The sequence below is a fragment of the Kitasatospora xanthocidica genome, assembly GCF_014656195.1.
Taxonomy (GTDB): domain Bacteria; phylum Actinomycetota; class Actinomycetes; order Streptomycetales; family Streptomycetaceae; genus Kitasatospora; species Kitasatospora xanthocidica.
The window spans coordinates 57,672-112,345 of the sequence record NZ_BNBY01000025.1; the positions used below are offsets into that span (position 1 = coordinate 57,672).

Annotated in this window: 58 protein-coding genes, 2 pseudogenes and 2 CRISPR repeat arrays (2 of these 62 cut by a window edge); of the genes and pseudogenes, 24 read left to right on the forward strand and 36 right to left on the reverse strand. The window is 70.7% G+C overall.

All coding sequences use genetic code 11. The annotated features are described in order from the left end of the window. From IE332_RS31415 to IE332_RS31430, 4 genes are all read right to left on the reverse strand, one after another. Window positions 1-326, reverse strand: partial view of a DNA/RNA helicase domain-containing protein gene (locus tag IE332_RS31415; RefSeq protein WP_189923076.1) — the 5' portion only. 1,606 nt of this gene lie to the left of the window's left edge; the window shows 326 of its 1,932 coding nt (coding positions 1-326); the start codon lies at window positions 324-326; the stop codon falls past the left edge of the window. Window positions 327-976: 650 nt separating this feature from the next. Next, window positions 977-1,627 carry a PASTA domain-containing protein gene (locus IE332_RS31420; protein ID WP_189923078.1) on the reverse strand — a complete coding sequence of 217 codons (651 nt, stop codon included), beginning with the start codon at window positions 1,625-1,627 and terminating at the stop codon, window positions 977-979. Window positions 1,628-2,108: 481 nt separating this feature from the next. Continuing rightward, window positions 2,109-2,771 (reverse strand): hypothetical protein, encoded by a 663-nt coding sequence (locus IE332_RS31425; protein WP_229929069.1) that lies wholly within the window; start codon window positions 2,769-2,771, stop codon window positions 2,109-2,111. Between the two features lie 115 nt (window positions 2,772-2,886). Beyond that, on the reverse strand, window positions 2,887-3,252 hold the full coding sequence (locus IE332_RS31430; RefSeq protein WP_189923080.1) for a hypothetical protein: 366 nt from the start codon (window positions 3,250-3,252) through the stop codon (window positions 2,887-2,889). On the opposite strand from IE332_RS31430, the gene IE332_RS31435 reads away from it, so the two are divergent. Next, the gene (locus IE332_RS31435; protein ID WP_189923082.1) at window positions 3,253-3,579 is read left to right on the forward strand and encodes a hypothetical protein; all 327 of its coding nucleotides are present in this window, start codon (window positions 3,253-3,255) and stop codon (window positions 3,577-3,579) included. It abuts the gene before it with no gap. A 188-nt stretch (window positions 3,580-3,767) separates the two neighbouring features. Here the strand turns inward: IE332_RS31435 and IE332_RS31440 are convergent, their stop codons facing one another. Next, complete coding sequence (locus tag IE332_RS31440) at window positions 3,768-4,055, reverse strand: hypothetical protein (RefSeq protein ID WP_189923084.1); 288 nt, start codon at window positions 4,053-4,055, stop codon at window positions 3,768-3,770. Then, window positions 4,052-4,411: a hypothetical protein gene (locus IE332_RS31445; protein ID WP_189923086.1), complete on the reverse strand. Its 360-nt coding sequence runs from the start codon at window positions 4,409-4,411 to the stop codon at window positions 4,052-4,054. The genes IE332_RS31440 and IE332_RS31445 overlap by 4 nt, the downstream gene beginning before the upstream one ends. Window positions 4,412-5,089: 678 nt before the next feature. Here IE332_RS31445 and IE332_RS31450 point away from each other — a divergent pair. The 4 genes from IE332_RS31450 to IE332_RS31465 all read left to right on the forward strand — a co-directional run bounded on the left by IE332_RS31450 (window position 5,090) and on the right by IE332_RS31465 (window position 10,314). Beyond that, window positions 5,090-6,700 (forward strand): Ig-like domain-containing protein, encoded by a 1,611-nt coding sequence (locus tag IE332_RS31450; protein WP_189923089.1) that lies wholly within the window; start codon window positions 5,090-5,092, stop codon window positions 6,698-6,700. A 632-nt stretch (window positions 6,701-7,332) separates the two neighbouring features. Continuing rightward, window positions 7,333-7,869, forward strand: a complete 537-nt coding sequence (locus tag IE332_RS31455; protein ID WP_189923091.1) for an Rv1352/Rv1906c domain-containing protein — start codon at window positions 7,333-7,335, stop codon at window positions 7,867-7,869. 495 nt (window positions 7,870-8,364) lie between these two features. Next, complete coding sequence (locus tag IE332_RS31460; protein ID WP_189923093.1) at window positions 8,365-8,979, forward strand: hypothetical protein; 615 nt, start codon at window positions 8,365-8,367, stop codon at window positions 8,977-8,979. A 672-nt stretch (window positions 8,980-9,651) separates the two neighbouring features. Then, window positions 9,652-10,314: an HAD family hydrolase gene (locus tag IE332_RS31465; protein ID WP_189923095.1), complete on the forward strand. Its 663-nt coding sequence runs from the start codon at window positions 9,652-9,654 to the stop codon at window positions 10,312-10,314. Here the strand turns inward: IE332_RS31465 and IE332_RS31470 are convergent. Further along, window positions 10,295-11,560, reverse strand: coding sequence for an NsdA family TPR-like regulatory protein (locus tag IE332_RS31470; RefSeq protein ID WP_189923097.1), 1,266 nt, complete (start codon window positions 11,558-11,560; stop codon window positions 10,295-10,297). The genes IE332_RS31465 and IE332_RS31470 overlap by 20 nt on opposite strands. A 204-nt stretch (window positions 11,561-11,764) precedes the next feature. Between IE332_RS31470 and IE332_RS31475 the strand changes: the two genes are divergently transcribed. From IE332_RS31475 to IE332_RS31490, 4 genes are all read left to right on the forward strand, one after another. Further along, window positions 11,765-11,950, forward strand: coding sequence for a hypothetical protein (locus IE332_RS31475; protein WP_189923099.1), 186 nt, complete (start codon window positions 11,765-11,767; stop codon window positions 11,948-11,950). Next, window positions 11,947-12,108 (forward strand): hypothetical protein, encoded by a 162-nt coding sequence (locus IE332_RS31480; RefSeq protein WP_189923102.1) that lies wholly within the window; start codon window positions 11,947-11,949, stop codon window positions 12,106-12,108. The genes IE332_RS31475 and IE332_RS31480 overlap by 4 nt, the downstream gene beginning before the upstream one ends. A gap of 254 nt (window positions 12,109-12,362) precedes the next feature. Further along, window positions 12,363-12,605 carry a hypothetical protein gene (locus IE332_RS31485; protein ID WP_189923104.1) on the forward strand — a complete coding sequence of 81 codons (243 nt, stop codon included), beginning with the start codon at window positions 12,363-12,365 and terminating at the stop codon, window positions 12,603-12,605. A gap of 425 nt (window positions 12,606-13,030) precedes the next feature. Beyond that, on the forward strand, window positions 13,031-14,164 hold the full coding sequence (locus IE332_RS31490) for a SecDF P1 head subdomain-containing protein (protein ID WP_189923106.1): 1,134 nt from the start codon (window positions 13,031-13,033) through the stop codon (window positions 14,162-14,164). 248 nt (window positions 14,165-14,412) lie between these two features. Beyond that, window positions 14,413-14,685: a CRISPR direct-repeat array (repeat unit 29 nt; unit sequence CGGCTGACCCCCGCTCGCGCGGGGAGGAG). A gap of 224 nt (window positions 14,686-14,909) precedes the next feature. Here the strand turns inward: IE332_RS31490 and IE332_RS31495 are convergent. Together IE332_RS31495 and IE332_RS31500 are read right to left on the reverse strand one after the other, a co-directional pair. Continuing rightward, window positions 14,910-15,911, reverse strand: a complete 1,002-nt coding sequence (locus IE332_RS31495; protein ID WP_189923108.1) for a hypothetical protein — start codon at window positions 15,909-15,911, stop codon at window positions 14,910-14,912. A 7-nt stretch (window positions 15,912-15,918) separates the two neighbouring features. Continuing rightward, entirely contained in the window at window positions 15,919-16,275 is a 357-nt protein-coding gene (locus IE332_RS31500) for a nucleotide pyrophosphohydrolase (RefSeq protein ID WP_189923110.1), read from the reverse strand. 397 nt (window positions 16,276-16,672) lie between these two features. On the opposite strand from IE332_RS31500, the gene IE332_RS42270 reads away from it, so the two are divergent. Further along, window positions 16,673-17,527 (forward strand): cyclic-phosphate processing receiver domain-containing protein, encoded by an 855-nt coding sequence (locus IE332_RS42270; protein ID WP_308437629.1) that lies wholly within the window; start codon window positions 16,673-16,675, stop codon window positions 17,525-17,527. Here the strand turns inward: IE332_RS42270 and IE332_RS31510 are convergent. Then, window positions 17,425-18,294, reverse strand: coding sequence for a helix-turn-helix domain-containing protein (locus tag IE332_RS31510; protein ID WP_189923115.1), 870 nt, complete (start codon window positions 18,292-18,294; stop codon window positions 17,425-17,427). The two genes, IE332_RS42270 and IE332_RS31510, sit on opposite strands and share 103 nt — an antisense overlap. Window positions 18,295-18,447: 153 nt before the next feature. Between IE332_RS31510 and IE332_RS31515 the strand changes: the two genes are divergently transcribed. Further along, a complete protein-coding gene (locus IE332_RS31515) occupies window positions 18,448-19,353 on the forward strand; it encodes an alpha/beta hydrolase family protein (protein ID WP_189923117.1) in 906 nt (301 codons plus the stop codon). A 165-nt stretch (window positions 19,354-19,518) separates the two neighbouring features. Here the strand turns inward: IE332_RS31515 and IE332_RS31520 are convergent, their stop codons facing one another. The 4 genes from IE332_RS31520 to IE332_RS31535 form a co-directional block, all read right to left on the reverse strand. Then, window positions 19,519-20,412, reverse strand: a complete 894-nt coding sequence (locus IE332_RS31520) for a methyltransferase domain-containing protein (protein WP_189923120.1) — start codon at window positions 20,410-20,412, stop codon at window positions 19,519-19,521. Window positions 20,413-20,938: 526 nt separating this feature from the next. After that, window positions 20,939-21,370, reverse strand: coding sequence for a hypothetical protein (locus tag IE332_RS31525; protein WP_189923122.1), 432 nt, complete (start codon window positions 21,368-21,370; stop codon window positions 20,939-20,941). A gap of 51 nt (window positions 21,371-21,421) precedes the next feature. Then, window positions 21,422-21,826, reverse strand: coding sequence for a hypothetical protein (locus IE332_RS31530; protein ID WP_189923124.1), 405 nt, complete (start codon window positions 21,824-21,826; stop codon window positions 21,422-21,424). Beyond that, entirely contained in the window at window positions 21,823-22,227 is a 405-nt protein-coding gene (locus tag IE332_RS31535) for a hypothetical protein (protein WP_189923126.1), read from the reverse strand. Before IE332_RS31535 ends, IE332_RS31530 begins: the two co-directional genes overlap by 4 nt. 157 nt (window positions 22,228-22,384) lie before the next feature. On the opposite strand from IE332_RS31535, the pseudogene IE332_RS31540 reads away from it, so the two are divergent. From IE332_RS31540 to IE332_RS31550, 3 genes and pseudogenes are all read left to right on the forward strand, one after another. Continuing rightward, a pseudogene (locus IE332_RS31540) lies at window positions 22,385-22,690 on the forward strand (integrase core domain-containing protein); the annotation flags it as partial. A 139-nt stretch (window positions 22,691-22,829) separates the two neighbouring features. Continuing rightward, window positions 22,830-23,264: a hypothetical protein gene (locus IE332_RS31545; protein WP_189923128.1), complete on the forward strand. Its 435-nt coding sequence runs from the start codon at window positions 22,830-22,832 to the stop codon at window positions 23,262-23,264. Window positions 23,265-23,767: 503 nt separating this feature from the next. Then, window positions 23,768-24,133, forward strand: coding sequence for a hypothetical protein (locus IE332_RS31550; RefSeq protein ID WP_189923130.1), 366 nt, complete (start codon window positions 23,768-23,770; stop codon window positions 24,131-24,133). A 58-nt stretch (window positions 24,134-24,191) separates the two neighbouring features. Here the strand turns inward: IE332_RS31550 and IE332_RS31555 are convergent, their stop codons facing one another. Genes IE332_RS31555 through IE332_RS31565 form a run of 4 tightly spaced genes read right to left on the reverse strand, consistent with a single transcriptional unit; the run spans window position 24,192 to window position 26,860 of the window. Next, on the reverse strand, window positions 24,192-24,719 hold the full coding sequence (locus IE332_RS31555; RefSeq protein ID WP_189923132.1) for a hypothetical protein: 528 nt from the start codon (window positions 24,717-24,719) through the stop codon (window positions 24,192-24,194). Continuing rightward, complete coding sequence (locus tag IE332_RS42045; protein WP_505744312.1) at window positions 24,709-25,023, reverse strand: ATP-binding protein; 315 nt, start codon at window positions 25,021-25,023, stop codon at window positions 24,709-24,711. The genes IE332_RS31555 and IE332_RS42045 overlap by 11 nt, the downstream gene beginning before the upstream one ends. Further along, on the reverse strand, window positions 24,990-25,508 hold the full coding sequence (locus tag IE332_RS42050; RefSeq protein ID WP_268256649.1) for an ATP-binding protein: 519 nt from the start codon (window positions 25,506-25,508) through the stop codon (window positions 24,990-24,992). Before IE332_RS42050 ends, IE332_RS42045 begins: the two co-directional genes overlap by 34 nt. Beyond that, the gene (locus IE332_RS31565; protein ID WP_189923134.1) at window positions 25,505-26,860 is read right to left on the reverse strand and encodes a Mu transposase domain-containing protein; all 1,356 of its coding nucleotides are present in this window, start codon (window positions 26,858-26,860) and stop codon (window positions 25,505-25,507) included. Before IE332_RS31565 ends, IE332_RS42050 begins: the two co-directional genes overlap by 4 nt. Window positions 26,861-27,793: 933 nt before the next feature. On the opposite strand from IE332_RS31565, the gene IE332_RS31570 reads away from it, so the two are divergent. Then, window positions 27,794-28,608 (forward strand): IS5 family transposase gene (locus IE332_RS31570; protein ID WP_229929070.1). Its coding sequence is split into 2 segments (ribosomal slippage): window positions 27,794-28,148 and window positions 28,148-28,608, totalling 816 coding nucleotides; the frame shifts between segments, so codons are not numbered across the junction. A gap of 5 nt (window positions 28,609-28,613) precedes the next feature. Here the strand turns inward: IE332_RS31570 and IE332_RS31575 are convergent. Both IE332_RS31575 and IE332_RS31580 read right to left on the reverse strand, forming a co-directional pair. Continuing rightward, window positions 28,614-29,759 (reverse strand): caspase family protein, encoded by a 1,146-nt coding sequence (locus tag IE332_RS31575; RefSeq protein WP_189923136.1) that lies wholly within the window; start codon window positions 29,757-29,759, stop codon window positions 28,614-28,616. Then, window positions 29,756-30,118: an effector-associated constant component EACC1 gene (locus IE332_RS31580; protein ID WP_189923234.1), complete on the reverse strand. Its 363-nt coding sequence runs from the start codon at window positions 30,116-30,118 to the stop codon at window positions 29,756-29,758. Before IE332_RS31580 ends, IE332_RS31575 begins: the two co-directional genes overlap by 4 nt. A 225-nt stretch (window positions 30,119-30,343) precedes the next feature. Here IE332_RS31580 and IE332_RS31585 point away from each other — a divergent pair, with 225 nt between their 5' ends. Beyond that, window positions 30,344-30,631 carry a hypothetical protein gene (locus IE332_RS31585; RefSeq protein ID WP_189923138.1) on the forward strand — a complete coding sequence of 96 codons (288 nt, stop codon included), beginning with the start codon at window positions 30,344-30,346 and terminating at the stop codon, window positions 30,629-30,631. Next, window positions 30,592-31,068, forward strand: a complete 477-nt coding sequence (locus IE332_RS31590; protein WP_189923141.1) for a hypothetical protein — start codon at window positions 30,592-30,594, stop codon at window positions 31,066-31,068. The genes IE332_RS31585 and IE332_RS31590 overlap by 40 nt, the downstream gene beginning before the upstream one ends. Before the next feature lie 386 nt (window positions 31,069-31,454). Here IE332_RS31590 and IE332_RS31595 read toward each other — a convergent pair whose 3' ends face one another. The 4 genes from IE332_RS31595 to IE332_RS31610 form a co-directional block, all read right to left on the reverse strand. After that, on the reverse strand, window positions 31,455-31,865 hold the full coding sequence (locus IE332_RS31595; RefSeq protein ID WP_189923143.1) for a hypothetical protein: 411 nt from the start codon (window positions 31,863-31,865) through the stop codon (window positions 31,455-31,457). 330 nt (window positions 31,866-32,195) lie between these two features. After that, window positions 32,196-32,804 carry a DUF6000 family protein gene (locus IE332_RS31600; RefSeq protein ID WP_189923145.1) on the reverse strand — a complete coding sequence of 203 codons (609 nt, stop codon included), beginning with the start codon at window positions 32,802-32,804 and terminating at the stop codon, window positions 32,196-32,198. A 292-nt stretch (window positions 32,805-33,096) separates the two neighbouring features. Beyond that, complete coding sequence (locus tag IE332_RS31605) at window positions 33,097-34,194, reverse strand: ISAs1 family transposase (RefSeq protein WP_189923147.1); 1,098 nt, start codon at window positions 34,192-34,194, stop codon at window positions 33,097-33,099. Window positions 34,195-34,459: 265 nt separating this feature from the next. Next, window positions 34,460-35,071, reverse strand: coding sequence for a hypothetical protein (locus IE332_RS31610; RefSeq protein WP_189923149.1), 612 nt, complete (start codon window positions 35,069-35,071; stop codon window positions 34,460-34,462). Window positions 35,072-35,302: 231 nt separating this feature from the next. Between IE332_RS31610 and IE332_RS31615 the strand changes: the two genes are divergently transcribed. Next, window positions 35,303-36,775 carry a hypothetical protein gene (locus IE332_RS31615; RefSeq protein WP_189923151.1) on the forward strand — a complete coding sequence of 491 codons (1,473 nt, stop codon included), beginning with the start codon at window positions 35,303-35,305 and terminating at the stop codon, window positions 36,773-36,775. A 209-nt stretch (window positions 36,776-36,984) separates the two neighbouring features. Here the strand turns inward: IE332_RS31615 and IE332_RS31620 are convergent, their stop codons facing one another. Continuing rightward, on the reverse strand, window positions 36,985-37,545 hold the full coding sequence (locus IE332_RS31620; protein WP_189923153.1) for a hypothetical protein: 561 nt from the start codon (window positions 37,543-37,545) through the stop codon (window positions 36,985-36,987). 91 nt (window positions 37,546-37,636) lie between these two features. On the opposite strand from IE332_RS31620, the gene IE332_RS31625 reads away from it, so the two are divergent. Further along, window positions 37,637-39,244 (forward strand): ISL3 family transposase, encoded by a 1,608-nt coding sequence (locus IE332_RS31625; RefSeq protein ID WP_229929077.1) that lies wholly within the window; start codon window positions 37,637-37,639, stop codon window positions 39,242-39,244. Window positions 39,245-39,372: 128 nt separating this feature from the next. Here the strand turns inward: IE332_RS31625 and IE332_RS31630 are convergent, their stop codons facing one another. Together IE332_RS31630 and IE332_RS41400 are read right to left on the reverse strand one after the other, a co-directional pair. Continuing rightward, window positions 39,373-39,870, reverse strand: a complete 498-nt coding sequence (locus tag IE332_RS31630) for an SMI1/KNR4 family protein (RefSeq protein ID WP_189923158.1) — start codon at window positions 39,868-39,870, stop codon at window positions 39,373-39,375. An 84-nt stretch (window positions 39,871-39,954) separates the two neighbouring features. Beyond that, a pseudogene (locus tag IE332_RS41400) lies at window positions 39,955-40,103 on the reverse strand (ATP-binding protein); the annotation flags it as partial. Between the two features lie 485 nt (window positions 40,104-40,588). On the opposite strand from IE332_RS41400, the gene IE332_RS41405 reads away from it, so the two are divergent. Continuing rightward, window positions 40,589-41,593 (forward strand): serine/threonine-protein kinase, encoded by a 1,005-nt coding sequence (locus IE332_RS41405; RefSeq protein WP_229929071.1) that lies wholly within the window; start codon window positions 40,589-40,591, stop codon window positions 41,591-41,593. A 309-nt stretch (window positions 41,594-41,902) separates the two neighbouring features. Here IE332_RS41405 and IE332_RS31640 read toward each other — a convergent pair whose 3' ends face one another. The 5 genes from IE332_RS31640 to IE332_RS31660 form a co-directional block, all read right to left on the reverse strand. Continuing rightward, window positions 41,903-42,694: a TIGR04222 domain-containing membrane protein gene (locus IE332_RS31640; RefSeq protein ID WP_189923160.1), complete on the reverse strand. Its 792-nt coding sequence runs from the start codon at window positions 42,692-42,694 to the stop codon at window positions 41,903-41,905. A 90-nt stretch (window positions 42,695-42,784) separates the two neighbouring features. Next, a complete protein-coding gene (locus tag IE332_RS31645; RefSeq protein WP_189923162.1) occupies window positions 42,785-43,456 on the reverse strand; it encodes an adenylate kinase family protein in 672 nt (223 codons plus the stop codon). Between the two features lie 368 nt (window positions 43,457-43,824). Beyond that, a complete protein-coding gene (locus IE332_RS31650) occupies window positions 43,825-44,547 on the reverse strand; it encodes a hypothetical protein (RefSeq protein ID WP_189923164.1) in 723 nt (240 codons plus the stop codon). 435 nt (window positions 44,548-44,982) lie between these two features. Further along, window positions 44,983-45,396 (reverse strand): hypothetical protein, encoded by a 414-nt coding sequence (locus IE332_RS31655; RefSeq protein WP_189923166.1) that lies wholly within the window; start codon window positions 45,394-45,396, stop codon window positions 44,983-44,985. A 316-nt stretch (window positions 45,397-45,712) separates the two neighbouring features. Then, on the reverse strand, window positions 45,713-46,324 hold the full coding sequence (locus IE332_RS31660; RefSeq protein ID WP_189923168.1) for an SMI1/KNR4 family protein: 612 nt from the start codon (window positions 46,322-46,324) through the stop codon (window positions 45,713-45,715). A 510-nt stretch (window positions 46,325-46,834) separates the two neighbouring features. On the opposite strand from IE332_RS31660, the gene IE332_RS31665 reads away from it, so the two are divergent. From IE332_RS31665 to IE332_RS31675, 3 genes are all read left to right on the forward strand, one after another. Continuing rightward, entirely contained in the window at window positions 46,835-47,251 is a 417-nt protein-coding gene (locus IE332_RS31665) for a DUF5959 family protein (RefSeq protein ID WP_189923171.1), read from the forward strand. Between the two features lie 476 nt (window positions 47,252-47,727). After that, window positions 47,728-48,390 (forward strand): HAD family hydrolase, encoded by a 663-nt coding sequence (locus IE332_RS31670; protein ID WP_189923173.1) that lies wholly within the window; start codon window positions 47,728-47,730, stop codon window positions 48,388-48,390. A gap of 198 nt (window positions 48,391-48,588) precedes the next feature. Continuing rightward, complete coding sequence (locus tag IE332_RS31675; RefSeq protein WP_229929072.1) at window positions 48,589-49,194, forward strand: Imm21 family immunity protein; 606 nt, start codon at window positions 48,589-48,591, stop codon at window positions 49,192-49,194. Window positions 49,195-49,222: 28 nt separating this feature from the next. Here the strand turns inward: IE332_RS31675 and IE332_RS31680 are convergent, their stop codons facing one another. The 4 genes from IE332_RS31680 to IE332_RS31695 form a co-directional block, all read right to left on the reverse strand. Then, entirely contained in the window at window positions 49,223-50,143 is a 921-nt protein-coding gene (locus IE332_RS31680) for a hypothetical protein (protein WP_229929073.1), read from the reverse strand. Window positions 50,144-50,746: 603 nt separating this feature from the next. Further along, window positions 50,747-51,007: a hypothetical protein gene (locus IE332_RS31685; RefSeq protein ID WP_189923177.1), complete on the reverse strand. Its 261-nt coding sequence runs from the start codon at window positions 51,005-51,007 to the stop codon at window positions 50,747-50,749. Further along, the gene (locus IE332_RS31690) at window positions 51,004-51,354 is read right to left on the reverse strand and encodes a hypothetical protein (RefSeq protein ID WP_189923179.1); all 351 of its coding nucleotides are present in this window, start codon (window positions 51,352-51,354) and stop codon (window positions 51,004-51,006) included. Before IE332_RS31690 ends, IE332_RS31685 begins: the two co-directional genes overlap by 4 nt. A gap of 85 nt (window positions 51,355-51,439) precedes the next feature. After that, a CRISPR array of direct repeats spans window positions 51,440-52,749; the repeat unit is 29 nt; unit sequence CGGCTGACCCCCGCAGGTGCGGGGAGGAC. A gap of 336 nt (window positions 52,750-53,085) precedes the next feature. Then, window positions 53,086-54,174 carry an alcohol dehydrogenase catalytic domain-containing protein gene (locus IE332_RS31695; protein WP_189923181.1) on the reverse strand — a complete coding sequence of 363 codons (1,089 nt, stop codon included), beginning with the start codon at window positions 54,172-54,174 and terminating at the stop codon, window positions 53,086-53,088. Between the two features lie 102 nt (window positions 54,175-54,276). Between IE332_RS31695 and IE332_RS31700 the strand changes: the two genes are divergently transcribed. Beyond that, window positions 54,277-54,674 carry the 5' end (the start) of a LysR family transcriptional regulator gene (locus IE332_RS31700; protein ID WP_189923183.1) on the forward strand. The gene runs 496 nt beyond the window's last position, so only the first 398 of its 894 coding nucleotides appear in the window; it begins with the start codon at window positions 54,277-54,279; the stop codon falls past the right edge of the window.

Below are 54,674 nucleotides of genomic sequence, written 5' to 3' on the forward strand. Positions count from 1 at the left end.
CACTGCTTGAGTTCGATGACGGCGAAGCTCAACCCGCCCGACGGGTGGTCGCCGGCGAGCACGACGTCGATCGGGCTCATACCGGGGTCGACGCGGTACTCGATGAACATCCACACCTGGCCCCGCCCGAGGTCGGTCAGGACGGTCGCCAGCTCGTAGAGACTCTCCCGCCACGACGTCACATCGCCCGTCGACGGGTCCTTGCCCTCGGGGTGGGCCTCCCGGTAGCACTGCTCGATCTTGTCGACCAACGCCAGCCGGTTGCGCACCAGCTCCTCGGCGGGCCAGTACGCCTCCAACGCTCCCCACACAGCACCGGTCGCCATCTCGAACCCACTCCCCCGATGACCGACCGGACCTCGTCGCGGCCGAACCACTCACGCCGAACCCGCCACCGGCACGTATCGGTCGACGGCGAACTTAATGGCCACCGAGTATTCCAGCGCCGGACAGGAGAGACAAGGAATTACCGTCGGGCGTAGCGGGACGTCGGTTGACGCACAGCGGCATCCACCATCCCGGCACGTTCATGACGGATGCTTCCCGCGGCATCCTGCGAGATCACCAGGGCGGCTGACCCCCGCGGAGAGCGGGGAGGCGGTGCTGGACCGGATGCGAACCGGCGTTGCCTCCGGCTGACCCCCGCTTGGCGCGGGGAGGAAGCGATCAGGCTGTCCAGAGCAGCAGTCACCGCCGGCTGACCCCCTGCTCGCAAGGGACGGACGCGGCGAACGACCGTAACGACGCGCGCATGGTCGGCTGACCCCCGCAGGTGCGGGGAAGAGGCCGCCGTCTCCGGTTGTGGCGCCGACGCGCAGATCCCGGCCGTAAACCCGGCCGACTCGTCCCGATGTGTGCTCGACACCCCTTGAATCCATGGACGGCTGCATGTCCGACCCAGGCTCAGGTGACCGAATCTGCGCCACTCTGTCTCATGGCTGGGCCAGTCTGGGCGAAAGGCCGGTCGGGCACTCCGCTACGGACAGGTCTCGCCGAACTTCACGGCCTTGACGCTCACCGGCTGGCCGGTGAGCGCTGCGCCCGGAGCCGGGTCCTGGCCGCACACCTGCCAGTTCGACTGCACCAGGATGGCGCGGTTCTTCGGGCTGGCGTCCTTGGCGTTGATCGACGTGTTGCCGGGCAACGAGTCACGTACCACCGACACGGCCTTGCCCTTGAAGTCGGGCATGGTGGATCCGGCCTTGGCGGGCCCGCCGACGCCCTGGTCCTGGGTCGGGCAGCTCTCGTCCAGCTTCACCGCCCCCATGTCGATCTTCGTGGTGGTGGGGTGGTCGCCCGGAGCCGGGTTTTGCGTGCAGACCTTCCAATTGCGGTCGGAGATCTGGTTGCGGTCGCGGCCGAGTGCGTCATGACTGGTGAGAACAAGGAACCCGGCGCTCTGCGCGGCGTCCTGGGCTGACTGAAGCCCCATGCCGACGAAGTCGGGGAGCGTGGCCGTCTTGGCGTCGACAGGCGCACCGCTCGGGGGCGCGGGCTGTGACGGGGCGCCGGCCGCCGGCCGGGCGGCTGTGGTCTCGGCACCGGTGCCAGCCGAGCCCTTCGGGTCGCAGGCGGCCAGGCCCAGGACGGCTGCGGCGACGGACAAGGCGATGGCGGTACGACGCATGGTCCCCCCATGACGTGACAGATGTGACGGGGGAACCGTAGCGATGAGTCCTGACGAGTACCGGTCCCGCAGTCGAGTCGTGATGTATCTGTAAACAATCGTGTTCACGAAGCACTGGCCACAACTGAGGTGGACACGCCGGTGCTGACCGATCGCCAGACCGCCATCCTCGGTTGGAGCCTCGGTGACTTCGATACCTTGCTCGTCGATGTGAAGGGAACCGGTTCCGCGAGAGGACGGGGACCAGGACCACCCCACGCCCCTGATCGGCGTGCCACTGACCCTTCTGAGGCGTCAGGCCGAGCGTCCGCTCAGCGAGCTCTCGCACGCGCCGGAGTCCTTACGGAAGGCTGACCGGCGTCCGCTCACCCGTGGCGCTTCCCGTGGCGTTGGCACACCCGGAACGCCCCCATAGGCGCTGGGTCCGTCCGATGGACATGGGGCGCAGACAGACGCGGCACCCGCCCGTGGGCTCGGCCGGTCAGCTGAGGTCGAACTGCCAGTACGCGGTCTCGCGGTACCCGGACGACTCCGGGGCGACCTCCACCGTGACCAGGCTCCCTTCCCTGTCGGGTTTCACCCGCACCGGCACGGTGCGCTTTTGCTTCGTGTCGAGGGACGGCGTGAGGGCGGTGACGGACGCGTCCTGGTCCAAGAAGGTCACTCCGGGCGCGGGGACGGGGACGGGAGCGGAGCCGAGGCCGGCGCTGGAGGTGAAGGTAGGGGACGGTGTGCCGGAGTCCATGGCCTTCCCCGCGCGGACCACGACGGGGGCGTAGCCACGGGTCGTGCCGACGCCGGTGTGCGGGGGCGTTCCGCCGGGGCGCAGTTCCTTGTCGGTGCCGTTGTCGTAGGTGATCGTGAAGCTGTAGCTGTCGTCGGGTTCCCGGTGGGGCGGGCTCACGGTGATGGTCAGGCCGTCGTCGTAGCGGGCGGTCCCGCCGGCGCGCAGGGGCTCGGTCACGGTTCCGGGGCCTTTGACGTACCCGTGCTGGGTCAGGCCGTCCTCGAACTTGGCCAGTGCCATGGCTACCAGGATGATCAGGGTGGTGGGGACGGCTATCACGATCCCGAAGACGGTGGCCCAGACCCAGTTCGAGTTTCCCGAGGTCGGCGGGTGAGCGGGAGTCGAGGTCGTGTTCATACGGCTCACGGTAGGAAGCGAGCGGCAGGGATTCATGAGCGGACGTACTCAAGAACCGGCTGAGTAGCGCCGGGCCGCAGCCGGCTGGACGTCATGAGGGCTGGCCCGGGTAGCGCTACGGTCCGGGTGCGGGGCGGGCGAGGACGGCGTCCGCTTCGCCGAGCATGCGGCGCCGTTCGGTCAGGACGCCGTCGAACGCGGTGGCGTTCTGCTGGATTAGGGTGCGCTGGACAGCGGCCTCGGCCTCGTTCCAGATCCGGACGAGCCCGGTCTCCTGTTTGCAGGCGATGTCCATGAGGGCGGTCGTCCGTTCCTCGGCGGCGGCTGCGGGCGCGGCCTCCGGTGGGGCGGGAGTCGTCCCCACGCGGGACGCGACGCCGCCCGCTTCCGCCGCTTCGAAGACCTCCACCTCGCCCACAAGAACGGCGAACCGATGGGCCACGGCGGTGGCGCCGATAAGGCCGCCGCAGTCTTCGAGCACGTGCGGGCAACAGCCGCCGCGCGATCCGGCGACGCCACCGTCGAGCGCGCCCTGCTGAGGAACGCCGGCCTGACCATACGCGTCGGCACCCTCAACCACTGCACCTACGGCCCCGCCTCCCCCGCCAGAGCACTGTGCCTGGAGAACGCCGCGCTGCCCGAGGGCGCCGACGGGCCGATGCAGGACCGGGGCCGCCCTGACCGCTGCTCCGACAACACCATCGGCCCCGAACACCTGCCCCTCTACACCAGCCACCGCCTCCAGCTCCTGGCCCTGCTCGACCGGATCGAGGCCGTCCTCGCCCGTGCCACCCGGGAGAATTCGTGATCCGCACCGCCACCGGCCACCCGTCCCAGGACCGGGCATCTCCGCCTGCACCACGGTCGCCTTGCCGGCGCGATGGACCGTCTGCTGGCTGGCCGCCCTCAGCGCATCGGGCTCCGACCCACCGGACCACCCCTCTCCCGCCAAGGTTCCGGGGTGGTCCGGCAGGCCTTCAGTTGTCCCTGATCAGGTCAGGTGCGGTCCCGAGTCGGCTTCTCACAGCCGAGGATCCGCCGGAACAGCTCCGCCTCGGTCACGTCGAGCAGCGGATCGTCGACGCCCGCCCTCTTCCGCCAGGTCTGCCGCATGAGCAGCACCCGTTGGTCTTCGGCGAATCCTGGTTCGGCGTACCACGCCAACGCGTCACGGTGCGCGGCCTGCCGGCTCGGCGAGACGGCCCGCACCGGCCGGGAGAACTGGCCGTTCAGCAACCACCAGGTGGAAACGTGGTCCCACCAGGCCCGCGGGTGCCGGATCACTGGGGTGTCCCGGGGCCGGCGGGGTGCCGGCGGACGACTGTCGGGGTCAGGTCGAGGAAGGCCAGGGCCCGCACCTCGCCGTGCGTCGCGAGCCGGTGGCCGATCGACTGCGCCTCTGACGGCCCGAACAGCTCGGCGAAGTAGCCCTGCTGGTCCGGGCTGAGCGGGAGCGCGTCGAGCGTCTTCAGGAGCGCGGCCATCGCATCCGGCAGCTTGCTGAAGTGCGCGGGCGCGGTGACGCCTCGGACCTCCGCGATCACCGGGAACGGGTACGGGGAGGCCTCCACCGGCTCGGAACGTCCGGCCACCAGGACCAGTTCCGTCCCCACTCCACCCTGCTCTCCAAGCGGCGTCACTTCCCCGACACCTCCCCCGCGCGATGCTGGGTGCCACCGGTGGACGCCGACCGTCTGACCGTTCACCACGATGGTCCTGGTCGGTCGGCTGTCGCGTGCGCGGAGCCGCGTGGCCCGTCCTCCGAAGCCGCGCCGCCGTCGGACGATGCCGGACACCGGATGAGGGTGTCCAGCACGCGGGGCGTCTCAGGCACACGGTCGCTCCCCGTCGGGCCGACGTGCTTCGGTGTTGCCGGTGGGACGCGATCTGTCCCACCCGGGTCCGGTGCCCTGGCCCGGGAGTCCCGTCGCCCGCACGCGGTGGTGCGGGCTTCGGGCGGAGGCCGGCCGAGCCGTCCAGGTGTGGCGCATCCTTCACCGACCCGCCCTTGTCATGAACAGGCAGCATGGCCCGGCAAGATGACCGGCAGCAGCCCTGGGCGCGCGGCCTCCGGCGCGGGCGCACCCGTACCCGACCGAGTCCGGCGAGAACAGTCGGGCCACTCCCGGCCGACCGCCTTCCTCCGGGCGCACCTCCTGCTCTCCGCCCCCCATCGTCCTGGCACCGGCGATCGGCGCGATCCGCCTTCGTGACCTGCGGGCCCCGCGTCGTGCCCGAAAGTGTTTGACGCCGGGGCGGCCCGCTGGAAGAGTGCTCCCGCCGCGAGATCGAACGCGTTCGAAAATGGGGGAAGCTGCATGTCAACCACTATCGGCGGGCGCCTGGCCGCCACGCTGGGCGCCGCCGTCGTCGTCCTGATGGCCGTCGGTGTGCCCACGGCCACGGCCGAGAACGGGCAGTCGGCCGTGACCGACCCCAAGGCCGTCCCGAGCCCGGGCTCGGTCGCCACCCGGGTGTCCACCGACGCCTGTGACGACACCACGACGCCGGGCTGGATCAACACCACCGAGCCCACGCTCACAGCGCGCACCGCCGCCCCCGGCGCGCGCTTCAAGGTGTGGAACGCGGCCGGTGCCAAGGTCTTCGACCACACCGCGCAGACGGCCGCCGACGGCACCGTCCAGGTCCGGCCCACGGGCCTCGCCGAGGGCGCCGGCTACTCCTGGCAGGTCTGGCCCGACTACGGCCCGGGCGGCGGAAAGCCGACCGCGGCCTGCCACTTCGGAGTCGACGCCACCGCCCCGCGGTTCACCGTCGACTCCACCGACTTCCCGGCCTCCACCAGCGGGGCGCCCGCGCTCAAGTACGCCGGCCAGACCGGGGCCTTCACCGTCAAGGGCACCGACCAGGGCTCGGGCGTGGCCTGCTACCAGTACGTCCTGAACGGCACGCCGAGCGTCGGCCCGCCGTGCCAGGGCACGGGCACCGCGGCGGCCGGCGCCGACGGCACCGCGACGATCCGGCTGAAGCCGGCCCAATGGGGCACCAACGTCCTCACCGTGCAGGCCGTCGACAACGCGGGCAACACCAGCCAGCCGGTCACCTACACCTTCTACGCGCCCTCGAACCCGAACCCGCCGGTCGCCCCCGGCGACGTCAACGGCGACGGCGTTCCCGACATCCTGCTGCCCGACACGGCCGGCAACCTCCAGATCATCAGCGCGGACGCCACCACCACCGTGCCGACCTCGACCGTCGCCGCCACCCGCGCGCCGGGCGGCGCGGGCTGGAACGGCGTGCAACTGCTGCACCGCGGCTGGGACCGCTCGCACGCACCCGTGGACGACCTGATGGCCCACCAGCCCGGCGGTGCGGGCCTCAGCCTCTACCGCAACTTCGACATGGGCGCCTTCGCCCGCGGCGTGATCTGGCTGACCCGGGACGTCGACCCGTTCGACCCGCCGGTGCTCCCGGAGGGCTTCAACGCCGACTGGTCGAAGGCCACCCAACTGGTGCCCCTGGGCGCGCTCGGGGCGGACCAGCGGACCTCGATCCTCACGGTCGAGGACGGCAACCTGTGGCTCTTCACCGACCCCGGCTTCCTGTACGGCTACGGGACCTTCGTGAAGATCTCCACCTCGGGCGCCTGGGCCGGATACGACCTGATCGCCCCGGGCAAGGCCGCCGACGGCTCGCTCGCACTCTGGTCGCGCGACCGCGCCACCGGCGAACTGCGGACGCACCCCATCACCAAGGGCGCCGACGGCAGGTACGACCTCACCACGCTGGCCGACCCCGCGGCGGGCACGGTGACCGGCACCTTCCCGGTCGCCGAGTACCCGACACTCGGCAGCTCGGGCGACGGCGACGGTGACGGACAGCCCGACCTGTACGCCGTCACCGCCGACCGGCACCTGCTGACCTTCAGCGGCACCACCGCCCCGAAGGACCTCGGCACCCTGCGCTGACACTGGCGAGTGGGGCCCGTCGAACCCGGACGGGCCCTCAGCCTTCTCACGCCCGACCGTCGGCAAGGACACCTGACGGGCCCCTCCGCCGGGCCCTCGCGCGTCTCCGCCCAGGCCGAGCCGCACGCCGCTGCGCCCGGGCCCACCGGCCAGCGCCAACCGCGTCGCGCCGCCCTGCTCAATGCCAGGGCCCGTCGTTGCGCGCTGCACCCCACCGGCAGACTCCCCGGGCTGGCCGCGTCGAGGCCCGGCTCGTCCGGTGAGTGCCGGTGGGAGGCGGTGCCGGCCGGGCTGACCCCAGCGGGTACGGGGAGGACACGAGGAGTGTGCGGCCGATCCCGGCGAGGCCCGGCTGACCCCCGCGGGTGCGGGGAGGACAGCCACGACGAGACCAACCGCCCCCACCGCGCCGGCTGACCCCTGCGCGCGCGGGGAAGAGCCGTTCCGCGCCGCGTTCAACGGAATCGCCCGCGGCTGACCCCCGCGGGTGCGGGAGGACTGATTCCACCGCCACAACTACGGAATATCCCCCTTTGGGACACGTTTCGGTCACTTGCCCATGGCGCCACTCAGGGATGCGCAAGGCTGGCGCGCGTTGTCCACGCACCACCTTCACAGGAAGACCATTCCTTATGACCACCCCCGTCCACGGCGACCAGTACACCCTGCAGCCGACCGCCCAGGCCAAGCGCCCCGTCTACCGCAAGGTCCGCTTCGTCGCACCCGCCGCCCTCGTCCTAGGCATCGCCATCGGCGCGGCCGGAGGCGGAAACAAGAAGAACGACACTCCAACCGCCGCACCCACGGCCACAACCACCGTCACCGTTCCGGCCGCTGCGAACGCCGCGCCCGCCCCTCTCCCCGCCGCCACCGTCACCGTGACGGCAGCCGCCCCCGCTGCTCCTACGCCCGACAAGCCCAAGGGCAGCACCATCGGCGGCGACGGCAGCTATGAGGTCGGAACCGACGTCCAGCCCGGCACCTACAAGAGCAAGGGCCCCAAGCCCGGCGGCATCGGCATGTGCTACTGGGAGCGCAACAACGGCGGCGACGGCGTTGGATCCATCATCGCCAACGACACCGTCCAGGGCCCCGCCACCGTCACCATCAAGACCGGCGACAAGATCTTCAAGACCACCGCCTGCCAGGAATGGGTCAAGACCAGCTGACCTCGACCCCGATCATGCCGGTGCCCCGAGTTCACAAGACCTCGGAGGCACCTGCTTGTCCAGCTGACAGCCTGGAACCCGCCCGCGAGTGGGCTGCCCGGAGCCGCCACGGCAGCAGCGAACGAGGCCCGTGGTCGAAGGCGACGACGCCCTGGCCGCCCTCCAGCGGCACAGCCCCCGGCCGCCGTCACGCACCGGGTACTGGCCAGAGGAATCCCCGTTCTGACATCGCCGGCGGTCGGTCCGCCGAGCCCCGTCGGGCGAGCCGGCCGACCGTGCGCCGCTACGCGCAGGTCTCGACGCGCGGGTGAGGCACGTCCCGCCGGCGGACGGCGCGCCCCGGCCGCGGGGTTCCCGGATGCCTGCCGGATGACGCCCCCTGGAGGCTGGAGTTTCACGGTTTCGGTGGCGCCACGGGCGACCGCTGAGGGATCGTCGGTCCCGACGCCCGCCGAGCGGGCGCGCGTCGGGACTGACGCCGGGAAAAGGGGTGCCGTGGTGCGGGAGACGTGGACGACGGAGGAGTTCGGGACCTCGCACGAGGGCAGGGTGGGCGTGCTCCTGGCCGACGGCACCGTTCCCCGTCCGATCACCTACATGACGGCGAACGGCGGCGGCGGACCGACCACGTCGTTCTGGACGGCCTACAACGGAGGGCACTTCGGACTCGCCCCCAAGGCGCACGCGCTGCGCGCGGTGTGCTCCTGCGGGTGGACCGGCCCCGCGCAGCCCGTCGACCTGGACGAAGCCGACGAAGGAGACGAGCCGGAGTTCGGCGACAAGGCCTACGACGTCGCGGACACCTGCCAGGACCAGTGGGACGAGCACGTCGCCGAGGTGGAACGGTCGACCGTTCCCCTGCCCGAGGCGGTCACCGACCTGCTGCGCCGGCTGGGAGAGGAGATCGAGAAGCTAGGGAACACGTCCCCGGTGGCGGCGTTGCGGGCGGCCCGGCAGCTGGAGGTGGTGGCCGGGCAGGTCGGGTACTGGCCCGCCCGCGCGGTCCGGCGCGAGCTGACCCGGGAACAGGCCGGCGCCGCCCTCGGCCTCGACGAGGACGGCGTCCGGCGCCTACTGGCCCGCTTCGACGGCTCGGGGATCTACAACTGAGCCTGCTCCGCTCGGCCGTGTGCCGGGCGGGGTCCTTCGTCGTTAGTGAGGCTGCCGCGCGCGGCCCCACGATCCAAGCACGGTGCCCACTCCCATGCTCACGTGCTCGCCCAGTGAGTCGCTGCCGACCCACTCCGGGTGCTGGTGAGGGCCCGCTGGCCAGGCCGCGCGTAGCGGCAGTGGCTCGCCGTTCAGCATGTGGATCGTCTTGTCGTTCTCGCATGGCACGCAGATCCGGGGCCGGCCGGGAACCTGCTGTGCGCTTCGTAGGGATCGAGGGGTCCTGCACGTCGCGGGCACGCGGAATCCGTCATGGCCGGCCCGACGAAGCCCGGCGAGCACCCGATGTGGCTACTCGCCCAGGTGGAGGAGGTCTCTGATAGCCGCGGCCTCAAGCGGCCTCAGCGTCTCGTGCTCGTACCGGAACCGTCGTGCAGCGCGGTCGTGGCGATGAGGTACTCCTCGCGCGGCCTCCACGTCGCCACTGGTCAACCCGGCCTCCGTCATCGTCCGCTCCGCACGGAGCGCGGCAGTATGCGGGGGCAGCAGGTCAGCGGGGAGATCAGGGGCAGCCATGCGGCCCTCGTACGGTCGGCGTTGGATCGCGTAGGTCAGGCAGGCTGGATTTGAGAGGACGCCGACAGGACGTCCCACCGCCGCTAGGCTGCGGACATGACGATCACGGCCGTGGTATTCGATGTCGGCGAGTGCCTGGTGGACGAGACGCGGGAGTACGGCACCTGGGCGGACTGGCTGAACGTGCCGAGGCATACGTTCGTCTCCGCCTTCGGTGCGACGATCGCGCGTGGGCTGGACTACAGGGAGACCTTCCAGATCTTCGCGCCAGGGTTCGACCTGTATGCCGAACGGGAGAAGCGGGCGGCGGCCGGCAAGCCGGAGACCTTCGGCGAGGAGGACCTCTACCGGGACGTTCGACCCGCCCTCGCCCAGCTTCGGGCGGATGGCCTGTGGCTGGCGATCGCCGGCAACCAGACCGTGCGGGCCGGCGGCATCCTGCGCGAGCTTTTCGCCGCCGACGTCGACCTGATCGGCACGTCGGACGACTGGGGCGCGAGCAAGCCCGATGCGCTGTTCTTCGAGCGGGTCGCCGAGGTGGTCCCGGCCGAGCCGGGCGAGATCCTGTACGTCGGCGACCGGCTCGACAACGACGTGCTCCCCGCCGCTCGGGCGGGGATGCGGACGGCGCTGATCCGTCGTGGGCCGTGGGGCTGGATTCAGCAGCACGACCCGGCCGCCGGCCAGGCGACGTTTCGGATCGACTCGTTGGGGGAGCTTCCGGAGCTGATCGCGAAGGCTAACGCTGGAGTGAGCTGAGTGTGGCCGACCAGGAGTAGAGGCGGTCGTCCACGCGCTGGACGGCCGCCGAGTCCTGCCACTGAGCGAGTGCCCGCCGGGCTTCACGGACACGCTCCATGCCGGTGGCGTACCAAGTGACGGCCAGTTGGTCGAGCGCCTGCTCCAGCAGCGCGCACGCCTGTTCCGGCTTCCTCGCTGCGGCCTCGACCGCAGCGAGGTCTCCCAGGACGACGACACGCTGCTTGCCGTCGGTATCGGGGAGCTCGGCGAGCGTCTGCTCAAGGGTGGTGCGAGCCTGCGGGATCAGCCCGGCCAGCAACTCGGTGTTGCCTCGGAAGGCGCGGAGGCGGACAGCGGAGAACCAGGTGAACCAGTCCGGCGACAGCGCGCTGCTGCCAGCGGCCAGGACGTCCTCGGCGTGCCGCAGCAGGGCCAGCGCGCTGCGGGGGTCCCCGCAGCGGGTGAGGCACTCGGCCTCCACGGCATCAAGCCACGCCAGCACCTCGGCAGAGGCAGGGGCTCGACGGGCATAGGTGCGTGCGGCCACCATGCGCTCGCGTGCGCGGTCGATACGGCCGTCCCACCCGGGAACGAATGCCGAATGAGCGAGGATCGCGGCGCCGAGCAGGCAGTCGTCTGCCTCGCCTGCGGCCTGGAGCGCCCGGACGAACGTGGCGTCAGCCGCGGTCGGCCGGCACAGGTCGAAGAACTCGATCCGCCCGAGCAGCAACAGGGATTCAGCGAGGGCCGCGGCTAGCACCCTGCGGGCTACACCGTCGGTCTCGCCGAGCAGGACCGTGCCGAGGTCGGCGTGTGCGGCAACCGTCGGGTGAAGGGCGGCGGGCGCGGTCGACAGGTACAGGCGGCGGTGGGCCTCGGTGATTACGGCGTAGTCCGCGCCAACGGTGCCGGGTTGTGTGCCGCCAGAGCCGTACGGCCTGGGCAGGGCTGCCCGTGGTGTGGTCGGAGCGGACGGTTGGACAGGCGGGGCCGAGGTCGGTGGGGTGGCGGGTCGGGAACGGTTCCACGGGGCGTGGAATCCCAGCTCCTCGATCGGCCGGTGCAGGACGTGGACGAGGAGGCGCTGGTAGTCCTGGTTGGGCCAGGGCGGGGTGTCGGACTCCCAGCGTCGGACCTGTCGGGTGCTGACGACGATGCCGTTCAACCCGAGCTGCCTGGCGGCCCGGGTGAGGGCGTCGGCGAGTGCCTGCTGGCTGGCATAGCCGGCGGCCTGGCGGGCCGCCTTGAGCGCGGTGTTGGGCACGGTGTCCTCCGCACGAGCCGATGTTGTGTCAACGGTACGGCTCGACAGGACGGTTCGGGGACCGCTTGGGCACATGATGGGCCGCAAAGGCCTTCAGGCGTCCTCTCGATGTCCTCTCCAGGACCTTCAGGGCGTCCGCATCCTGGACGACGATTACCCCTGTCACCGATTGGTGGCGTCAGCCTACTGACAGTGGGGATTCGCATGCCCCGGACGAACCTGCCGCCGAGCAGGGCGCAGCTTCACGAGCAGGCCTGCATTCACTGCGGAGCCGAGGACGGCGAGCTCGCCCCGGCCGGACACGTCCACACCGTGACCGGCGAGAACTCCGCCCCACTCGGCTGGCCCGTCGTGGCCTGTGCCGACGGATGCACCAAGGAGGGACAGTGACCGAGCAGCCGGAACCCGTCGAGGACCGGGTGTGCGGAGTCTGCCGAAGGTGCCGTGACTACGGTCTCGGCCGGTACGACGGGGCTCTGACCGGTATCTACGACTGGATCACCGAGCACGTCGGGTGCCGTCTGGCCGAGTCGGTGGGTGCCGAGTGAGCTCCGTCGGCGGGATGCCTGTCGAGGCCCGCGTAGAGCTGGGCCGGTGCCGGCACTGCGGCGCGTGGGTTCGAGGCCGATGGGTCGAGGACCTCACCGCGCACATCTCCATCGTTGAACACTGCCCCGAACCGGAATCGGTCGAGGCCGACGACACACCGTCCTGACCACGCCCTGAGTCTCCTTCTGGGCCTGACGAGGACACCAGGCCCAGGAGGTCACACCACTCGTCACCCATCGAGAGGAGCACCATCATGTCGACTCCCGAACCGGATCCGTCGCTGACACCGCCCGGCCGCAGGGGGCCGCACCCGGCGATCCCGGCGCAGCTCGTCGGCGCGTCGACGTTCGATGCCGTCACCGCAACGGTGATCGGCGACAACCCCGGCGTGACCGCCGACACCTACACCGACTTGCCGCGGGCGCTCCTGCGCCAGCTGGGAGAACAGGAGCAGCTGCTGAACGATCCTCTGGTAGACCCGCAAGGGGATGGGTAGAACAGCAGAACGATCCGGCGCTGTTCATCTGCGCCGTTTCAGAATGCCGACGGCGGCCTGGCTGGCCCGCACTGGATCCAGCCAACGACCTCGAACCCGGTCGGCAGGCCGTCACCGGCCGATCGAACCGCCAGAAGTCCGACAAGGACGTCAGCAACTGGCTGCCGATGCCCAGCGACGACCAGTGCACCTACATCACCGACTGGACGGTGGTGAAGACGCGCTGGGGGCTCAGCATCGACCGGCGAAGGCAGGCACCCTGCACCGGCTGGCCGCGGGCTGCCCGAATGAGCCCGTCGGGTGGACGCGCGGGCGCTCGGACGGTCAGCGCGCTTGCGATGCACACATCTCGGGCAACAGGTTCCGATGCCGGTCCTTTTGATGAAACGCCATCAAATTAGTTGTATTGCATCACAGTTGGGTCAATGACCCGGATGTTCGGCCGGGCAGGGTCAACACTGGCCGTCATGACTTCACCACGCGATGCTGCACAGGATGAAGCACGTCGCCGAGCGATCGCCATCCCAGCCTCGGTCCTGCTCACCCTGGCCCTGCTCACGGGCTGCTCGGCGACCGATGCAACGGATGCGCCAGGTGGTTCGGCTTCGGGATCCAGTCGGCCCAACCCGCCGACCAGCGCCCCCTCCACGTTGGCCACCGGGGCGCACACGCGAACCGAGGCCACGTTCACCCCGAGCGCTCCGGCTTCACCTGCCGACCTGCAGCAGACGGCGACCCAACTACAGCACCGAGCGGGGGCCTTTGGCCTGTCGGAGGTGCGGATCGAAGTCAGTGGGAGCCACATCTTGGCGTCCGCTGCTGGTGCCACCGCGGAGCAATTCGCCGCGCTGGCCAAGCAGGGCCAGCTTTCCTTCCGGCCCGTCCTCGCGCTCGCGCCGTCGATCAAGGCGCCTGCGGCACCCACCCCGGCGGCGACCAAGGTCGGGCTGTACGCGCTGGCTACGGACGCCCCCTCTGCCTCCGCGGCTCCCATGCCCGGCTCGGGCGACCTCTCGGCCGCACTCACCCAGGGCGCGGTGCCGGCCGATCTGATCACCGCGTTCGCAGCCCTCGACTGCTCCGATTCCCGCCAACGAATCGACCACCAGAGCAGCCCCTCAGCGGCAACCGTCGCTTGCAGCTACAACGCCGAACAGAACACCTGGTTCAAATTCGCACTCGGTCCCGTCGCGGTCGACGGCAAGGACGTGTCCGGAGCGCAGGCCGCCTTCGACGACCGTAACGGCGCCGGCTGGCAGATCAACCTCTCGTTCAACGGCGTCGGGGGCCGGGCCTTCGCCGACGTCACCGGCAGGCTTGCCACGCAGCCCTCCCCGAGCAACCAGTTCGCGATCGTGCTGGACGGCGCGGTCGTGTCGCACGCGTACGTCACCGAATCCATCCCCGGTGGCAACGCGACGATCTCTGGAAGCTTCTCGTCCGACCAGGCCCAGCAGCTGGCTGCACTCATCGCCAACCGGCTGCCCATTGGCCTGGCTCTCTCGACCACCACCCCGGGGCGCAGCGGAAGCAGTGGCCCCAGCGCTGACGCGCAATAGAGGGCAGATGTCCGGGCCAGCGGCAGCTGCCGGTCTATCCCAGAGTGAGTGGCTGTTGTTTTTCCGGGCTTGGGGACTGCATTTCCGCTGGTCACGTATAGGGTCGGCGGTCCCGAGTGCACCAGGCCGGCTGACCCCCGCAGGTGTGGGGAGGATGCCCACCACGTCGACCGGGCAGGCGTCCTCACCGGCTGACCCCCGCGGTGCGGGGAGGACTCGCCCGTGAACTGGATCGCGGGCATCTCCCACGGCTGACCCCCGCTCGCGCGGGGAGGAGCGGTAGCGGATTCCGGCTCCCTGAAGGAGCACCGGCTGACCCCCGCTCGCGCGGGGAGGAGGCCGGCAAGGGGAAGGGCCGGCTGCTGGTCGACGGCTGACCCCCGCTCGCGCGGGGAGGAGCGACGGCCGCCCTGATCCGCGCCTGGCCGCGACGGCTGACCCCCGCTCGCGCGGGGAGGAGCCTCCGTGTGGACGTCCACCGCCGTGCGGCGTCGGCTGACCCCCGCTCGCGCGGGGAGGAGACTTTCTGACCTGCGACGGAGCGAGGCCTTTGCTGTTTCTTGGCCATGCCGGACGCCGACGAGATGCCGGGTCTCGGTGAGCTGTCGTGGTGTCAAGGAGCGTGGTCCATCGTGCCATGTCACCCCGACGATGAGGGGAGCGGTTCTGGTACGGGCCTCCCGGATGGGGGCTGCCGGGCCGGGCCCTGTCCGCGCGGAGACCGCTACGGCCGGACAGGCGGCTCCTACGCCGGCGGGTCGGGTTTGAAGGTGTGGGTGCGGTGCCAGTGGAAGTGGGGTTCGCGTGCCTGGGTCCACCAGGGGACGGTGCGGTCGGCGAGGTGTTGCCGGATGTGGTCGTGGACGCCGGGCATGGTGTGGGCGAGGGGGCTTATCCGGATGTGGCCGGTGTCGGTGACGGTGATGTAGCCGCGTTCGTAGAGGCTGTCGCAGCCGAGGCTGCAGGCGAGCATGGCGATGTTCTGGAAGTCGCGTTTCTCGTCGTCGGTGCAGACGGCGCGCTTCTTGATGTGGGCGGCTATCAGGAAGCCGGCCGGCAGGGTGCGGCCGCACAGGGCGCATTCCCCTGTCGGGCCGGGCAGGAGGTGGCGTTTGAGGGCGGCCTGTTCTCCCCGGTAGGCGCGTGTCGCCGTGCGTTCGAGTTCGCCGTCGTAGCCGGTGGCGGCGTCGGCGTCGGCCTGGGGGTCCGGCGGCGGGCCGCAGGCGGTGTCCGCGGTGGAGGCCTCGAGGGTGAGGTGGGCCTGGAGGGTGTCGCTGTCGTCCTGGTCGAGGACGTAGACCCCCTGGATGTTGCGCTTAGGCTTCCAGTCGAGGAGCCGGCGGATCTCGTCGACGGTGACGTCGAAGCCCTGGGTGCCGGAGAGGGCGTACATGTACTCCCACGTCTGGCCGTTGTCCTTGCGCCCCCAGAGACGCCCGGCCAGGCCCTCGTTGCGCCACATCAGGGCGATGGTCCCGCCGAAGTAGATCTTCTTGTCGCCGCTGAAGAGCGCGAAGTCCCCCGGGCTCATCTTCTCGACCCAGTGGACGTTGGCGTCGCCCACACCCGGTACGACGCCCCACATCTGGGCCGATCCGCCGGGGAACAGCTGGTCCAGGCGTTCGCGGACGCCCGGCTCGAGCAGGTCCGCGTGGTCGTCGAACACGACCGGGGAGGCGATGGTGTCCAGGTAGTGCTGGTTGATGACCTTCTTCGACCTGCCGGCCGGCTGCAGCACGACGCGCATGCGGTGGTCAGCCCCCCAGCTCGGTGTACTTGTCGGCCCGTCCGCGGGCGAGGTGGACCGGGTACTTGGCGCGGTTGGACGCGATCTTCTCGGTGAGCGCCTGCTCGGGGTCGATGCCGAGGACGTCCGCGAGCCGCAGCAGGTAGGCGAGGACGTCGGCGAGTTCCTCCCGGACCCGCTGCGCGCGCTGGGGGTCGGCCATGACGGCGGACGACTGTTCGGGCGTCAGCCACTGGAACAGTTCGAGGAGTTCACCAGCCTCCCCGCTGAGGGCCATGGCGAGGTTCTTGGGGGTGTGGAACTGCTCCCAGTCCCGTTCGGCCGCGAACCCGGCCAGCTCCTGCTGCAGTGACCTGATCGTCATGTGGACGATCTATAGCAGTTGGGTGTGATGAGAAGCTAGTACGTTTTTCTTGTCCCCTGATTCCCGCCCCGTTGCCGCGCCCGGCGGCCCCGGTCGGCTCCGGCGGCGGTCGGGCGCCTTTCGGCACGCCGAGGTGACCGCGACCGACGGTGTCCTGACAGCCCGGGGCGGCCGCCGGGACGGGAGGAAGCGCAAGGTCTGCCGACGGGTCGGCGCCGCCGCCTCGGCGCGGCTCAGCTCTGGGCGGCACGCGCGCCGCCTGCCGCCCGACCCGCGGCCGGGACCGCCCGGCATGAGCGAGTACGACCGGCTGCTGAGCCCGGTCGACGGCCGCGACCGCCGGACCCGGAAAGGCCACGGCGCACGAGGCCGACCATCACCGTCACCGACCAGGACGATGAGTGGGACACCGGTAAGGTCCCCGGCCGCAGGATGTCGCCGCCCGGCGAACCGGAGGACATGCCCATCGACGAGGCATGCCGCGAGCTTCGCCTGCCGGCGTTCCGCGGGCGGTTCATCGACCCCGGGCACCGCACGGCGCGAGCAGGCCACCTACAAGCGGTTCCTGCCGGACCTGCCGCAGGTCGAAGTCGCCGCCCGGGACCTTCGCCGCCGGCGGCGGCTGCCAGAGCGTCGACGCACCGTGGTCGTCGCTCCCTCCTCCTGTGACAATCACCCGGTGAAGGAAGCCCCGACCTCGCCGGCACCCGTCGTCGTTCTCGGCATAGACGACCTCCGTCCCCTCCCCCGGGCCACGCGGATCGCCCGCACCGGCCGCGAGGGCGTCCGGCTTCTGGAGGAGCACCGCGACAGCTTCATCGACGAGCTGTGGCTCGACCACGATCTCGGTGGCGACGACACCATCATGCCGGTGGTGACCCTCCTGGAAGAGGCCGCCTTCAACGGACGGCCCTTTCAGATCGGAGCCGTCCTCGTGCACAGCGCCAACCCCGTCGGTGCCGCAACGGTCGTCAGGTCACTCGCCCGCTGGAGCTACCGTGTCCGGCGGGCGACGGCCTGGGTGTTAGGTGTATTGACCACGGGCATTGCCGACAGTGATCTCGATCCGACGTGCGGGCAGGGTGGACGCGTCAGCGTGTCGAGGTCGACGGGGTGCTCGACTGCGGGGGTGCCCGGCCGCGACCGTCCTTACCGGTGGGAGTGCTCGGCCGGCTCGGGATCGTGGTCGGCGGCCCAACTGGCCAGGATGCGCAAGGCGTCTTCGGAGTCGCTGCCCGGTTCGGTGCCGTAGGCGAAGAGGATGAGGCCGTCGGCGGGCAGGTCGAGGGATTCGTAGGTGAGGTGGAGGGTGCCGACGACGGGGTGGTGGATGTGTTTGGCGCCCTGGTGGTGCTGGCGGACGTCGTGGCCGGCCCAGCGGGTGCGGAATTCGTCGCTGCGGGTGGACAGCTCACCGATGAGGTCGGTGAGGTCCTGGTCGTAGGGGGTGCGGCCCGCCTGGGCGTGCAGGAGGGCGACGAGGCTGTCAGCGGCACGTTCCCAGTCACCCCAGAACCGGCGGGAGCGGGGGTCGAGGAATATGAACCGGCCGTGGTTGGGGGTGGCGCCCCGGGCAGCTTCGATCATGGGGGCGTACAGGGCGCGGCCGAGGGCGTTGGCGGCCAGGACGTCACCGCGGCCGTTGAGGAGGAACGCCGGGCAGGTCATGGAGTCCAGGAGGCGTCGCACGTTCGGCCGTACCGTGGCGGTGGCCGGGCGGCGTCGGTGCCGGCGCCCTGGGCCGGCGGTGCGGGCGAGGTCGTCCAGGTGGGTGCGGTCGTCCTCGTTCAGCCGCAGAGCCCGGGCGAGGGCGTCGAGGACCTGGCCGGAGACTCCGGACAGATCGCCGCGTTCCAGTCGTGCGTAGTACTCGACGCTGATCCCGGCGAGCTGGGCGACTTCGGCGCGGCGCAGTCCCGGCACCCGGCGGGTGCCGTAGGCGGGTAGCCCCGCCTGCTGCGGGCTGATCCTGGCACGGCGGGAGGTCAGGAATTCCCGGGTCTCGGCTGCATGGTCCACAGTGTCCAGGTTAGGGCGCTCTTCCCGGCTCAGGGGTGTACTGCCAGTACACCTTTCACCAGTGGCTTCTCCTCGGCTCGAAAGTTACGTTCTCATAGCAGAAAGGAAATACCGGGAGATTTCGGTAGAGAACACAAAGAGGGAGAGACTCTGATGACGGATATCTCGGAAATGGTCAAGGGGCTGGCCAAGGGCATGAGCAGCCCGGTCCGCGCGCCGATCCTGCACACACCGGACGAGTACGGGATGGCGTACGAGGACGTCACGTTCCCGTCCCAGGACGGTACGCCTCTGGAGGCCTGGTGGATCCCCGCGCCGGGCTCGGACAAACTGGTCATCGCCAACCACCCGATGCAACTGAACCGCTACGGCGTCCCCTCGCACCTGCCGCGGTGGGCTGTGCCCGGCGGCAACGACATCGAGGTCAACTACATGCGGGAGTACCGGTACCTGCATGATGCCGGCTACAACGTGCTGACCTATGACGCGCGCAACTTCGGTCAGAGCGGCGAGGCCAACGGCGGCATCTTCACCTGGGGCCGGTTCGAATCCCGCGACGTGGTCGGTTCGCTGGCCTACGTCAAGTCCCGCCCCGACACGGCCGGCATGACACTGGGCCTGCTCAGCCGGTGCATGGGCGGCAACGCCACCTACATGGCGTTGACGCGGCACCCCGAACTCTTCGCCGACGTGCGGTGCATCGTCAACCCGCAGCCGATCTCGATGCGCGCCATGGTGGAGCGCAACCTTGAGATGATGGGGGCCACCGACCAGTTCGACGCCGTCGACCGGGAGTTCAAGCTGATCACCAGCTTCACGATCGACCAGGTGTCGCCGATCGAGTATGCCAGGAACTGCCGGATCCCGACCTTCATCATCCAGGTCCGCGACGACGTGCTGACCAAGTCCTCCGACGTGCAGGCGATCTTCGACGCGATTCCCACCGCTGACAAGAAGCTGTTCTGGATCGAAGGCAGCACCCGGCGCTGGGACGGCTACAACTACTTCTCCGAGCACCCGGAGCAGATGATCGAGTGGTTCGACAAGCACATGAGCTGAACCCGGCTAGGACTCGGTCGACGTCGTGTCGTCGGGAGACGCCGGACGGGAACGCGGGCCAGCCCCTGCTCCGGTGGCGCGCGGCGCGGACCACCCTGCGCGAGCCGCCCGGCCTCCCTCGGCGAACAGCGCCGTGGGCGGGGCGGACAACGCCCCGGACCCGCCCTAACCGAGTGCCGGCGGGTGCTCGGCCGGACGGCGTCCCCAGGCCGAGATCAGCGGCGCGAGTGTCAGGTCGAGTTCGCCCGCGTGGACGGCGGCCAGGTGCGCGTCGATCTCGGCGTCGTCGGCCAGGCCGGCCGCGAGCAGCTCGCCGCGCACGTGCCGGATGGTCGCCGCCTCCAACCGGTCGCAGGCCGGCCCGCCGACCGGGAAGGTGCCCGCCGCGGCGACATCCACCAGGCCGGCCTCACGCAAGGCCCGCGGCAGGGTCCGGCCGTAGCGCAGGTCCGCGCCGCGGCGCGCCAGCAGCTCCCGGACCGCGTCACGCAGCCGGTTGGCCCGCCGCTGCGCGGAGCCGCTGTCGTCCAGGCACGCCAGCGGCTGCAGAGCGGTGTCGGCGTCCTCGACCAGCAGCCGGCCGCCGGGCCGCAGCGCTGCCGCCATCGTGGCCAGCGCCCTCGCCCGGTCGGGTACGTGGACCAGTACGAGCCGGGCGTGCACCAGATCGAACGTCCCCGGCTCCGGCGGCGGGTCGGCGGCGACGTCGTGCCGGCGCACCTCGTACCCGTCGCCGGTCTCCAGCCACGACGGGTCGATGTCCGTGGCCAGCACGTGCCCGGTCGGACCGACGGCCGCCGCGAGCGCCCGAGGGATACCGGGGCCACCGGCCCCCACTTCCCAGCAGCGCCAGCCGGCACCGACCCCCAGCCGGTCGAAGTGCCCGCGCGTCACACCGTCGAACAGCTCGGCCAGCCAGACGAACCGCTCGCCCGCCTCGGCGCGCGCGTTGTCCAGCAGGTACCCGCGGGCGGAAGCGGACTCTCCACCGGGCCCAGTGGTCCCGTCGGTCGGATCCGGTCGGCCACCGGCGTGCGGCGGGCGGGGCGAGGAAGTCATGACCACATGGTCGACCTTCCTCGGTCGCCGGCGCCACCTTCCCCGACCAGAACCACTTCATCCGTGAGTTCCCGCACTTCACCGGTCGGCGCCCGGCCGCACTGGTAGGCCGGGGACTGTCGCATTCTCTGCCATGAGCCGCCGCGCGGTCCCGGCCAGGCTGGGCACCGACCTGTGAACGGCGGCGGCATCGCCCAGGCGTCGTGTCGGCGTAATTCCCCAGGTGCCGGCCTGGCCGGTGCAGCGCCTGGGGCCCCGTCCGAGCGGAGCTGGATGAAGCTCCGCGGTGTGATCCTGCTGCTGCAGCATGCGTCGGCCCCACCCCGGGGATGGTCATCCATCCGCCAGAGCGGGGCCTTTGTGCGGGCCGGACCGGGCGGTGCGTCAGAAACGCGTGGGGCCGCGCCCGGCCGGGGCCGCCGGCCTCGACGCAGGCGCCCGGGTCCGCCCGGCGGGCCCGCGTAGGTCGGCCCGCCCGGGCGGCCGGGTCGCGGTGGCGCTGGGCCCACTCCGCTCGGCTCTCGGATCAGTACAGGTAGACGACGCCCTGATAGTCCGAGACGTTCCCCGACTCGGTGACCTTGACCGCGACGTTGAAGCCGCCGTTCGGCACGTCGCACCACTTCTCGAAGGTGTCGTAGGTGGTGTTGTAGTCGTTGTCGGAGAACCAGTCGTACGACGACCCCTCAGCACCCGGATACTGCCCGCACTGCGAGGTGACCTGGAACCACGCGCGCTCGTCCGTCCTGCCGCGCTGGATCACGTTGTAGCTCATCTTCAGGTAGTTCGCGTTGACCACGTAGGCGCACATCGAGATCCGCGCACCGTACCGGGTGTCCAGCTCCGCGCAGCGCTGCCCGTCCGCGTGCGCCGCACCCGCACCGAACCCCACGACACCGGCCGCGGCCAAGCCGAGCGCCGCGCCCGTGCCGGCGAGCCGCTTGATCCTGCTCTTCATCGTCTCTCCTCGATCACTCGGTCACTCGGTCACTCGATCAGCGGGCAGCGGTCAGTGGTAGACCGGGAAGTAGCTGTTGCTGTCCTGCACGCCGGACTCCGTGGTGTACACCTCGACGGAGCGGATGTAGCCCCCGGTGAGGCTGCCGCAGGTGTAGCCCAGGCTCCAGCTGGGCTCCTGCACGTCGTTGCCGGAGAAGTACTTCTCGCCGCAGCTCGACTCGACCTTGAACCAGACGCGCTCATCGGTGCTCCCAGCCGTCACCACGCTGTAGCTCATGCCCACCCAGCCCGGGTAGCCGTCCTGGTGCGCGCACGCGCGGATCACCGCGTGGTAGCGAGTGCCGACGTTGGTACAGCCGTCGGCGTGAGCCGCAGTGGCGGTCAGACCGACCAGGCCGGCCGCGGCCAGGCCCACGGCCGCCGTGCTCGCGCTGAGACGCTTCGCCGCGCTCACCAGGTCACCCCCACGCCGCCGACCGAGTTGTTGCGGCCGGACTCCGATATCCAGCCGGTGATGCCGCCGACCTGGCCCGCGCACACCACCTCGAAGTACTTCGACGGCTCGCTGTAGTCGTTCCCCGACACGTCGGTGTAGGTGCCGCTCCCGCAGCCCGGCGTGTACGAGGTGAACCAGACACGCTCGTCGGTGGATCCGCGCCGGATCACGTTGTAGTGCATCGTGACGTCCCACAAGTTGACGCGGTAGATGCACATGTTGATCCGCGCCCCGTAGTAGCTGTCGAGCTCCTGGCAGTTGTCGGCGGCGTGCGCGCTCGTGCTGCCGAGCCCGACCAGTCCGGCCGTCGCCAGGCCCAGGGCCGCGCCGGTCGTGGCCAGGCGCTTGGTCAGTCGCATGGTTCTCCCGTCCGCCCCCGACAGCCCCGGGGGCACCGAGGGGAGAGTCTGGTGCAACCGGTTATGAGCACGCATCACATCCGCCGCAAGAGGTAACCATGATTCCGTTCAAGGGTGCCCACAGGGTCTTTTGAGGGGCCATGGCCCTTTCGCGCCCATTTCTGTCGACCATGGCGCCGAGTTCCAGTCCGCCTTCCACTGGCACGTGCTCGACAGGGGCATCGCCCACACCTACATCAAGCCGGCGTCCCCGCACCTCAACGGCAAGGTCGAACGCTCACACCGCGTCGACGCGGAGGAATTCCACCGCATCCTCGCCGGTTTTGCCGTCGACGACACCGGCGTCCTCCACGACAACTCCGAGAATGGGAGGACTCCCACAAGTTTCACCGCCCACACGGCGCCCTCGGCGGCCAGACCCCGCTATGAACGCCTCAAGCAGAAGATCCGGACCCGGATGTAACCAAGTTCCGGCAGATGCGGAGCTAGATCCGGAAACGGATGCGTTTCATCTCTTTCGAGACCACTTGACGCGACCTCGAAAACCGGCCGTTCTCGGGACGCCGGTCCCCTGCCGCGATCCGGTGGCCCAGACTCGGCGCATGAGTGACTACGAGGCACGCCTGGCCGTAGCCATGAAGGTCTGCGGCAAGTGGCTGAAGAGGGCGCCGATCTGGCGGGGGACCGAGCAGGAGCTCCTGGCGGAAGGCCAGGACGACAGAACCCACTGGGCGGGTATGCGCCCGAGGGCCGAGATGCTGAAGGTGTGGATCGAGGAGTTCGACTCCTTCGTGGCCGAGTGCGCACCCGCTGCCCTGCCCTACGGCTACGACAAGGGCCGTGTTCGGTTCCGCACCGGCATGGATATGAGCGAGGTGAAGTCCGTACGGAGGATTCCGCATGAAAACGTGTTCACCAAAGGCAATAGTGACGGCGATTTCTACGAGTGGTACACGGGATCCGTGTACCGAATGGATCGGTCCGGCTCGCTCATCGTCGTCCGCTGGAAGTTCGACAGGCAGGGCAGCTGGGGGTGAGGCCGACGGCATCGTTCTTCGACATCAGCACGCTCGGACAGCGAAACACCTGCAGTCCGCCGTGAGCACTCCGCCTTGGCGGGAGACATGAGGGCGCCCCGGCCCCGGCAGGCGTATTCGATCTTGTAAGCGCGGGCCGACGGATCCGCTGCCGCGCTACCGACAACAGGCCGTCATCTGACAGGAAAAGCTCCGCCGCGAGCGAGCCGCCTGCCCGCGCCGACGCCGCCCTTTCAAGGCGGTAGCACGGGTTCGGCAGGCTCCTGCGGGTGCGGGGAGGACCTGGCCGCCGGCCTCCTGACCGCCATGCACTACGGCTGACCCTCGCGGGTGCGGGGAGGACGGGGAGGCTCCGGCGGAGTCGAGCAGGACCTGCTGATGAGGCTCTCTGAATCTGGCCGGTGTTGCTCCAGCTCCTCAGTTCTTTGAGGGGTGAACGGTCTGGGGAGTGGGGTGAGCGTTTGACCCTTTTCTGCTGATCAGATTGGCGAGAGCATGGCCTGATGAAGGAATCGCCGGAAGCGGCCTGGGACTTTGAGCTGGACAACTCAGCAGGGATTGACCAGGCCTATGGCCGTGATGAGCACGTGGGCTTGGTGGCCCTGGTCTCGGCGGCTCGGGGTAGTGGGCTCGCGCGCTTCTATCCGTTCACCAGCATGGGCCGACTGTGTTTCAGCACGGGGCCGCGGTGGTGGATGGGCGACGGGGAGCCGGTTCCGGCGTTCGTGACGGTGAACCCAGAAGACGGCTATGTCGTCTGGCGCGGGAGTCCCTATGTCCATCCGGCCGAGGTGGCGTTGGTGACTCGCTCAGCCATCGAGGCCGTTGCCGGGCTTGAACGAGTGCTGGGACTGCACGACTCCGTCTGATGACGACTGCGATGTCGTGGGGAACCCGCAGCGCGGGCGCCCCACGACGGCTGCCAGGTCAGACCCTGCGCAGGGGGATGACGTCGGTGGTTGGTTGCGGGATGGTCGGGCGGGCGGCTTCCGGGGTGGCCAGCAGCGCGACGATGGTGATGGGCTGGTCGCAGTGCGGGCAGTTGCGGATCGCGGTGGGCGCGAGCGTGTCGCCGGTGCGGGGCCGAGGCGGCGGCGGGAGAGCGGGCATGGCGGGGCCGGCGGCGACCGCGGGCCGGTTGGGCAGGGGTTCGCCGAGGCGGCGGGCCCGTCGTTCGTCGCGCTCGCGGTCGCGGGTCTTCTCCGCGTCGCGGCGGCAGAGCGGCGAGCAGTAGACCTGGCGGACCCGGGCCTCGTGGGTGAACTCGCTTCCGCAGTTCGGGCAGTTCTTGACCACCGGCGGGGGCGGCGCGGGGCGGCGGGCGAGGTCGGCGCATCGCGGCGAGCAGAAGATCTGTCGGGTTCCGGGAGCGGGGTCGAACTCCGTGTCGCAGTGGCGGCAGTAGCGGGGCAGGCGGCCGGCGGCGTCGGTGAGCGGGTCGGCTTCAGGAGACACGGGCGTTCACTCCCCGGCGGAGGGTCTCGGCGTGGTCCTGGTGGGAGCGCATCCGGTAGGACGGTCCGTCGATGCCGACGACGGCGGCGCGGTGCAGGAGACGGTCGAGCATGGCCGCGGCGACGGTGGCATCCCCGAAGGCGCCGGCCCAGTCGGCGATGCCGACGTTGGTCGTCAGGATGGTGCTGGACTTCAGATACCGCTGGTTGATCACCTGGAACAGGGCAGAGGCCCCGTCCCCGGGCAGCGGGAGGTAGCCGAGCTCGTCGATCACGAGGAGCCTGGGCCCGGCGAAGAACCGCATGCAGGTCGACCAGCGGCCCTCGATGGCGGCCTTGTGGCACTTGGCGGCGAGCTCGGCGGCGGTGGGACGCGGTGGCCGGCCTCGACCGCCGAGCGGGCGAGCGCGATGGCCAGCATGGTCTTGCCGACACCCGGCGGTCCGACGAACAGGACGTTGGAGGTGTTGTCGAGGAACCTGAGGGTGGCCAGGTCCCGGATCAGCTTCTCGTCGACTCCCGGTTGGGCGGCGAAGTCGAAGTCGTTCAGCGTCCAGGGCTCGGGCAGGCAGGCGAAGCGCATCCGGGAGACCAGCTTGCGGGCCTCGGTCGCCTCCACCTCGATCTCCAGCAGCCGCTCCAGCGCCGTGGTCAGGGACATCCGCTCGGCGCGGGCCTGGTCGAGGATCCTGGGCAGGGCCTCGACCGCGTTGTTCAGCTTCAGGTAGGACAGGTGGGCCCGCAGCTGCTGGTAGCGGCGTGCCTCGCTCATCGGGACGGGTTCGCTCAACTCTCTTTCTCCTTATCCTCGTTGCCGGGTGCCGTCCGCAGCCGGGCGGCGACGTCGGCGTAGGTGGACAGGTCGATGACGACCCTGGCCGCGGGGTCGGCCGTCCTGCCCTGGCCTCGTAGGGCCTCGGCCAGGGCCTGGGGCGAGAGCGGCCGGCGGACTTTGCCGCGGCAGGGCGGGGCGTCGCTGAATGCCTCCAGCACCGCCCGTTCCAGGGCGACGACGTGCCCGGCGTCGCGGACGGTCTGGCCGCAGCCCCGCGGGGCCATCTCGTGGCGGGCGATGACCGCCCCGCCCGCGGTGGCGATCGACAGGAACGGCTCGTCCAGGCGCCAGCGGACCGAGACGATAGCGCCCGGCAGGCCCGGCGGGACCGAGTAGAAGTTGCCGCGGAACGGGACCAGGGCCTGCGCGGTCACGACACGGTCGGCGGTGGCCTGGGCCGGGAACGGGGCGAGGGGCAGTTCCAGCAGCGGTTCAGCCTCCGCGAGGTCGCCGACCGTGGTGCGGACGCCCTCGATCGCGCGCCCGCGACCGTCCATCCGGACGGCGAGTCTGTCGATCCCGCCCTGCGCGGCCTCGACACTGATGCCGTCCGCAACCGTGCGCCACCAGCGTTGCGCGGCCGAGTGGTTGGCCTTCTCGACCACGCCCTTGCGGTTGCCCCGCCTTGGCGGGCAGATGTCGACACCCACCCCGTAGTACTTCGCGACGCCCGTGAACGCGGCGGTCAGCTTGCCACTGGCCGGGTTGCAGACCGTCGCCATGCGGTCGAAGCGCCACCGCCGTCCGGTGCCGTGCATCCTCCGAAGGACCTGGTCCAGCGCCTCGACCAGGTGGGGGAAGTCCTTGCTCTCGGCCAGCACCCCGCGCCATCGTCCCGAGTGTGCGAGCGCACCGACCAGCAGGTGGGCGTTCGCCCCGACGCCCCAGTGCCCGGGTGGGTCGGGCAGCTCCAACCAGTCGAACTGGACCTCCTCGCCCGGCGGGTGCTCGATGATCGAGCTGTCCCGCCTCGCGCCGCGGTGGCATGGCCCGCAGTGCGGCCTGACCTGGTGCTTGCGCAGGGCCCGGGTGAACGTCGAGTAGCCACCGCGGTAGCCGAGATCGATGACCTCGTCGAACAGCGTGGTCGCCCACAGGTGCGGATCGTCCGCCAGCCGCTGCCGGCAGTAGGGCAGGAACGGCACGAACTCATCCAGGGCAGGGGCCCGGACGCCGGCGACGCGCTCCCCGGCCAGGTAGGCGCGGATCGTCTTGCGATCCCGGCCCAGATGCCGCGCGATCGCCGAGATCGACCATCCCTGCCGACGCAGCGCGTGCGCGTCCACGTCTTCCTCCCTGGTGAGCATCAAGGCCCCCGAACAGCCCGAACTCCATGCGCACGCAGGCTTTCCACCCGGCCACGAACTATCCCGACACGCCGAGCAGGGTCATACGAAGGATGGGGAGATCAACTGAGCATGTTTGGCCCCCACTTGAGTAGCACCTGAGGAACTTTGCAGAGCGTCATCACTGCGGCTGACCCCCGCGGGTGCGGGGAGGACACGGGGGTGTTGCGCGCCGACGTGCGGCGCTTCGGCTGACCCCCGCCTGCGCGGGGAGGACCCGCCCCCGGCCACTGTCTGTACCGCGAGTGCGGCTGACTCCCGCTTGTGCGGGGACGGCTGTCCCCCGGCACGGTCCGCGATTGCGGACAGCCGACCGGCAGTGAGGATCGGGGGAAGGCGGGAGGCAGCCGACCCGGCGCGAGCCGTGCGGAAACAGCTGAAGGAGCTTCATGAGGGGCTCGCTTCAGCATGCTCGGTCGTTCAGCTCGAGGAACTGGCATCGGGTCGAGACGGCACGGTCACTGGGTGCGGCGAATGGAATCGGCCATGTCCTCGCCATTCGCGGTTTACCGCGATTGTGCCTGTCACACTCGGGTCCGGCGGCAGGAGGTCTGTCGTCGGTATCGGGGGTGCGGGATGGCTGGGCGTTCCGGTAAGTACTACCGTGCGGGTCACTGGGTGAACCGTCCGACGGGCGGGGGCAAGACGGCGGTGAAGCCGCTGACGGGCGCAGGTGTTCTGGGCCTGATCGCCATGGTTGTCGTACTGATGCTGATCTCGGATGGCTCCGGAGGTTCTGGAGCCGCCACCGTCCAGAGCCCTGGTACTTCGCCCTCGTCCCTCGGCCCCAGCCCGTCTGCCTCCAGCCGATGAGTTCGTACAGCTGCCGCTAAGAGGAACTAACAGAACGGCGCGGTGCCCATGTCTGTTCGTCCGTCGGCTCGTTGAGTGGGAGTGGGGAAGAGAGCACCGTGGTTGGTGTCAGACGACCTGTGGGGCCGGATCGAGCCGCTGCTGCCGGCGCGGCAGCAGCGGCTCCGCAGGATTGGCCGCCCGCCGCTGGATGACCGGGGCTGCCTGCAGGGGATCCTGTTCGTGCTGCACACGGGCATCCAGTGGGAGTGGCTGCCGCAGGAGCTCGGCTTTGGGTCCGGGATGACGTGCTGGCGCCGGCTGCGGGACTGGCACCAGGCCGGGGTGTGGGACCGGCTGCACCAGGTGCTGCTGGCCGAGCTGCACCGCGCCGGCGAGCTGGACTGGTCGCGGGCGGTGATCGACGGCTCGCACCACCAGGCCCGTCGCGGCGGCCCAAAACGGGACCGAGCCCGGTCGACCGCGCCCGACCGGGCTCGAAGCACCACGTGATCACCGACGGCCGGGGGACACCGCTGGCCATCACCCTGACCGGCGGCAACCGCCACGACGTCACCCAGCTCCTGCCGCTTCTGGACGCGATCCCGCGCATCCGCGGGAAGACCGGTCGGCCACGCCACCGGCCGAAGAAGTTGTTCGCCGACCGCGGCTACGACTACGACAAGTACCGCCGCCTGCTCTGGAAGAGGGGCATCAAGCCGGTCATCGCCCGTAGAGGAGTGCCGCACGGCTCCGGGCTCGGAGCCGTGCGGTGGGTCGTCGAGCGAACGAACGCCTGGATCCACGGCTTCCGACGCCTGCGAATCCGCTGGGACATCCGCGACGACATCCACGAGGCCTTCCTCAAACTGGCCTGCTGCGTGATCACATACCGACGTGTCCAGGCCTTGTGTTAGCTCCTCTAAGGACGATTCGCTCGTCGCGGACTGAACCGGGTACGCCACCCCCGGTCCATCGGCGGCGTTCCCTTCTCGCTCTCCTGCTCCGTCTCGTCAGGCCGCATCACGGTATTCGCCTTGATTCGCTCCCAGACGGCCTGCCAGCGTCGCACATGGTCGGCCGGCAGCCCGCACGCGTGAAGGAAGATCTCCGGGCTCTTCCACGATCGCGGCAGGGTCCTGCGGTTCAGGAGAGAACTGATAGCGCTGGGAGAGAGCGAGGGCCGGGCGTTGTCGCTGACGGCTTGTACGCTGCGCCCGCTGATCGCCCGAACATGCCCGAGCGCCTCGATGAACTCCTCGGCGGTCTCGAGCGCGTCGGGGTCAGGCCAGCGGACGCCGTCCTGGAGCGCCGCTGCCGCCGCTACCGCCGTCGAGGTCCAGGGTTTATAGGCATGGTTGCGTCCCAGCAGCAGGCGGCCTGCGGTGTTGCGGTCACGCTTCTGCGGCAGCGGTCGGCCCTTCGCCCCCAACGCGGACCGCAGCTGCCGGTAGACCGACTCCAGATCCAGCCAGGCTTCGCCGTCCTCGATCCCGTTCCCCAGGACCTCGAGCAACTCGCCGGTGAACGCGGTGTACCGTTCCCCGGGCGGTGCCAGCGCCAGTCCGGTCTCCGGGGCGGCAGCCAGCAGGTAACTGCCGTCGATCTGAGCCTGGTCGGCCATCGAGGCGCCCATCGTCCCCAGAGCGCGCCCGCTGAAGCAGCAGTCGAGAATGATCACATGACGCCGCGCGCGCCCGGACATGATCGCGTCGCGCAGCATCGCGTACGGTACCCCCGTGTAACTGCGGCCCTGCTGCGACCCGGGAAGGCCGAGGAACAACTCGCCACGGCCATCGGTCAGGCCGTGGCCGGCGAAGTACACCAGAAGGGTGTCCCGCGCCGTCCCTGCTCCCTCCGCCACCGGCTCCAGTACGTCCTGAGGGTTCGCCGGTTCCGCGACCACCGCACAGTGCTCCGGCGCCAGCCCCCATGACCCGGAGCCCGTCAACACGTCCGCCAGGGCGGGCAGGTTGTTCGCCACCGCAGGCAACGCCTCCAAGCCCATGTACTGTGCCACCCCGACCAGCACCGCACGTGAGGCCGCCGCCTCCGGGAGCCCCTTCACGCCGCGTCGTCCTCTCCGCCGTCGGGGGTCTGCCGCGACAACAGCTCGATCACCTGCTGTATCTCCGCATCCGTCCCCTCTGTCAGGGCCACCTCGACGCCGCCGTGCCGGACGACGACCCGGGGCGGCCGCGGCCGGGTCTGTCGCCACGTGACCACCGCCATCACGAACGACGCGGCACTCCACCCGTTCTCGGTCACGACCTGCAGCGTGTCCAGCCAACCGCCCATGGCCCCCGAAGGCGCGGGCTGCTCCACGAGTGAGAGCGTCGCCGAACCACGCACCTCGGGAGCCTGGCCCAACCACGCGTGCAAGGAGCGGAGCTCGGTCTCCTGGTCGTCCTCGCTAACCTTCATCATGACGTGCACTGAAGCCTCCTCGGCTATGCCCACACGGGTGGACTACGGCATTCGACGCGCATCCTGCCCAGGTTGAGACCCGTTCATCTGTGAAGGGCGACCGTCATCCCAACTGATCGGCGACGGCGTGTGAGCCGTCGGGCGTCTCGTTCGGAACATCTCCGGGCAGACCGCCCGCCATCCGCTCCGGCGTGATTGTCAGAGCGCCTGGCTAGTGTGCCCGCCATGGACAAGCGACTGTTGGTCGAGGAACTCTCCGGTGCCTGGAATGACACCCGGTCGGCTCGCGATGCGCTCGTCGAACGGGGAGAGGAGATCGTCGCGGCAGTGCTGGAGCTGCTCTGCGACGAGCGGTCACCGGTCGACTGGGCCGCCTCGGCAGACGTCCTGTGCCGGATCGGGGAGCCCGCTTTCCTGCCCTTGGCGCAGGCCTCCGCAGCGGCGGACTCACCCGAGGTCGCCCGGAGGATCGGGTGGGCACTGGGGATGCTGAAGGTCTCTACCGCTGGCTGACGAAGCCCGAGCGCAAGCTCGCGACCGGCAGCACGCTGGGCGGCCTCGCCGGAACCGACGAAGACCTCGACGACTACATCGAGCACGCCGACCGGAGCTTGCGCGCCTTCGTCGCGCAGACGGAGGACAAGGGCGTCCGCTTCGGCCTGCTGTACACGGCCTGCCACGGCGCACTGGCCTGCCCGCAGTGGTGGGGCCACCCCTCCTGGCCCGCGCGAGTCGACCGATTCACCGCGGTTCTCGACCACCCCGACGACCCCCACTGGGGTCCCGACGCCCAGTATCGCGAGAGACTGCCACCCGAGCCGCCCATCCTGCACGACCGCAGCGCCCTGCGCGCCAGGCTCCTCAAGGCGCCATGGGAGCTCGACGACGCCACCACCGACTGGATCACCAGCGCGGGCATCGGCTACCTGACGCCGCCCACCGACACCTGAACCGGCCTCGAGCCCGCCCCCTCAGCCGCGGAGTGCACTGCGGACCGTTGCCTACGACGCCGAGTCCGGGCGTGATCGGACCCCCGCCGTATCTGTCTCCGGCGGACGGGCTGACCATCCGTGCCGCTCCCGCGGCCCGCGCCGATTGCCGTCGCCCACCGCACGCCGTATCGGGCCGACGCCACTGCGCCGATCACGAAAGTCCGGCTGCCGCCGGACCCGGGCCGTGACGAGATCACCATGACCGCCGCGCAGAAGCCGGAGGCCGTGCGCGAGCGTGCAGCCCAGCCGTCCACTGTCCACCTCGGCATGCCGGACTTCCGCCGGGACGCCGGACGAAGCTGCACCGAACCAGAACACTGAGCGCCGACAGTGTCCGCCCAGTGCTACACGGGGCGAAGAACAGGGTCGATCTCGGCCAGGATGTCGTGCAGCTGACGAGCCCCCATAGCCACGCGGTCGTCAGTGTCCCGCAACATCTCCTCGCACAGCTGCATCGCGTTGTCCCGGTCTGCGGAGAAGATGCTGAACACATCGAGGACTGCGGTATGGATCCAATCGCTGTGATTTGGGTCGGCGACTGCCAGCGCTGACGCGACTACCGCCAACCCGATCCTGTCCTTTCGCCGGAGCACGACTCCCGCGGTCACCCGGGTGACGAAGGTGTCACCTGGGTCGAGCACGAGCTCCAACAGTGGCCCGAGGGCCTCCTGCATCTCGGCGAGGCGTGCCAGGCCGTGGCCGGCATCCGCCCGGTCACGGTAGTCGTGGCTTCGCCCGAGTTCTCGGAGCGCCACGACAGCTTTATGCCGCCGGTCTCTGTCCACTGCTTACCCGCCCCTTCCGCGATTTCCGGTCAAGCCCAGAGACGGACCACGCCGTCGGCGAGCCGCAAGAACTGGCGGGCACCCGGGTGCGACCGCATCGCCGAAGCCACGGGGGAAGGCTGGCTCGGCGAAGTCGAAGGCCTCGAAACCAGCCTCGCCAGCGCCAACGACAAGCTCGTCCAGATGGACACCGTCACAGCCCGCACGGCTTCGGCGGTCTCTCTCGGGATGCCCACCTTCAACCAGATCGGGGACGCACCACCGACACCCGGCACCGTTCGCCACTTCATGAGCGACGGATCAAGCGTCCCAAGGCCCGCACCATGCGTCGATCGCTTCTCTGGAGCTGTCCGCCCACGCGGTCGCGGTCCCGCGCGTATGCGGAAGCGCATCGACCCAGCGTTCCCAGAGGCCGTCCGGAGAAACGAATCGCTCGGCGTGACTTGTGCCCAGCTGGGAATCCAGCCTTATGAGAGCTCCAAGGGCGGGTCCCTGGTCATACCGGCATTCCAGCTGCGGAAGATAACGGTCCAAATAGGACGCTAGTATCTCCGCGTCATCCTGGCTGCCGAACCGGGCAAGCGCAAAGCAGTAGCCCTGACCTGCATAGGTGAGTTCACTGGCCAGCAGGAGGCGTCCGATGCGTTCACGCCACTCAACCCGCCGTGCCACACCGACCAACCACGCAGCGGTCAGTCGGGCACGCCATTCGTACCCGAGGAGTGCCCTGATCTCCTGGTCGCTCGCCTGGAGGGAGTCAGCTTGCAGCGAGTCTACGAAGGCGGCCCGCGCCTCCTCCCCAAGGTGGAGGAAACTACCTCCTAGCAGTTCGAGGTATCGCTGTTCACCAGCGACATACCGGACTACGACATGCCCCTGGCCAACTTCCTGAGGATGCTGCACGCTCATCGCCGCATCATGACCTACCCAGGAGACAACCCCCACAAGCGGGGTCCCACGAGCTACGGTCCGTAGTTCAGAGAATCCGAGACGCTGGTCACCTGGGCCGCGATGACCCTCATGGCCAGGCGAATCACCCGATGCCAGTCTCGCGGGCCCAGGCAACTGGCCTCCGGCAAGCCCAGCGGGGCTGATCATTCCCACGGTCACCGCAGACACCCCTCGGCCCGGAGCGGCCCGAACCGCTGGCCCGGACTCCCAGAGTGTGTTGCAAAGTCCGGTGATCTTGTAGTTGCGCTGTTCAGGCGATGCCCAGGAGGTCGAGCGGGCGGGTGAACGGCTCGTAGGAGACGTGCCGGATGCCAGCCGCTATGTTGCGGTGTCCAGCGGCGCGGAGGGCGTTGATCGCCAGGTTGCGCAAGGTCGCCATGTTCTCGGGTCCATGGCCGGTGCGGATCTTCGAGGCGTCCTCGGCGAAGGTGGTGTCGCGGACGAAGTGCAGCCGGTTCTCGATGGTCCACTGCGACCTGGCGAGTTGGCCCAGGCGCTGGGGCGAGGCCTGATGCGAGGTCAGGTCCGTGATCGCGCAGACGGTCTGGCGGCTGACGACACCGGTCTTGAGATTCGTGCGGTAACGCAGGATGCGCACGGCCTGGGCGGCGTGCGGGAAGTCCAGGCCGAGGTCGGTCACGGTGAGGGCTCTAGTCGCCCGGGTTTCCCGGCGGCCGTGGCCGATCTCGCGGTCGTAGCGGCGGGCGGTGACGTCCTTCCACGGCAGCGATCGCAGCCGGCGGTGCAGCTCGGGCTGGTTGGCCTTGACCACCAGCAGGTAGTGCGCCTTCTTCTCCTCCACCAGGAAGCACGCGTACGCGCGCTGGGTGTGCAGGGCATCGGCCGTGACCGTGACCCCCGTCAGGTCGAAGGGCGCCAGTAGCGCGGCGAAGCAGGCGATCTCATTGGTCTTGTCGGGCACCCGCAGTTGGGTCACGGTCCGGCCGTCGCCGGTCATCGCGGCCAGCAGGTGGGCCGCGGGCGTCTGGCCGCGTCGGGAGCCGCGGGCGGTCTTGCCGTCGATCGCCACCGAGTCCGAGCCGGCAGGGGCAGCGCCGGTCAGATCGGCCAGACCACCGGGACACACCAGACCGACAACCCGCCGAATCGTGGCGGCACTCGGCGCGACGCGTACGCTCAACGCCCCCGCGACCCGGGCACCCAGGCGGGCCAGGGCATGCTGTGGCGCGTTCGCGGACCACTGGCCGATGGCCGTATATGAGCGTGCTCCGGCGACCACTGCCGAGGCGGCAACCAGCAGCACCGCCACGAACGGGTGACGCACCCCTCGGCGCCGACGCGGATCCTGCAGCAGCCGCAACCGCTCCACCAGCGACAACCCCGCCATGCCCTCCAGGGTGGGCGACTTGACCACACAGACGGTGGCAGACTGACGACACATCGAAGCTCCGGCGGTACGAGGCGACTTGGGAAGGTCACCGTTCAACCGGAGCTTCGTCGCGTTTGTGACGGCCTGGCCCGACCCCCCTTGGACCGCCGCGACCTACGGACTCACGTGATCACCGGACTTTGAAATGCCGCTCGGTTGACAATTGGCGAGAGCCGGGATGCATCCGAGCGATCGGCTCCGCGGTCAGTCCCTGACCGCTCGGTCAGGCTTCGGTGGGTCGCGCGTCACTCGGCGTCGGGCCCGGCGAGGGGTGGACGGCTTCACGCTCGGTGGCGGCTTGGTGGAGGAGCATCACCTGGTAGCCGCCGACCCGCTCGGGTTCCTGACCGGTGAACCGGGCGACCACGGTGCCGTCGGGTGTGGTGAGGGTGCGGCTCGTGCCCGGTTGGTGGTACTCGCTCCCCGGGTAGGCCGGGTAGGCCGGGTAGTCCTCGCTGGTGATGGTGACGTCCGACCAGCGGATGGGGCGCATGGTGTGGCCACTGCCGATCACGAGGCCGTCTTCGAAGCAGTGGAGGCGCTCCAGGCGGCCTCCTCGGCGTCGCTCCAGGCGGCCTCCTCGGCGTCGCTCGAAGCGGGGCCAGAAGGCGGGGCCGGCCATGCCCAGTCCCATGAACAGCCCACAGGTGAGGAGTACCCCGTCGGACCAGAGCGGGCCACCGAGGACCAGCGCGCAGCTGGAGGCCCCGAGGAACAACAGGCCCATCGTCATGAGGAACCCGTCGCCGACTGTGGACTTCGGGACCGCGAAGCCCCGGTAACGGCCCAGGCCGCCGGCGGCTCCCACTGCCAGCGCCGCCTCGTGTTCGCTCACGCGCCCCTCCCCGCCTCCACGGCCCACCCCCGTCGTGCGGGGTCCCGCCCCTTCCTGGGGAGACGACGGGGAACGAGTGGGGGTTCCGCGACCGACGTGGCGCGTCCCGCCGCGGAGGTGGATTCCTCCACCGCCGTGCGTCCAGGCACCGGCCCGGTGGCGCGCAGCAGGCTCTACGCTACGGGACAGCGGCAGGACGCGACCGGGGGCGACGTGAGTACGCAGAAGGGCATGGCCGAGTGGGGCTATGAGCTGTTCATGGAGCGGTGGCGTGAGCGGCGCTATGGCCTCGCTCGGGAGGGTGATGCCGGAAAGGGCGTCCTCCCGGGCGGGTTCGAACCGTGTTTGGTGACCCTGTTCCGGTTGCTGGCGTCACGGGACGCGGATGGTGCCCGCGAGCCCGTTCCGTTGTGGCATCTGAGGGCACTCGCCCGGACCGGTCACCTCGCGCGTGCGGCCGAGCTGGCGTTCACGATCAGCGACGAGCCGAAGCAGGGCGAAGCGCTGCTGGCGCTGGTGGAGGAGGCGGCCGGTGCGGGAGACCTGCTCGGGGCCCAGGCGCTGGTCGACTCGATCCGTGTGAGGGACTGCCACGATCGTGCCCTGGTCGCGCTGGTGCCGGCGTGGGCCAGGGCCGGTGAACTCGACCGGGCCCTCGCGCTGGCGGAGCGGGTCCGCTATCCGCACAACTGGGGCATCACCTGGGCCCTCCTGGCGAAAGCGCTGGCGGACATCGGGGACTTCCGCGGCGCGCTCGACTTCGCCGACCGCGCCGTGGGCAGTGCGTCCTCACGGGTGCTTACCCTCCTTCTCGACGTGGCCACCGCGGCCGGCGACCACGTCCGGGCCGGTGACCTCGTCGACCGTCTGGAGGACTTCGCCCGACTCCACGGACCCGCCGCTCGGGAGCACGACCCGGCCGGGCCGCGACCGCTGACGGCGATCCTGGTCCCCGAGGTCGGCCGCGGCGACCTGGATCGGCTCGACGCCCTCCTGCGCCGTCCGGGAACATCGCCCCTCTACCCCGCAGTCATGGTCGACGTGCTGGAGGCGGCTGCCGAGACCGCCGAAGCGGACGTGGTCCTCGCGCTGGTGGAGCGGACGCAGACACTGCTCGACGCCTGCAGCCCCACTTCCTGGCACGCCGACGACCTGCGGGCGGCGGCGGCGCGGATGCTGGCCCGGCACGGTCAGGTCGAGTGGGCCATGGCCTTTGCCGACGCGATGAACGCCCCCCACCGCCGTGCGGGTTGGCAGGCGGAGATCGTCGGGGAGCTGGCCCGCGGCGGGGACACGGGCCGGGCCGAGACGCTCGCCCACGCGATCACTGACCGACGGGCACGAGCCAGAGCACTGATCGCCGTGGTCGAGGAGTTGGCCCGGCGCGGGGAGACGGACCGAGCCCAGGCGCTCACCCGGGCGATCACCGACCTGTGGGCGCGCGGGCACGCACTGGTCCCCGTGGTCGAGGAGTTGGCCCGGCGCGGGGAGACGGGGAGGGCCGAGGCGCTCGCCGACACGATCGCCTTCCGCGAGACACGGGACCGCGCGCTGTTCGTCGTCGCGGGGCTGGCCGCGCCGTCCGACGCCCGCAGGCTCGCCGCACGACTCGCCGCGCTCGGCGGCTGGTACGGGATCACCGGTCTCGTGGAACAGTTGGCACCCCAGGGGATAACGGCGGTCACCGATGCCTTGACCGCGTGACCCGTGACGGCGTAACGGTGGACCCCCGGGACCGGTGACCCTGGGCCGCGGCAGGAGAGCGCCTCGCACGCTCCTGGGCATCGCCTGACCAGCGCAACTACAAGATCACCGGACTTTGCAACACCCCTGCCCGGACTCCACCCTCCCATAGCCGCTACCGGCCCGTCAGCAGAACCACCGGCGCTCAGAGGTCGTCGCCGTCCGAGCCTTCAGCGTGGTCCGTGCGGCGGCCAGGGGCCGACGAGCAGCCGCTCGGCCTCCGCGACCACCGCTCGGGCGGGCTCCTCGGGTGTGTGGTGCTGCCTCGTCTCCCAGTCGTTGCAGTCGTTGACCAGGTCGACCAGCGGTCGCAGTGCCCGGGGCCGGGCTAGCATGCCCCACCCGTCGGAGGCGATCACCCCGCCGCCAGCTGCGGGTGCCATGCCTCCGGTCACGATCAGACGGAGCCACCAGCGGACGAGCTCCCAGCGGGCCGACTCCCATGGGATGTCGGTGTCGTCGATAGGGAGGCTTGAGGCAATGCCCAGCTCGGTCAGCACCTGCTCGAAGAGCGCGGAGGCCTGTTCGTACTCGCCGTGCGACAGGCCGGCGAGCAGCGGTAGGGACGGCGCTTCGACGTCGAGCGCCTTTGCGGTCAAGCCGGCCTGGACCAGCTGGTCCTCGTAGACCTGGCGGCCGATCAGGCGCTCCAGCGCCAGCATCCGCAGGTGCTCGACCGCCTCTTGCGCGGTGGTGGCGTACGGGTCGTGCGGCGTGGTGGCTTTAATCACCAGTCGTGGTTCTGGCTCAATTTCCGGGCTCTGTCGCTGATCGAGGGGTCCGTGCCGACCAGGAACGGGTGGTGGGCATGACCTCGACGTGATGGACGCGGCGGGTGTGGCTGACCTTCTCTTCCCGGGGATCGGCGTGGAGGTCGAGGAGACGGTTCTCGGGGATGACGAGGTTCGTCTCGCCTTGCGGTCGGCGGCTGTGTCGGCCACCTGTCCCGGGTGTGGGCGGAGATCGTCGCGGCTGCACTGCCACTACACGCGGCGACTTGCGGACCGTCCGATAGCCGGCCGACGGGTGCGCCTGGAGCTGCGGGCGCGTCGTCTCGTGTGCGGGAACGACCGGTGCGGGCGGCGGACGTTCGCCGAGCAGATCCAGGATCTGACGGCCCGGCACACGCGCCGCACGACCGCCCTCACCGCTCAGCTCACCGACATCGCCCTGTTCCTGGGCGGACGAGCCGGAGCCCGGCTCTCCGAACGTCTGGCCATCACCACCTGCCGCGACACCCTGCTTCGCCTCATCCGAGCTCTGCCCGTCCCGTCACCGGACCTCGTCCCACATCTGGGCGTGGACGAGTTCGCCGTACGCCGTGGTCGCACCTACGCGACCATCCCCGTCGACATGGACACCCACCGGCCGGTCGATGTCCTCGCCGACCGGACCGCGCACACCTTCGCCGCCTGGCTGCGCGACCATCCCAAGGTGCGGGTCGTCTGCCGGGATCGAGCCGGCGCCTTCCGCGACGGTGCACACGCGGGTGCGCCGCAGGCCCGGCAAATCGCCGACGCCTGGCACCTGCTGCACAACCTTGCCGAGGCCGTCGAGCGCGTCGTCGGCCGCCACCGCGCCGACCTGCGCGAGCCCCTCACCACGAGAGAACACCAGGATGACGTGACCCGTTCCGCGGCCGCCGGCTCGAACGAGCTGGACATCCACGGCAGAGCACGCCCCTTGGTCGCCCGAACCCGTGAACGCCACCAGCAGATCCACGAACGCATCGAACGCGGCGACAGCCTGCGCACCATCGCCCCGGAACTCCACCTCAGTCGCGGCACCGTCCTGCGCTTCGCCCGAGCCGCCGACGTCGAGCAACTCCTCGTCGCCGCGGTCCACCGCCCGAGCGTGGTCGACGACTACCGACGCTACTTGCACCACCGGTGGATGGAGGGGTGCACCAACGCCGCGGCGCTCACCAGGGAGATCCAAGAATTGGGCTACCGCGGTGATGTGAACACCGTCCGGCGGCACCTACGGCCCTACCGCACCGGAGCGATCCCGACAGAGGCCCCACTGCCCCACCTGACCGTCCGCCGCGTCACCGACTGGATCATGCGCCGTCCCGAGCAGCTCGACGACACCACACGCAAGTGCCTTGAGGATCTGTGCGAACGCAACCCCGCGCTGGCCACTACCACCGAGTACGCCCGACGCCTGGCCACCATGGTGCGCGAACGACGCAGCGAGCACCTGGCCCTCGACGTCTGGCTCGCCGACGTCCGCCTCGACGGTCAACCAGAGTTCCGCACCCTGGCCGGCGGGATCCGCCGCGACCACACAGCCGTGCTCGCGGCCCTGACCACGACGTTCACCTCGGGAGCGGTCGAGGGCAACGTGACCAGGATCAAGCTCTTGAAGAGGCAGATGTACGGACGGGCCGACTTCGACCTCCTGCGACGCCGCATCCTCCTGTCACCGTGATCGACCAGAAGAGACCCCTCAATCAGCGACAGAGCCCAGAAGTTGAGCCAGAACCCCAGAAATGACGTCAACCGGTAACTGGGTTCGTCTTCGTCGGACGAGTGCCGGTTTTACACCTCGGCCGATGATCAGGGCTGGTCCGCGATCCGTTGGCTGAGCTGTTCGAGGAACCCCTGCAGGCTGGCAGCAGCGAGGTCGAAGTCGTCGAGCGAGGAAGCCGTGGTGGACTTCCAGACCTGCCCGCTGTCGCCGATTGCGAACAGCCGGCCTCCGCCGTCGCTGGCGAATACCAGTGCGATCCATTCGCCGTCGATCGGGGCGGGGCCGTACTCGCGGAAGTGCCCCGCGACCGTCGCGGGTGAGTGGATGAAGTACCCGCTGTCGACATCGGGCAGGGAAGCCTCGCTGACCACCCGGTAGAGCGTGGTCAGGTCGGAGGGGATCGGCGTCAGGTCCACGAGTGCGCTCGTTGCTTGGTGGCTGTCGTCGGTTGCGAGTATCACGGCGTTGTGGCCGGGCGGGAAGCCGTGCGTCGGGAGGAACGACTGCATCAGCTTCGTCAGGGCCGCGTCGGCGTGCTGCCACCAGGATCGAACCCACTCCGCGTCAAGTCGCTCACCTGGCATGTTTCCCCCTCAAATGCGCGTGTGACCCGCCAGCACGAGTCCGGAGGAACATATCGGAGGACCGTCGAGTAGTGCGCGCAACGGTCAGCTGGCCTTCGCCGGTTCCTCGGTCCGTGCCCGGGTCGAGGCGAGCCTGTAGGAGTCGGTGCTGGTCTCGAAGATGGTGCCGTTGAAGGTCAGGCGGTCGACGATGGCCGCGCAGAGGCGGGGTCGGTGAAGGTCTTGGTCCAGCCAAATGGGGCTGGCACTTGTTCGCTGCGGTGCATCCGCCCTGCGGCCCGGTGCCTCTGGGCCCAGCAAGCTGGGCAGTGCTTCAACGCTGCCTGGCTCACCGTGAGGACCAGAACACCGAGAACCCCCACGTGATCTCCACCCGCACCACGGCACCCCTTCCCGGCATCCTCCTGACGCGCGCGCCCACTCGGCGGGCGCCGGGACCGATGACCCCTCAGCAGGTGCCCTCGCAGCACCGGAACCGTGAAACTCCGACCTCCGGGGCGCGGTCGCCGTGCTGCCGGAGTGGTTCGGGCTACGCCGAGGAGCCGCAGCCGGCCGCCGCGTGCCGGAAGGTGCGCCGCTCAGCCGTCCCGTCGCCCAGGTCGTCTGGTCCGGGCGGTAGCGGGTCGGGTTGTCTGCGGAGGCTGGCACGATCGGCCGGATACTTGGATCCCCTCCAGGCCGGCGGTGCCGGGCCCGGAGACGTTGTCGTGGGGGTGTTGTGGGGGCGTGGGAGTACGGTCCGGCCGAGCTGGCGGTGATCCGCGCGTTCGTCGACGGGGATCCGCTCGACCAGGCCGGCGGGCCGCTCGACGTGCGGGCGGTGGTGGCGGGCATCCGTCCGGAGGCCAAGGACGGGTTCCTGATCGAGGAGGTGCCCTGGGAGCGTTTCCCGGACGGCACCGACGTCAGGGAGGATCTGGAGCGGTCGCGCTCGGGAGAGGACTGTGCCGTCCGCCGCGCCCTGTCCAGGATCAACGGGTTGTGCGCCAACGACATGAGGGCCGCGGCCGCGCCGGCTGTGCCGTTCCTGGTCCGGTTCGGTACCGACCAGGCGGCCGGCCACCGCGCCGAGGCGCTGACCGTCTCGGGCGAGGTCGCGCGTATGGCGCACCAAGGTGTCTGCAGGCGCGAGGACATGCTGCGCTTCCTCGGCGACGACGAATGGCGCTTCGAGGTCACCGGTTACCCGCAGACCTGGTCGGTGCGGGCCGCTCGCGAGGCGATCACCGCCGACGCCGACCTCCTCCTGCCGGTGCTCGACGACCCGGACCCCGCCGTACGCGTCGGCGCCGCCTACGCGCTGGCGGCCGCCGTCGGCCGTGCCCGGCACATCCTCGCCGCCGTCCACGCCCGCCTGACCGTCGAACACGACCCGGCCGTACGCGCTGGTCTGGTGCTGGCGATCGCACAGCTGGCCCGCGCGCACCGGGACCTGCCGACCACGGCCTGGATGCGGACCCGCTGGGCGGACCCCGACCGGCCGCCCGAGGTCCGAGTGAGCGCCGCACTGGGCTGGCTGTGCCTCACGGACGAGCCGGTCCCGGACGACCTGCGCACCGCCGTCGACGACCTCGCCACCTCCGACCTCGCCGAACTCCTGGAACCCCTGCCCTGGATGCAAGCGGCCTCCTCGGCCACGGCGACCGGCCTGCGACGGTGCGTGCACGCCATGCTCCACCCGGACATCCCCGACCCCAGTGCCTGCGACGACCCGTGGGCATGACCCGGGCTCTGAACGACAGCGTGGTGCTCAGCCGGGATATGACTGGCGGGTCCGCCGCGCGCCGAGGCCTTCGAGGTCTACCGGGCCCGCGTCCGGCACCTGGACGAGGGCGACCGGCCCATCCCCGCCGGGGCCATGGCGGTCGTCACCGCGGGGGCCGGGCGGGCGTGGACCGGGAGCCGTTCCGGTCGGGCCCCGCAGGGGAGGTCGTCGAACGGATCGACGCGTGGCAGGGGCGGACGGTCCGGCGCTTACCCGCAGTCCGCAGGTGGGTGCCGGGCCAGCGGCGACGGCCGGGGCCGTCGGACGTCACTGGTCGCTGCTGTAGCTCGTGGCGGCGCCGGCCCCCTCGTGCTGGCCGGAGTCGCTGCCGGTGCGGGCGACGGTCTCCCGGGCCGCGCGTCCGCCGAGCAGCGCGGCCCGGGCGGCGAAGTCCGGCAGCAGCAGGCGCAGTGCCCGGCGTCCGTACAGCGCGGTCAGCAGTCCCGCCTCGTCGGGCCCCGGCGTCGTGGCACCGGACGCCGCCGCCCCGGGCAGGGGGTGCAGACGGCGCAGCTCGCGCAGCAGCCGGTGTCCGGCCAGGGTGCGGGCCGGTGAGCAGAGCAGCGTGAGCGAGAGCGCGGCCACGGGCAGGCCCGCCCACCAGGCCCCCTGCGTGGTGGTGAGCACGGCCGCGGCGCACGCGGCTGCGGCCAGCAGGCCCGACGCCGCCAGCCGGGCCGGGCCGCAGCGCAGGCCGCGGCGGACCAGGTCGGTGCGGGCCTCCTCGCGGGCCCGCCGCACGGGCGGGGTGGTCACGGCGTCGGCCCAGGACAGGTCCCGGCCGAACGCCGTCCGCGCGGCCCGGTGCAGTGGAGTCGCGTCCTGCCCGGGGTGGGCGTGCACCACCCTCCGCAGGCGGCCCCGCCGGTCGGTGTCGAGCACCCCCGCGAGGTGCAGTTCGACGACGGCCACCACCAGCGCGGCCTTCGACCCCCCACGCACCCCCGCGATTCCCGCCGCCGGCAGACCGTCAGGCCTCCCCCGGACCGGCATCCACCGCAGCAGCCCCGCCCCCACGAGCCCGGCGACCGCCGCGCACACCACACCGATCGATCCCATCAGGCCCCCCTGAAGCACGGAAGATCCGACGGCCCTCCCCCGGCCGCCGTCCACGCAGGATGGCACGGCCGGGCGGGCGGTGCCAGGCGGTCAGCCGACCCGACCGCCGCGCCGCCGGAGCGCGGCGAGCGCACGGGCGGCGATCTCGTCGGGCGTGCCGACGGCGTCGACCGTGACGAGGAGCCCGCGCTCGGCGTAGTACCGGGTGACGGGCGCCGTCCTCGCCTCGTGCGTGCCGAACCGAGCGCGGACGGTGCTCTCCTCGTCGTCCCGGCGCTGGTGGAGACCGGCGCCGCAGACGTCGCAGGCGCCCTCGGCGGCAGGGGTGCCCGCGGCCGGCTCGTGGCCGTGGGTCGGGATGCCGCGACAGACGCGCCGGTCGGCCACGCTTCGGACGTGGCGCTCCAGCTCGTGCTCGGGAAGGCGCAGCCGCACCACACCGTCGAGGGGCGTCCCGAGTTCGTGGAGCAGTTCGTCCAGGGCCAGCGCCTGGACGACGTTGACCGGGTGGTGGTCGAGGAGGAAGGCCGCAGGGGCCTCCCGACGCAGATGGTCGCGGACGATGGCGGTTCTGAGCTCGTCCAGGGGCGCGCCCCCGGCCTCCATGATCTCGTCGGCCCGCAGGCCCAGCTCGGTACCCTGCCGCAGGTGGTCGCGGATGAGGTCGCCGAAGTTGATACGTGGTACGTCCAAGGCCCGGGCCAGCGACTCGCCCGGCGTCTCCCACCACCACGCCGGCGGCTGCACGTTGACGATACGCATCGACCCACCCCCTGGATTCGCGCCCACCCTATATCCGCTGATCGGCCCTGAACCGGGCGGGACTTCGGAGTGGTGGCCCGTCCGACCACAGGTGGGTCGTCGGTACGACGGGCGGTCGGGGCCACCCGGTGCGGCGCACGAGGGCCGGCGCCTCCCCGACGTGGCGAGGTCCACGAGGTAGCCGGCCGGGTCGTACCTGTTCGCGGTGGCGTGCGGTTCGAGGGCGGCGACGGGCTCCCCGAAGTAGTGAAACTCCGGAAGGCACCGGAAGTCGTCCAAGGCGAGAACCTCCTCCTGCACGGACGCCAGGCCGATTCGAGACCGATTGAGCCGTTGAGAATCCACGTCCCGAGATGCCGAGACCTTGCTCACTCGGACCTCAGAGCATCCTGGATCTGACGGTGGCCGACCTCATCCCGCGACCAGACGAGCACACGCCGATTCGGATCGTCCCGGTTCCAGCTCTCACTGTCGAAGACCGCGACGGAGTCCGACAGACGCCATCGCGATCTCTTCCACGAGGCTTCCGGCACCTCGACGAGTCCGTCGAGGGCCTCGGCGACCGAAGCGGCAGCGGAACCGCCGACGGGCCAGTGCCTCCAAACGGAGACGGCGTCGGCGAGGGCATGGGACTCGATCAGGTGCGTGATCGACGGCGCGACGGGAAGGTAGGGACTACCGCCGTCCACGTCGGTGCCGACACTTCCATCGGTGTGGAGCAGGTCCCGGCACGGCTTCGACACGTGTTCTCCGAACCACTCGAAGTACCAGCCGCCCCGCGCGGGATCCTGCCAGGCCCGTGTCCCCACGCCGAAATGGTCGTACGCCCAGCTGCGGGCCGTCTCGTACCGCTCCCCGTTCAGGGTCATGCTGTGCCGTACCTGGTAGCGCAGGCCGCCGAATCTCTGCTCGAAGCCCTCACAACGGATGATGAGTTCCATGGGGGCTGGAACGAGACGGCCCGCGCGGTCGCGCACTCGCCACATCTCGATCGGGACTTCGAACCTGACCGGGCTCTCGCGACGGCCCGTACGGCGGAGGAGATCCTGTGCCCGCTCCGACAGTTCGGAGGGATCATCCAGGATGTGCATCCTGTACTTCATCTCCAGAGGCGGCGAAAAAGCAGTGACAGAATTCATCACCCTACTGCGGAGCTCCCCACCGGGCCAGGAGCCGGGCCCTGCTCAGCCTCGTACAACCCGCCACCAGCATGCCCTCCTACTGTGAACTGTTCAGATGCATCTTCAGGTTGCCGGAGGTGCGGAAGCGGGGGATGCGTCGAAGGACCCCACACGTGCGGGGAGGAGCCGACCGGTGCGTCAGCGTCGGTCCAGTGCCCCGTGTGCTCCCCGCAGGTGCGGGGAGCACCAGCACACCCCGGACCGCCATGATCAACGGCCGGCTGGCCCCCGTGGGTGCGGGGAGGACTTGCCGAGGCCGCGCATCGCGCCGCCCAGCCCCGGCTGACCCCCGCGGGTGCGGGGAGAGCGCCCAGTGCGCCGAAGTCGGGCGCCCTGTGCGGGCGGTCAGAATGTCGGGCAGACGTGTGCACGAACGGCAGCGAGGATCCGCGTGGACTTCGCGTCCCCGAGTCCCTCCGGGTGCTTGGGAGAGGTGAAGCGCTGGTTCGTCAGCTTGACCAGCCCGGCAGTGTCGTGCGGATGCTGAGCGACTGAGCTGCACTGATCACGGCCACGCGACACCGCGCGGTCCGGCTTGTCGCCGACGATCTCCGGATCGATGGCGATCAACGCGGCGAGGTACTTCGCCGTCGTGGCTTCGTCCGGCTTCGGGGGTAGACCGCCCGGCCCGGTGGCTGCCGGAGCTGCCGTCGTCGTCCCGGCCGCGTCGCCGCCGCCGAGGTCTGCGCGGCTGTGGGCGCGTTGCTCGGCGCCGTGGCGGCTCCCTTCGAGTTGCTGCTCGAGGTCGAGCTGGAGCACGCCGTGGAGCCGGTGGCGAGCAGCACGGCGACGGCCGTGGCCGTGACGGAGGTACGGATACGCATGATCCCCCCTGGGACTGGTGTGGTGTGCGAGTGACGCTACCGGGCTGCCGGGCGGTCACATGCGTTCGTGGCCGACTGGTATGGCCGGAGGTACCGAGTCGCGCCCTCGGGCCACGGACCGTGGACAGGCGCACGCCCCAGCACCGCGCATAGGCCAGGACATCGGCGGTGCCGCCGTACCTGTGTGCGGCCTCAGGGCGTCGCCGGCGGCCAGGACGACGTCGGCCACCGGGCCGAAGCGCCTGTGCCAGTCACATGCCGCGCTCTGGGCCGTACATCGGAGTAGGGCGGTCGTCGGGCGACATCGGCAGTGGTTCGAGCAGCACCGGGCCCGGGTAGAAGGCCGAGCTGTTCGGACCGACCATGTCCTCGCCGACCAGATAGCGGTAGAGCCACTCGGAGAAGCTCATCCGGTACTCGTACCAGCAACCGTCGTGCTCCAACGCGCAGATCCGGTGTCCCGTGCGGTCGGGCAGCGGGGCCAGGAAGACGCATTCGCCGCGGTCGGTGCTGGTGATCGGGATCAGGCCGTCCTTCGTTCCGAACCTCACCTCCTGCAGGTCGAGGACGACGCGGATGTCCTCCTCCGGCTCCAGCCAGTCCTCCCGGTCCCAGTCGAACGCGGTCCAGACCTGGGAGGTCTCGCGGATCTCCTTCCCGAGGTTCCAGCGCTCGGTGGCCGGATGTGAGAGGTACAAGTGCCCGTTGATCTGCATCGGGGCGTAGGCGTCGACCACGGCCTTGTAGTCCTCGGGGAAGACGGTGCCGATCTCGGCTTCCAACCCGGCCCACGCATCGGGGTCGGCGAAGCGATGACCGCCGGGGCCGAGCATGGCGAAGACGTCAGCGAGATAGTCGCGCACCGGTTCTCCTCATCGGGGTCGGGCGTCAGCACGCCGCGTCATCGTCACCACGAACGCCGTGGCCCGCCGCGAGGGTAACCGGGACCAGCGACATCGACTCCGCCGGGCACGCTCGTGACGGCTGCCCGGGGTCCGGCGTCGACCGGTCCGGCCGGCGTGGACGGCGCATCGAGCCCGTGGCCGGTCCCGATGCGCCCAGGCCTTCCATCGCGCCCTGACCAGTTGCCCCGACAACCCGACACATCGTTCAAGCCGACCGTTCTCCAGAGGATTGACGTCCACCGGAACATCCCGGTACCGATTCCGCGCGGCCGCACTGCTCTTGTGCGGCCCGCATGCAGTCGGGGACCCTGGACTCGGCGCCACCTCGATCGCATCGGGGGCAGCCTCCTCGGTCGCCTGGGTGTAGGCGGCGGCCCGGGCGCGGCAGATGATCTCCGCGCCAGGGGACGGCCGTGTCAGTCGCCTCCGACATGATGCTCCCGTTCGAGACCGAGAAGAGGGGCAGCGATGGAAGACGACTTCAGGGACCTGATCCACCTTGCCGATCCGCCGGGAACGAGTGGCCACGCGGTCTCCCTGCGAGTACTGAAGCGGGTGCCGCGCAGCGGCTTCCTCGACTGCGAGTTCGTCGTGGAGACCGAGACCATCAGCGGCAGCTTCCCCGTCGGCATCACCTCCGACGACCTCGACGACTGGGAAGAAGCCCTCGACAGGCTCGCTGACGACCTGTTCGTCTCGTGGTTGAACTCCGGCCGGTCGGTCGAGCTCGGGATCAAGCCACTGCGGTCCGGTGCGATCGGAGTGTCGATCCATGACGCTCCCTCGTCACAGGTGACGGTCAGCCTGCCGCTGTCGCCGCCGGCCGGCTGGGTCGAGGACCACCGTGCGCGACTCGAGAGCGTGCGGCGGGTGCTCACGGGCTGACAGCCTGGCACGGTGTTCGGGCCGGCTCGGCACGCCCCCCTCGCACCCACTCAGCCGTCGGTACCGGCTCCTTGCTTGCCGTCTGGCGTGGGCGCCAGCGATGTCGCTTGGCTACCCCCCCGCGGGAGCGGGGAGGAGCAGTGGTGGGCGAGCTTCCCGTTCACCCAGTGCGGCTGACCCCGCGGGCGCGGGGAGCATCGTCCTCTATGGCTGATCCCCAGATAAGGGGAGATCGTCACCAGCGTTATTGGAATGCTGCCGAACCCCGGCTGACCCCCGCAGGGTACGAGGAGGACTCGAGGAACGTCGCTGTGTACGCGCTACGCCACGGCTGACCCCCGCAGGTGCGGCGAGGAGTTCCAGTGCACCGGCGCCGCCGAGGCGGCTGTGACGGTTCGTCGAATCCTTCACGCGTGCCGGTCGGCTCAGGATATCGCCCAGGCCGACGGCTGTCCTCAGACCACTAGGCTGCGGGCATGACGATCAAGGCCGTGGTGTTCGACGTCGGCGAGTGTCTGGTGGACGAGACCCGGGAGTTCGGCACCTGGGCCGACTGGCTGGGGGTGCCGAGGCACACGTTCGCGGCCCGGCTCGGTGCGGTGATCGCACAGGGTCGGGACTACCGGGAGACGTTCCAGGTCTTCTCGCCGGGATTCGACCTGTACGAGGAACGCGAGAAGCGAGCCGCCCCCGGCCGTCCGGAGTGGTTCGGCGAGGACGACCTCTATCCGGATGTCCGGCCGGCATTAGCCCGGCTGCGAGCCGACGGGCTGTGGCTGGCCATCGCCGGCAACCAGACGGTCCGGTCCGGAGCCATCCTCCGTGGGCTTTTCACCGGCGACGTCGACCTGATCGGAACCTCGGACGACTGGGGTGCCAGCAAGCCCGACCCCGCCTTCTTCGAACGCGTCGCCGAGGCGGTGCCTGCCGAGCCGGGCGAGATCCTCTACGTCGGCGACCGGCTCGACAACGACGTGCTCCCCGCCAGAGCCGCCGGGATGCGGACGGCGCTGATCCGACGGGGCCCGTGGGGCTGGATCCAGCAGCACGACCGGGCTGCGGCGCGTGCCACGTTCCGGATCGACTCGCTGTCGGAACTGCCGGAGCTGATCGCGAAGGACAACGCCGCAGGGAGCTGAGGGCCGCGGAGGAGTTCAGCGAGGCGGCGTTGACGCCGCAGGAGCGCGAGCGTCGCGCCGAGTTGCCGGCGCGGCTGCGCGCGATCAACCATCTCTGGCGCTGACGGATCCGTAGGTCCACCGGTTCTGTCCGCTGTCCATCGTGCGGCTACTCACCCGGGTTCCCTGCTTGTCACCGATCAACGGCACACTGCGGGCATGAGTACTGATCCACATGCCGTCCGGAGGACCCTCGATCTGACCTGGGTCGAGTCCATGGGTGGTCCGCTGATCGTCGTCCCGGTGTCCGCACTGCATCACTGGGGTGGTTGCACCGAGGACGGCATGATCATCGGTGACGGCGACCAGCCCGACGACTACGACCGGGCCTGCGAGGTCCAGGACCTGGCCGAGGTGATCGGCCTGCGCGGCCCCGGCGGCGTCACCGCGCTGGTGCTGGGCGACGAGCCCGCCACCACCTGCTACCTGCCCGAGCATAGGGCCTTCATGCGCTGGCTCGCCGCCGACTCCGACGCCGAGCTGCTCGCCGCCACCGAAGCCGTGCTGAACGACCCGGCGACGCCGTGGGAGGAGTACGGCCTCTGGGAGACCGACGGACCGGCGGTCCTCATGGACTCGGTCGAGGCCGGTGAGAGCCTCGGCACGCCTTACCCGGACGGCGGAGGCGAGCCGGACCAAGCCCCCGTCGACCTGCCCGCGGGACGCTGGAGAGTGCGCGCGTTCCACAGGAGCGGCGACTCCCCTTGGGTCAGCGTGGTCCAGCTCCTTCCGGAGGCCGACGTCCGGTCGACAACGACTCCTTGACTCGAAAAACTCCGCCGCTCATCAGGTGTCATGGCCGGTGATACCCGCGCAGCCTGGGGCCACGGATCGCGGGCAGCCCGACCAGGGTGCCCGCGAAGGCGCCGCGGTGGGGTTCCAGGGGGTACCAGGGGCGGGATAGCAGTGGGTAGTCGTCGCGCAGGACGCCCTCCGGGAGCCCCCCTGTGGCGGGCGTCGGCGAGGTCTCCCCGGGGCCGGCGAGGTACGCCCAGACCCCGCTGTCCAGCGGCACCACCGTCGCCTCTCGGTCGGGTGGGCGCCACGGCTCACCCGTGCCGGGGTGGCGCGGGACGAGGAGGACATCAGGGCGGGGACGGGGCTCGGGGATGCCCGGGCCGGCCAATCCCACCGAGCGGGGGGCAGGCCCGGGCGGAAGGTAGCGGGCCACGGCGTGGCCCAGCAGCTCGGCGACGGGGCCGGCGGCGAGGGTCACCGGCTGCTTCTCGGTGGCCGCCACGAGGTGGGCCAGCGCGACGCCGACCGCGGCCTCCCAGCGGCGGCTCCACGACCCGTCGGGTTCGACCGGCGGGACGCGGTGTTCGGCACGCTCCAGGTCCGCCCATCCGGGTGGCGGGCCGGCCGGGAGCCCCGAGGGACGGCGGACGACCGCGTCGGGCTCCAGCCACACCGTCTGCCACGAACCGCAGTCGTCGATCCGGGTCGCCGCGGCCCGCCCGCACCCCGCACAGGCCAGGTTGGGTCCGGCCCGGCCGTCCACACCCCGGCAGTAGCCCTCGCACTTCTCCAGGATCAGAGTCATCGACCGGGAGTCACCGGGCGCGATGACGATCCTGCCCCGCGCGCCGAAGGAGACGGAGTACACCGGCGCGTACACCCCCTGCCGGGCAGCCGCTTCCTCTCCGACCTCCTGCCACAACCGCCAGGGCGGTCCGGTGGGCCGGGGCTCGACGGCGTACGTCGCCGGCTCCATCAGCGGAGGATGCAGCTCCTCCCAGGCACCGTGGTGGGTGTGAACGGGGAGTGCGACCCGGGACACCGGCGCCGTCAGCTCGGTGCCGCACCCGGCACACGCGAACACGTCCAAACAAGCTCCCCTCGTTGCGGTTCCCGGGATTGTGCCTCGCTCGCGGCGGAGGATCCATCGGATTTCGCAACGGCTCCAGGGCGTCCGGGGGCTTCCGTGGGCGCCTCATCCCCGGGTTGACGACGGGTCGGTACCGCCCGGATCGACGAACGCCCCGGGCCGCGGCACCAGGTGGCGACTTCGAGGTCATGCGGGGTCATTCAGTCGCGGGTCGGCCCCCGCGGGTACGGGGAGAACTCGCCGCACCTCCCCACCCCGCTGGGGCCCGTTCACCTCATCTCCGGGACAGCCCGCACCTGCTGCGCAGCCTGCCGATGGACGGGCGGCGCAGCAGGGTGGGGAGGGTTCTTCGAGGGCGCGCGGGCGCTGTGTCCGCCGATGCGTTGGAGCACGGTGTGACGAATGACCAGGCTGGGCCGCCCCCCGGTGTTCCGAGGCCCGGCCCAGGACCCGTGGCCAGACCCCGCCCGACCCGGAATGGGCCAGAGATCAAGAGGCGGGAGGCGGTGTGACCTGGCAGATGACGACGAGCTTCAGGCGCGGGACGACGTAGTAGGCGAGCAGGCCTCCGGCGACGTCGAGGTAGCGCATCGGCTCGCCGCTGCCCTGGTAGGTGGTGCCGTCCAGGTAGAGCGCCGCGGAAGCGCGGACGAGTTCCGCAGCCCGCTGCTCGACGGAGGCAAGGAATTCAGCCGGGGCTCCGGCCGTGACGTGCTGCTCACTGGGGAGGTACTCCCAGCTCCAGGTCACGCGTTCACCGCAGTGTAGGCGGCGCGGTAGAGCTCGGCGACGGTGGCGGCGTGCTCACGGCACTCGGCGACGGTCGCGGCATGGTTCGCGAGATAGTTCGCCCGGTGGTAGGCCCGGGCGGTGTCCGGAAGGCGCTCGATCTCGACAACGGCGGCCCAGTGCGCGACGAACGAGCGGATCGGCTGCACGCTCCCGGTCTCGATGGCCTCGGCCATGGCCCTCGTCTGCCCGTCGATCATCTCCGGGAGGCGATCCGCGGCGACGACGGCCAGGGCGGCCTTGAGCGCGGCCGGACTCCGGTCGGGCCGGGGGATCAGCTCGATCCCGTCGTGCGCGGGCTGGCTCATGGCAGCGCTCCTCTCCTCGGTGCTCCGGCTGCCCCCGCGCGTGCGGGGAGGACCTCCACGGCCCCATGATGCCCGAGACTCAGGGCGGCTGAGCCCCGTAGGTGCGGGGAGGACGTCGACCTCAACGCCTACCTCCTCCAGGAGGGCGGCTGACCCCCGCCGGTGCGGGGAGGACGAGGCCGTGCAGTGGTGGCAGGACCACGGCCGCGGCTGACCCCCGCGAGTGCGGGGAGGACGCAGAGGTCGACGAAGCCATAGACCGCATCACCGGCTGACCCCCGCGAGTGCGGGGAGGACCCCTCCCCTGCTCCCGCCACCCAGATCGAATGCGGCTGACCCCCGCGAGTGCGGGGAGGACTTCCAAATTGGACTACCCATGGTGTCCTTGATCGGCTGACCCCCGCGAGTGCGGGAAGGACCGCCGCCGTGACGCCTGGGACGTGCTCAAGGTCGGCTGACCCCCGCAGGTGCGGGGAGGACCCCGAACAGGTCGACTACCGGCTCTCCCGCGACGGCTGACCCCCGCAGGTGCGGGGAGGACGGCGGTGGCGGTCATGGCGCTGGCCTCTCTGGCGGCTGACCCCCGCAGGTGCGGGGAGGACGAGACCGACGTCCTCGGCCCGCTGCTGGCCTGCGGCTGACCCCCGCAGGTGCGGGGAGGACAGGAGCAGGCCGTCGAGCAGATGATCGCGAACCGGCTGACCCCCGCAGGTGCGGGGAGGACGCGCCGATGTCCGACCGGTTGATCTTCTTCAGCGGCTGACCCCCGCAGGTGCGGGGAGGAGGCCGGCGGGGTGATCCCGTCGTCCTTGAGCACCGGCTGACCCCCGCAGGTGCGGGGAGGACGGCGGTGCGATCCTGTTCATGCGCGTTCCCACCGGCTGACCCCCGCAGGTGCGGGGAGGACGGAACCGGCCCGGACGCCGGAAACTGCAACAGTGGCTGACCCCCGCAGGTGCGGGGAGGACAAATAGAGGTTGCCGAAGGCTGGCCCTGTGCGCGGCTGACCCCCGCAGGTGCGGGGAGGACTTTCCACCGGGATGTAAAGCAGGAAACCGAAGTGGCTGACCCCCGCAGGTGCGGGGAGGACGGTCACGGACATGGTGCAGTTCCCCCTTGCAGCGGCTGACCCCCGCAGGTGCGGGGAGGACGAACGTTCCAGCAGCTCGAACGTGAACTGCGTCGGCTGACCCCCGCAGGTGCGGGGAGGACCCGCCCCGCAGCCTCCGCGCCATGGAGGCTCGCGGCTGACCCCCGCAGGTGCGGGGAGGACGATCCGCCCGGTCTACCCGGCCGCGTCACCACCGGCTGACCCCCGCAGGTGCGGGGAGGACGCCAGGTCAGGCAGGTACCGAGCCGAGTAGCGCGGCTGACCCCCGCAGGTGCGGGGAGGACACTTCGCGACCTGGGGCGATGTGGTGGCTTTGCCATTTCTTTTCCAGTTGGCGTACTGGCATCGAGGTCTCAACGAGGCGTGCGGGCTGTTGAGGTGTCAAAGGGCTCCAGAGAAGCATCCCATGTGCCTGTGCCGTGCAAGGGAGCACCTGTGAAGGTTGCTATGCGCCGAATCTCGGGTCCGAGGCGGTGGCCTCAGTCGCTGGCCGGGCCCAAATGGGCGGTCCGCCGTAGCGGTATCCGGCGGCGGCGCGCAGTCGTACATTGCTGCAGCGGCGGTGGCCTTCGTCCGTGAGGGCAGCGGGCCGTGGCGCCGACGTGGGGAGATAGGCCTCGTCAGCGAGCCGGTGGCGTGAGGGCGGTGCGGTCGAACGGGCCACCGTGTGAGGCGGCGTACGCGACGGCGTCGTTGACGGCGTCGAGGCCGAACGACCGGACCTGTTCGAGGGCGAGGTCCAGGGTGCCCGCGGCGAGGAGCCGGATGAGGCCGACGTTCGCCGTACGCGGGTACATCCACTGGCCGCGCACGGTGATCGAGTTGCGCATGATCCACGGGTACGGGAGTGCGAGGTCGTCGCCGCCGAGCATGCCGACGCCGCCCATGAGGACGACGCGGCCGTACTCGCGCACGGTCATGGCCGCCGTGCGCGCCGCCGAGCTGGGTGCGCTCGGCGGTAGCAGGTCGATCACCATGTCGATCGGGCCGTCGCCCGCCGCGGACATCGCCGCGCGGTCGCCGGCCTCGTCCCCGGTGAGCGGGACCGGGCGCACCCGCGGACCGAACCGGTCGGCGAGGAGGTCGAGCGCGGCCCGGTTGCGGCCCGGGGCGACCACACGGCCCGCCCCCATGGCGAGCGCGACCGCGACCGCACTGCTGCCGAGGTTGCCGGTGGCCCCGCTGACGAGCAGCGTCTCACCGGCCGCGAGCCCGCCGGCCAGCAGCCCGCCGTAGGGGATGAGGTGCACGCCGAGCGCGGCCCAGCGCGCCGGGTCGTCCCCCGCCGCCGCGGGCAGCGGGAACACGTTCTCCGTCGGGACCCGCATGAGCTCGGCGAACGACCCGTCGTGCAGGTACCGGGCGAGCCGCGCGCCGCCCTCGCCGCGCGAGCTCCAGCCCTGGAGCGTGATGTCGGGCGTCAGGGCGTCGTCCCGCGACCGCACCGTGCAGTCGCACCACACCAGATCGCCGGGGCGCAGCCGGGTGGCGTCCGGGCCCGCGTGGACGACCCGTCCCACACCGCCGATCCCGGGCACGACGGGCGGGACCAGGGGGTAGTTCCGCTCGCCGCTGAAGACCTCGGCCGCGTACGGGGCCACGCAGGTGGCGAGCACCTCGACCACCACCTCGCCGCCGCCCGGCTCGGGGTCGGGCACCTCCCGCACCGTGAGCGGCGCACCGAACCGCGTCAGAACCGCTGCTCGCACGTGATGACCTCCCTGTCCGTCCCTGTTCCTCGCGATCGACAGTAGGAGCCCGGCGGGCATGCGGGAAGCGACGATCCCTCAACCCTGGTATGCCTATGGCGCATGGACATCTCCAGCACGGGCCTGCGCGTCCTGCGACAGATCGCCGAGTCCGGCAGCTTCACCGCGGCAGCCGTCCGGCTCGGCTACACCCAGTCGGCCGTCTCACGCCAAGCCGCCGCCCTCGAACGCAGCGCCGGCACCACCCTGTTCGAACGCCGTCCCGACGGAGTACGGCTCACCCCCGCCGGCCTGATCCTGCTGCGCCACGCCCACACGATCCTGGCCTGCCTGACCGCGGCCGAGCGCGACCTCACCGGCACCGGCCCGCGGACCGAACCGGTGCGGCTCGGGCTGTTCCTGAGCGCGGGCGCGGCCCTCCTGCCTCCCACGCTCACCCGCCTCGCGGCGACCGACCCGCAGATCGCGGTCACGACGACCGAGGGCACCACACCCGCCCT

What these genes read in the sequence shown, in the direction of transcription:
- IE332_RS31420 (WP_189923078.1), bottom strand. Translation starts at nt 1,627, where the DNA reads ATGCGTCGTACCGCCATCGCCTTGTCCGTCGCCGCAGCCGTCCTGGGC.
- IE332_RS31425 (WP_229929069.1), bottom strand. Translation starts at nt 2,771, where the DNA reads ATGAACACGACCTCGACTCCCGCTCACCCGCCGACCTCGGGAAACTCG.
- IE332_RS31450 (WP_189923089.1), top strand. Translation starts at nt 5,090, where the DNA reads ATGTCAACCACTATCGGCGGGCGCCTGGCCGCCACGCTGGGCGCCGCC.
- IE332_RS31455 (WP_189923091.1), top strand. Translation starts at nt 7,333, where the DNA reads ATGACCACCCCCGTCCACGGCGACCAGTACACCCTGCAGCCGACCGCC.
- IE332_RS31465 (WP_189923095.1), top strand. Translation starts at nt 9,652, where the DNA reads ATGACGATCACGGCCGTGGTATTCGATGTCGGCGAGTGCCTGGTGGAC.
- IE332_RS31475 (WP_189923099.1), top strand. Translation starts at nt 11,765, where the DNA reads ATGCCCCGGACGAACCTGCCGCCGAGCAGGGCGCAGCTTCACGAGCAG.
- IE332_RS31485 (WP_189923104.1), top strand. Translation starts at nt 12,363, where the DNA reads ATGTCGACTCCCGAACCGGATCCGTCGCTGACACCGCCCGGCCGCAGG.
- IE332_RS31490 (WP_189923106.1), top strand. Translation starts at nt 13,031, where the DNA reads ATGACCCGGATGTTCGGCCGGGCAGGGTCAACACTGGCCGTCATGACT.
- IE332_RS31495 (WP_189923108.1), bottom strand. Translation starts at nt 15,911, where the DNA reads ATGCGCGTCGTGCTGCAGCCGGCCGGCAGGTCGAAGAAGGTCATCAAC.
- IE332_RS31500 (WP_189923110.1), bottom strand. Translation starts at nt 16,275, where the DNA reads ATGACGATCAGGTCACTGCAGCAGGAGCTGGCCGGGTTCGCGGCCGAA.
- IE332_RS42270 (WP_308437629.1), top strand. Translation starts at nt 16,673, where the DNA reads ATGAGTGGGACACCGGTAAGGTCCCCGGCCGCAGGATGTCGCCGCCCG.
- IE332_RS31515 (WP_189923117.1), top strand. Translation starts at nt 18,448, where the DNA reads ATGACGGATATCTCGGAAATGGTCAAGGGGCTGGCCAAGGGCATGAGC.
- IE332_RS31520 (WP_189923120.1), bottom strand. Translation starts at nt 20,412, where the DNA reads ATGACTTCCTCGCCCCGCCCGCCGCACGCCGGTGGCCGACCGGATCCG.
- IE332_RS31525 (WP_189923122.1), bottom strand. Translation starts at nt 21,370, where the DNA reads ATGAAGAGCAGGATCAAGCGGCTCGCCGGCACGGGCGCGGCGCTCGGC.
- IE332_RS31535 (WP_189923126.1), bottom strand. Translation starts at nt 22,227, where the DNA reads ATGCGACTGACCAAGCGCCTGGCCACGACCGGCGCGGCCCTGGGCCTG.
- IE332_RS31545 (WP_189923128.1), top strand. Translation starts at nt 22,830, where the DNA reads ATGAGTGACTACGAGGCACGCCTGGCCGTAGCCATGAAGGTCTGCGGC.
- IE332_RS31550 (WP_189923130.1), top strand. Translation starts at nt 23,768, where the DNA reads ATGAAGGAATCGCCGGAAGCGGCCTGGGACTTTGAGCTGGACAACTCA.
- IE332_RS42045 (WP_505744312.1), bottom strand. Translation starts at nt 25,023, where the DNA reads ATGCGGTTCTTCGCCGGGCCCAGGCTCCTCGTGATCGACGAGCTCGGC.
- IE332_RS31565 (WP_189923134.1), bottom strand. Translation starts at nt 26,860, where the DNA reads ATGCTCACCAGGGAGGAAGACGTGGACGCGCACGCGCTGCGTCGGCAG.
- IE332_RS31580 (WP_189923234.1), bottom strand. Translation starts at nt 30,118, where the DNA reads ATGATGAAGGTTAGCGAGGACGACCAGGAGACCGAGCTCCGCTCCTTG.
- IE332_RS31585 (WP_189923138.1), top strand. Translation starts at nt 30,344, where the DNA reads ATGGACAAGCGACTGTTGGTCGAGGAACTCTCCGGTGCCTGGAATGAC.
- IE332_RS31600 (WP_189923145.1), bottom strand. Translation starts at nt 32,804, where the DNA reads ATGAGCGTGCAGCATCCTCAGGAAGTTGGCCAGGGGCATGTCGTAGTC.
- IE332_RS31605 (WP_189923147.1), bottom strand. Translation starts at nt 34,194, where the DNA reads ATGGCGGGGTTGTCGCTGGTGGAGCGGTTGCGGCTGCTGCAGGATCCG.
- IE332_RS31615 (WP_189923151.1), top strand. Translation starts at nt 35,303, where the DNA reads ATGGCCGAGTGGGGCTATGAGCTGTTCATGGAGCGGTGGCGTGAGCGG.
- IE332_RS31625 (WP_229929077.1), top strand. Translation starts at nt 37,637, where the DNA reads ATGGACGCGGCGGGTGTGGCTGACCTTCTCTTCCCGGGGATCGGCGTG.
- IE332_RS31630 (WP_189923158.1), bottom strand. Translation starts at nt 39,870, where the DNA reads ATGCCAGGTGAGCGACTTGACGCGGAGTGGGTTCGATCCTGGTGGCAG.
- IE332_RS31640 (WP_189923160.1), bottom strand. Translation starts at nt 42,694, where the DNA reads ATGGGATCGATCGGTGTGGTGTGCGCGGCGGTCGCCGGGCTCGTGGGG.
- IE332_RS31645 (WP_189923162.1), bottom strand. Translation starts at nt 43,456, where the DNA reads ATGCGTATCGTCAACGTGCAGCCGCCGGCGTGGTGGTGGGAGACGCCG.
- IE332_RS31650 (WP_189923164.1), bottom strand. Translation starts at nt 44,547, where the DNA reads ATGCACATCCTGGATGATCCCTCCGAACTGTCGGAGCGGGCACAGGAT.
- IE332_RS31665 (WP_189923171.1), top strand. Translation starts at nt 46,835, where the DNA reads ATGGAAGACGACTTCAGGGACCTGATCCACCTTGCCGATCCGCCGGGA.
- IE332_RS31670 (WP_189923173.1), top strand. Translation starts at nt 47,728, where the DNA reads ATGACGATCAAGGCCGTGGTGTTCGACGTCGGCGAGTGTCTGGTGGAC.
- IE332_RS31675 (WP_229929072.1), top strand. Translation starts at nt 48,589, where the DNA reads ATGAGTACTGATCCACATGCCGTCCGGAGGACCCTCGATCTGACCTGG.
- IE332_RS31680 (WP_229929073.1), bottom strand. Translation starts at nt 50,143, where the DNA reads ATGGAGCCGGCGACGTACGCCGTCGAGCCCCGGCCCACCGGACCGCCC.
- IE332_RS31690 (WP_189923179.1), bottom strand. Translation starts at nt 51,354, where the DNA reads ATGAGCCAGCCCGCGCACGACGGGATCGAGCTGATCCCCCGGCCCGAC.